Genomic DNA, 57671 nt, shown 5'->3' with positions numbered 1-57671 from the left:
CGCGTGCGATGCGGTCGAGCACGTCGCGCTCGCGGGGCGGCAGGGCCGGTCCGCGGTCCCGCCCCGGAGCCGGCGCACCCGGCAGCAGGGCACGGGCGACGCGTGGGTCGACGGGTGCCTCGTCGCGCGCCGTCGAGCGGACCGCGGCGACGACCTCCTCCGGGGCCGCGTCCTTGAGCAGGTACCCGGTCGCCCCGGCGGCCAGGGCAGCGCGCACGCGGTCGTCGTCGGAGAAGGTGGTGAGGACGAGCACCCGGACCGTCGGCATCGTGGTGCGGATCACCCGCGTCGCCTCGACCCCGCCCGCGCCCGGCATGGAGAGGTCCATCACGACGACGTCCGGGTGCAGGGACGCGGCACGCTCGGTGGCCTCCTCACCCGTGCCTGCCTCGCCGACCACGTCGCAGTCGGTCGTGGTCGCGAGCACGGCGCGGAGGCCCTGTCGGACCAGGGCGTGGTCGTCGACGAGCAGGACCCTCACCGCAGCGACTCCGTCCTGGCGGGCAGCGTCAGCTCCCAGGCGGTCCCCGCCCCCGCTGCGGTCCGCAGCAGCAGCGCGCCGCCGGTGTCCTCGGCGACCTCGCGCAGGAGCGTCGTGCCGAGGTGCCCGGCGGGAGCCGGCCCGTCGAGGAGCCGCGGGTCGAACCCCACCCCGTCGTCGGACACGCGCACCACCAGGTCCCCGCGGTCGGCCCGCACCGACACCCGGATGCGGGTCGCGTCGGCGTGCTTCACGGCGTTCCAGACCGCCTCACGCACGAAGCGCACGATCGCGGTCCGCGCGGCCGTGGAGGCCTCGAGCGGCTCCGGCACGTCGACGTCCGTCAGCACCCCCGCGGCCCGGGCACGGGCGCACGCGTCGTCGAGCGCGGCACCCAGGCCGTCGCGACCGGGAGCGGCCGGGCGGATCGTCGCCATCGAGGTCCGGAGGGCGGACACCGCCTGCCGGAGCGTCTCGGCGGCGGCACGGGTCTCGGGCACCGCACCGAGGGAGAGTGCGAGCCCGGCGACGTCCTGCACGGGACCGTCGTGCAGTTCGCCCGCGAGGCGTCGGCGCTCGGCCGCCTCGGCGTCGAGCGCGCGCCCGAGCAACCGCTCGCGGAGCCGCTGGCCCGTGCGGATCCGCACGAGCAGCCAGAGCAGCAGCGGCACGAGCAGCACGAGCACGACCCCGACGGTGCCGAACGCCAGCGCGGCGAACGCGGCACGCAGGTCGGCGGCGCGGGCGAGGACCTGGTCGTACGGCCGGTACGCCTCGAACAGCAGGGCGTCGCCCGAGGGCGTGTGCACCGCCTGGTACGCCTCGAGCAGCGGTCCGTGCCCGCGTTCGTACCGGTTCTCGGGCTCGTCCAGGTCGGACACCTCGGCGTCGGACCGGTCGGTCCGGAGCGCCGCGAGGTCCTCGTCGGAGAGCGGGAAGCGCTCGCCGACCAGCCGGGGTTCGTCGGACCAGAGCACGGTGCCGTCCGCGCCCCAGAGCTTCAGGCGCACGGTCGAGCCGGCGCGGGACTCGCCGGCCAGGGCGTCGTCGAGTCGTGCGCGGGCGACGGCTCGGGCGTCCGGGTCGCCGCTGGTGACGTCGTCCACGAGGGCGGGCTCCACCACCACCCGGGCGAGCGCAGCCGTGTCGGCGGTGGCGTCCCGCACGGCGAAGGACTCGGCGACGCGCTGCGACACGAGGGTGCCCGCGGTCGCGACGACGGCGCCCCCGAGCAGCGCGGCGACGACGACCCCGACGAGGACCCGCCGCCAGGGGGTCCGTGCCGCACGACGACGCGGGTCGGCGGTGACGAGCACGACCGGGGTCGGCTGCCCGCTGGTCGACGCCCGGTGTCCACGCACGGAGCAACCGTAATCGCCCTGAGCCACACTCGCGTCCTGATCACGGATGCCGGACGAGCCGAAAGTGTGTCGCGTGCCCGTTCCTCCCCATCACGCCTGGAGTGGGAAGCGGAACCGCGCGTACCTGGTCAGGAGGAACGACCTGGTACGCGCGGATCCGCCCGCGACGCGCGGATCCGTCCGGCAGGGCGGCGCGAACCGGGACGGACAGGAGGCGCGGTGCCGGCCGGCACCGCGCCTCCCGTCCGTGCGTGCCTGCGTCAGCCCGCGGGCGTCCGGTCCGGCGCGGAGGCGAGCGCCTGCCGCACCGACCCCCACGCGGCGAGCCGCTCCCGGACCGCGTCGTCCCGCTCGACCTCGAGCGCCGTCGCGTGGGCCTGCTCGAGCACGTCGTCGACCACCACGCGCTGTCCCGAACGGGCGGAGGCGATCGCCGCGTCCACCATCACCAGGCTCATGACGTTGCCGTGCACCTCGCCGTCGGGGGTGACCCCGGTCCGGACGGCCCGCACGAAGGACGCGAGCGCCCCGGCGATCTCCCTACCGACCCCCGGCGCACCTGCCGGCGTGCCGGGTGCGTCGTCGATCACGCTCGACGGGTCGTGGTCGCCGTCCCACGATGCCGACCCCGACGCTCCCGACGCGCGCCAGTCACCGTTCCACGACGTCTCGTCGCCGGGCGCGCACCACGAGCCGTCGTAGACGTACCGGACGTCGTCCTCGAAGGTGAACACCGCGGCGGCGTCCGCGTCACCGCGGTACCAGGACCACGACGGGTTCCACGACTCGCAGTACACCGACACCGGGTCGCGCTCGAGCACGTAGCGGGCGGAGTCGAAGGCGTGGATCGCCATGTCGAGGAGCAGGACGTCGTCCATCTCCTCGCGGAAGCCGCCGAAGTGCGGGGCCTTCGCGAACCGCGTGTTCAGGCTGCCGACCCCGCCGAGCGCGCGGACGTGCTGCCGGAAGGCCACGAGCTGGTCGTTGTAGCGGCGCGACTGCGACACCATGAACAGCTGCCCGGTGGCCTCGGCGGCGGCCGCGAGGGAGAGCGCCTCGGCGACGGTCTGCGCCGCGGGCTTCTCGCCGAGGACGGGGAGCCCCGCGTGCAGGGCGTCCATCGTCACCGGGTGGTGGGCGACGGGCACCGTGATGTCGAGGACGGCCTCGGCGCCGGTCTCCGCCAGGAGCGCGGGCAGGTCACGACCGACCGGGATCGTCGGGGACCCGGCGAGCTCTGCCCCGGCGCGGGCGGCGTCGAGGTCGAGGTCGACGACTCCGACGAGCTCGACGTCCGGGTCGGCGGCGACCGTCCCGAGCCACGCGCGGCCCATGCCGCCGGCGCCGACCTGCACGACCCGCAGCGGGGCGTGCTCGGTCATGCGCGGGCCTCGGCGGGCTCGGTTGGCTCGGCGGACTGGGCGGGCTCAGCGGGCTCGGCGAGCTCGTCCTCGGGTGCGTCGTCGAACGGGCCGCGGTAGTGCTGCCCGTCGAAGTACTCGCCGAGGTCGTAGCGGCGCAGGGTCGGCAGCTCGCGCTCGCGCTCCGGTCGCGCCCACTCGGCCGCGTTCGCGATCACCCGTCGGACGTCCGGGTGGTGGTACACGGGGAAGTCCTGGTCACCGGGGGAGAAGTAGAAGATCCTCCCCAGGCCGCGGCGGTAGGTCATGCCGCTCCGGAAGACCTCGCCGCCGGTGAACCCGGAGATGAAGACCAGCTCGTCGGGCGTGGGCACGTCGAAGTACTCGCCGTACATCTCCTGCTCGGGGATGACGATCGGGTTCGGGACACCGCGGGTGATCGGGTGCTGCGGGTTCACGGTCCAGACGAGCTCCTGGTCGTGCTCGCTCCGCCAGCGCAGGGTGCAGGTGGTGCCCATGAGCTTGCCGAAGATCTTCGACCAGTGGCCGGAGTGCAGGACCACGAGCCCCATGCCGGACAGCACGTGCTTGTGGACGCGGTCGACCACGGCGTCGTCGACGTCGGCGTGGGCGGCGTGCCCCCACCAGGTCAGGACGTCGGTCTCGGCGAGCACGGCATCGGTCAGCCCGTGCTCGGGCTCCTGCATGGTGGCGGTGCGGACGACGGCGTCCGGCAGGTTCTCGCGGATGCCGTCGGCGATCGCGCCGTGCATGCCGTCGGGGTAGCGCTCGGCGACGTGCTGCTCGACCTGCTCGTGGACGTTCTCGCCCCAGACGGTGATGCGCAGCGGGGTGGTGGTCATGGTGTGGGCCTTCCTGGAGGGGTGGCGTGGAGCACGTCGGGGGCGGTCGTCACTTGACCGCCCCGCCGAGTGCACCGGCGGAGATGTAGCGCTGGGCGACGATGAGGAGCACGGCCGCCGGCAGGGACGCGAGGACCGACGTCGCCATGACGGGTCCCCAGTCGGTGACGTTCGAGCCGATGTAGTTGTAGATGCCGAGCGTGATCGGTCGGACCGCGTCGGTCGAGGTGAGCGTGAGCGCGATGAGGAAGTCGCCCCACGCGCCGAGGAACGTGAAGAGTGCCGCGGTGACGATGGCGTTGCGGCTGATCGGCAGCACGATCGACACGAAGGCACGCAGGTCGTTCGCGCCGTCGACGAGCGCGGCCTCGACCAGGCTCGGCGGGATCGACTCCATGAACGCCCGCATGAGCAGGATCGCGAAGGGCACCTGCACGGCGCTGTCGGCCAGGATCAGCCCGACGTAGCTGTTGAGCAGCCCGACGTTGTTGAAGAGCGTGTACAGCGCGTTGGCGATCACGATGCCGGGGATCATCTGGGTGATGAGCAGCACGAGCAGGAACACCTTCGTGCCGCGCATCCGGAACCGGGCGAGGCCGTACGCCGCCGGGGTCGCGATCGCCAGCGTGAGCACGACGGTGCCGAGGCCGATGATCATGCTCGACACGAAGTTCTGCCCCTGCTGGGCGAAGGCCGCCCGGTAGCCGGCGAACGTCGGGTTCCACGGGAACCAGGTCGCGGTGGCGGCTCCCGAGGTCGCCTGGAGGCTCGTGTTCACCATCCAGTACACGGGGAAGACCATGATCGCGAGGAACACGATCCCGAGGATGGTGAACGGCAACCCCTTCGCGGTGCGGCGCGGGCGGGGCGCTCGTGCGCTCCGCTTCGTCGTGATCGCGCGGGTGACGGTGACGGTCTGGTTCGCGAGTCCGACGCTCATTCGTCGACCGCCTTCCGGGAGATCGCGATGTAGACCATCGCGAAGACGAACGAGACGACGATGAGCACGTTGCTCACCGCGGCTCCGATGCCGAACTGGAAGTTGATGAACGACTGGTGGTAGGCGTTCGTGGCGAGCGTCTGCGTCGAGTTCGCGGGACCGCCGCCGGTCAGGCCGAGGATGATGTCGACGACCTTCAGCGTGTAGACGACCCCGAGCACGATGACCACGCTCACGACGCTCCGGATGCTCGGCCAGGTGATGTACCAGAACGCCTTGACGCCGGTGGCACCGTCGAGGGCGCCCGCTTCGTAGAGCTCCGGCGGGACGGACTGCAGCCCGCTGTACAGGATCGTCGTGTTGAAGGGGATGCCGAGCCAGACGTTCACGCCGATGACGGCGATGAGGGCCAGGCTCGGGCTGACCAGCCACGGCACGGGGCCGATGCCGACGACGCCGAGCAGCTGGTTCAGCGCACCGCTGTCCTGGTCGAGCAGCCACTTCCACACCGCGCTCGAGGCGATGAGGGGGAGCAGCCACGGCAGGAGCAGCAGGCCGCGCAGGAAGCCCGACAGCGGGAAGTGCCGCCGGAAGAACAGCGCGAGGCCGAGGCCGAGGACGAACTGCAGGACGATCGAGCCCGCGGTGAACAGGGCGGTGTTGACGACGCTGGTCGTGAAGACGCTGCTCGAGAAGACCGCGATGTAGTTGCCGAGGCCGACCCAGGGGGCCTCGCCGGTGAAGAAGGTCTTCGTCGTGTAGTCCTGGAACGACATCAGGATGTTCTTGACCACGGGGTAGCCGAAGAACAGGGCCACGAACACCGCGGCCGGCACGACGAACAGCCAGCGGGTGATGGACGACCGGATGCGCGCGCGGCGCTGTCCGGGGCGGGCGGGGGCCGCGGGCGTCGTCGCCCGGGGCCGGATCTGCGTGGAGGCGCTCATGTCAGGTCCTTCCGTCAGGGAACGGGGAGCCGGTCTCGCGACCGGCTCCCCGGCTCCGCTACTGGTTCTGCGACTGCGCCTGCTCGAGCGCCTGCTCGGGGTCGGCCTTGCCGGTCAGTGCGAGCTGCACGGCGGTGTAGATCCTCGTGGCGGCCTTGGGCCAGTCCGGTCCGAGCTCGGCCGTCCGGGCCCGGGCGGTCTGCACGGTGGTGACGAACGAGGCCACGTCGGCGTGGTCCTCCGCCCACTTCTTGCCGACCTCGATGTTGGTGGGCACGTTGCCGCTGACCCCGGCCAGGACGGCCTGCATCTTGTCGCTGTTCAGGCACCCGACGAACTTGCCGGCGAGCTGCATCGTGTCCTTGTTCCCGGTCTGCGGGACGGTGAAGGCCTCGCCGCCGAGCGGGGCGACGGTTTCGGACCCGGTGCGCGTCGGGATCGGGACGCTGTCGAACTCGAGGTCCTTCGCCTTCTTGAGCGCCGGCAGCTGCCACGGACCGTTGATCATCATCGCGGCCTTGCCGGCGATGAACTGGTTGTTGACGTCGGCCTGCGCCCAGTTGATCGAGCTCTTCGACATCGAGCCGTCGTCCTGCAGGTCCTGCACGAGCTGCAGCGCCTGGGCGGCCTCGGGCGTCGCGATGTCCTTCTCGTCGCCGCCGTTCGACCAGAAGAACGGCAGGAACTGCCAGGTGCCCTCGTAGGTGTTGATGTTGCTCATCGCGAAGCCGTACGTCGACCCGTTCGTGAGCTTCTTCGCGGCTTCCTTGAGCTCGTCCCACGTCTTGGGCGGCTGGACGCCTGCCTCGTCGAGCAGCTTCTTGTTGTAGTACAGCGCGATGGAGTTCGTGTTCGGCTGCAGCCCGTAGAGCTTGCCCTCGAACGTGTTCGCGCCCTTCACGCCGGGGACGTCGTCGTCCGCGTCGAGGCCGTAGTCGGCGAGGTCGGACAGCGCCCCGGACGAGGCGATCTGCTGCACGTCGGGGTTGTCGAGCATGAGCACGTCGGGCAGGGTGCGCGACGACGCCTGCTGCAGGACCTTCGAGATGAGGCCGGCGCCGGCGACGTGGTTGATCTTCACCTCGACGCCGACGTCCTTCGCGCACTGCTGGTACACGGGGTCGTAGTTGGCGTCGTAGTAGTCCTCGATCGTGAGGGTCTTGCCGCCGCCGCCGGACGACGATGCGTTGCCGGAGCCGGAGCACCCGGCCAGGACGAGGGGGACCGTCGCGACGATCGCGGCGGCGCCGACGAGGGCGCGGCCCCGGCGGGACGTGGAGCGGAAACCAGGCTTCATTGCACTGCTCTTCTCTTCGCGGATGCGGGGAAGGACACGGTGCGTCGACTCCACTGACGTCGTCGTCGCGGTGGTCCTGGGGCGAGAAGCTAACAGAAAAGCGCTTCACCTGTAAAGCGCTTTTCTGGTTCCGGTGCGGGTCTATGCTCGTGACCACCGCAGTGCACGCGGAGCAGGACGGCACCGTCGCCGGCCTGCCGCCGGACGTGCACGGAACCCGACGGTGCCGATCGATCAGGAGGGGCCGATGGCCACGATGCAGCAGGTCGCCGACCGCGCCGGCGTCTCCATCGCGACGGTGTCGTTCGTGGTGAACGGCACGAAGTACGTCACGCCGGCGACGACGGCGAAGGTCACCGCGGCGATGCGCGAGCTGAAGTTCCGCGGCAACGTCGTGGCGCGCGCGCTCGCCAGCCGGCGGACGCGGATCATCGCCCTGCTCTTCCCGACCACGGGCAACCGCTTCAGCCCGACCACGTCCGAGTTCTTCATGAACGCCGCGGAGCGGGCCTCCGAGCGCGGGTACCACCTGGTGCTCTGGCCCGTCGACCCGGCCGGCGACGACCTCGACGACCTCGTCTCCGGCGGTCTCGTCGACGGCGTCGTCCTCATGGAGGTGCGGATGGACGACCCGCGCGTGGTCAAGCTGTCCGAGCTCGGGGTGCCCTTCACCCTGATCGGCCGGACGCGCGACGCGGACGAGCTGCCGTACGTGGACATCGACTTCGAGACCACCATCGAGGACGGACTCGACCACCTGCAGGGTCTCGGCCACCGGCGCTTCGGGCTCGTGCTCGAGAGCCTCGAGGGCACACCGATGGCCGGGTACGCACCGCACCTGCGGGTCGAGGACACCTTCCGCCGCTCGGTCGCCGAGCGCGGCGGTGCGGGAACGATCGTGTACGCCGGCCCCGGGAGCGAGGGCGGTCGCGACGCCGCCCGACGCCTGCTCGAGGTGGACCCGGACGTCACCGCGGTGCTCGTGATGAAGGACGACTCGTCCGCCGGTCTGCTGGTCGGTCTCTACGCCGCGGGTCGACGGGTGCCTGATGACGTCTCGGTGCTCAGCATCGCGTCGTCGGCCGCAGCGGGGGACCAGCACCACCCCCGCCTGTCGACGATGATCGCGCCCGGTCGCGAGCTCGGCGTGCGCGCGGCCGACGCGCTGATCGACCGCCTCGACGGCACGTCCGTCGAGCTCCCGCACTTCCTGCTGCCCTGCGTGCTCCGCCCCGCCGAGTCGACGGCCCCCGCACCCACCCGCTGACCAGCGCGGCCATGCCTCGGACGGGAGGCACGTGGCGGGGCCCGCACCGCGCCTCCCGTCCGTCGCCTACTCAGGCTCCCTGTGCGGTCGCTCAGGCGCGCTTGGTTCTGTGGTGCCACGTGATCGCCGGGTGCTCGCGCACCCTTCGTCGAGGAGGACGGATGGCAATCGACCGCAGGCTCTTCCTGCTCGGGGGCACGGGGGTGCTGCTGCTCGCCGGCTGCTCCACCCGGCCGGAGCGCACCACCGTCGAGCAGTGGCCCACCGACCCGCCCGAGGGCGACGTCACGATCAGCTGGTGGGCGGGGCAGGTGGCCTCGAAGGACGGCGGTGACCTCCGTCGCCGGTTGATCGCGGAGTTCCAGAAGGAGCACCCGAACATCCGCGTGCGGATCGTCAGCGCCCCGAGCGACACCGACACGAACCGCACCAGCCTGACGACGCAGATCGCCGCGGGGAGCCCGACACCGGACGTGTACCTGGGCGACGTCGCGTGGCCCGGGCAGTTCGCGAAGAACAAGCTCGCGACCCCGGTGAACCAGCTCGTCGGCGAGGACTTCTTCGAGCAGTTCCCCGAGGGACTCCGGCTGGCCGCCAGCGTCGACGGGACCTACTACATGTTCCCGCTCTACATCGACGAGTCGTTCTTCCTGTACCGGCAGGACCTGCTCGACAAGCACGGGTTCCAGGTCCCGCGCTCGTGGGAGGAGGTCAAGGAGACCGCCGCGAAGCTCGTCGACACGGGCGACGTCGACTACGGGCTGGCGTTCCAGGGCGACGTGTACGAGGGCCTCACCTGCAACGTCACCGAGTTCGTCGCCGATGCGGGCGGCTCGCTGCTCAACGACGACCTGACGAAGCCCGCGACCACGAGCTCGGAGACGAAGCGCGCCTTCGAGTTCATGCGGTCGCTCATCACCGACGGCGCCGCACCGCGCGCGACCCTGACGTACCAGGAGCAGGACACGAACGACGCCTTCGCAGGCGGTCGCGCCGCGTTCCTGCGCAACTGGTCGTACGCGTGGGGCATCGCCAACGGGCCGGACTCCGCGGTCGCGGGCAAGGTCGGTCTCGCCGCGCGCCCGACGTTCGACGGCACGGACGAGCACCACTCGACGATCGGTGGGTGGGGGAACTACATCAACCCGCACACCCAGCAGCCCGCGGCGGCGCTCACCTTCGCGGCCTGGATGTCGAGCGAGACGGCGCAGCAGTTCCTCACCCGCGAGGGCGGTGTCCTGCCGGCCCGCAGCGCGAGCCTGGTCAGCGACGACGCGAAGCGGCAGAACCGCCCGACGTACGACACCGCGGCGGGCATCACGCTCGTTCCCCGTCCGACCTCGACGGCGTACTACCCGAAGGTCTCGCAGGGCGTGTACCAGAACGGCAACAGCATCCTCGGCGGGCAGGCGTCCGTCGACGGCGGCACCCGCGCGATGGCCTCCGCGATCTCGCTCGCCCTGACCGGGGACGCGCTGTGAGCGCCGGCACCGCGACGCGGACGCCGGCCGGTGCGGCCGGGGGACGGACTCCGGTGAGGAGGCCCGACGGGTACCGCCCGACGAGCGCTCGGTCGCGGATGGAGCGCGTCCGTGCCCGGGGCGCGTGGGGCTTCGCTGCCCCGGCGCTCCTGGTCGTCGCCGCGGTCACGATCTTCCCGGTGGTGTACTCGATCGTCCTGAGCTTCGCGGACGTCGAGATCGGCTACGACGGCTTCACGATCCAGGGCTTCGGCCTCGGCAACTACGCGGCCCTGCTGCAGAGCGCCGACTGGTACCGGGCGCTCGGCTTCACGGTGCTGTACACGGTCGTCACGGTGTCCGTGGAGCTCGTCCTCGGCATGCTCGTCGCCCTGGTGCTCGAACGGCTGGGGGTCACCCGCGGCTGGATGCTCGCGCTGCTCCTCGTGCCGTGGTCGCTCGTGACGATCGTGAACGCACAGCTGTGGAAGTACATCTACGACTCGACCTACGGCGTCGCGACGTGGTTCTTCGGGCTGTTCGGCGACGCCCCGGCGATCCTCGGTGAACCGGTCCCCGCGATCACGGGTCTGATGGTCGCGGACATCTGGAAGACCACGCCGTTCGTGGCGATCATCCTGCTCGCGGGCCTCGTCCAGATCTCGGAGGACCTCTACGAGGCCGCCGAGCTCGACGGGGCGAACGGGTGGCAGACGTTCTGGCGCGTCGTCGTCCCGCAGTTGGCTCCGACCCTGACGATCGCGGTCCTGTTCCGCGTACTGCAGGCGTTCGGCGTCTTCGACCTGCCGTTCGTGCTGACGAACGGCGGACCGGGCACCACGACCCAGTCGCTCGCGATCATGGGCTACAAGGTGCTCTTCCAGGACATCAACATCGGACCGGGCGCAGCGATCGCGACCAGCACCGCGGTCATCGTGGCCGTCGGGTGCCTGCTCTTCCTGCGGGCGTTCCGGAACCAGGCGAAGGGAGGGGATGCCTGATGCCCCGTCAACGTGTCCGCAAGGGCTGGCGGAAGTGGGTCAACACCGTCAACGTCAGCGGTGTCGTCATCGCCGTGCTCACCGCGCTGCCGCTCTACTGGCTCGTCTCGACCTCGCTCAAGCCGTCGTCGGAGATCGCCCAGTCGCCGCCGACCGTCGTGCCGCAGTCGCTGACGTTCGACAACTTCGTCGTGGCCTTCCGCGACAACGCCCTCGGGCAGTACATGGTGAACAGCATCGTGGTGTCGGTGGCGACGACGGTCATCGTGCTCGCGCTGTCGTTCCTCGCCGGCTACGCCCTCGCCGGGCGGTGGATCAAGGGCCGCACGGCGATCATGACCTCGCTGCTCATGCTGTCGGTCTTCCCGGCGATCGCGGTCCTGACGCCGCTGTACCTGCTCGAGCGGAACCTCGGGCTGCTCAACTCGTACCCGGGCCTGGTCGTGCCGTACGTCGCGTTCAACCTGCCCTTCGCCATCTGGATCATGCGCAACTACCTGCAGGGGATCCCCTCGACCATCGAGGAGGCCTCCGAGATCGACGGCGCCGGCGCCTGGCGCACCGTGCTGTCGGTGATCCTGCCCATGGCGAAGCCCGGGCTCTTCACCGTCGGGGTGTTCACCTTCACGGCGTCGTGGAGCGAGTTCCTCATGGCGCTCACCTTCAACAGCGAGAACTCGTTCCGGACCATCCCGGTCGGCATCGCCCTGTTCGGGACCCAGTTCACCGTGCCGTTCGCGCAGATCTTCGCGGCGAGCGTCGCCGCGACGATCCCGATCGTCATCCTCGTGCTGGTGTTCCGCCGCTCGATCGTCTCCGGGCTCACCAGCGGAGCGGTCAAGGGGTGACGTCCGCAGCCTCGGTGACCGCGGACCGGTCGCCGGCCCCGTGACGGACGGTACGCGCTCGTCGCGGCCCGGACGGTGCCGTGCCGTCAGCGACGTGCGTCGCGCGCGGTGTCGGTGAAGAAGTCGGCGTACAGGCCGTTCGCGTCCTGCAGCTCGCCGTACTTCCACCGCTTGCGCATCCGGCGGAACGTCTCGATGCGCACCGGGTCGATGCCCGGCTCGGACTGGTACGAACCCATGGTTCCTCCCCGTTTCCCTGATCCACCCCCGTGTGGGGGTACCCAGTGGTGACGGTACGGGCACGGCGACTCCGCGTCCGGCAAGATAGGTCGGGAAGTTACCTAACTGCGCTTGTTGGACAAACGTTCGAGCAGGGTCCTCGGCCGCCCGTAGCCTGCCGTCAGGGGGTCGGAGCGCCGTACTCGAGCGCCTCGATCACACGATCGATCACGCGGACGTACCGCGTGATCTCGCGCTCGGAGAAGGAGGACAGGAGCTCGTGCAGGTGCTCGTTCGTACTGTCCATCGCCGCGGCGTAGGCGCGCTGCGTCTCCGGCGTGAGCTCGATGAACCGGCTGCGGCCGTCCTCCGGGTTCGGCACGCGGCACAGGTGCCCGGCGCGTTCGAGCCGGTCGACCGTCCCCGTGACCGCCGGGCCCGTCAGGCCGAGGTGCGACACGAGGTCCTTCACCCGGACCGTCCGGTCCGCCGCAGCGGCGCGGGCGACGAACTGCAGGACCGTGAGGTCCGAACCGGAGACGGAGAGGCGTTCGCGCAGTCGGCCGCGGAGGGCACCCATCGCGGCCTCGAGCCGGGTGATCGCCGCCGTCAGGTCGATCTCACTCACGTGGTCGCCCCCTCCGTGCGCATCGGTCGTGCGCGACACTACGCGGCACCCACCCCAGAACCGTATCCGGATAACGAGGAAGCATGCGCCATCTGGACAGAGCCACGCCGACGGACCTGCCGTGGCTGACCCGTTGATCGAGGCGTTCGGCGCCGAGGAGACCATCGCACCGGTGCGGTTCGAGGTGTCCGGGACGCGCCCGGACACCGCCGTCCGCGACCTCGGCGGCATCTACGCGGGGGAGCGGTGGAGCGCCGTGCCGTCCCACGGGCGGTTCGACTACCGCTACACCGCGATCGGGGACAGCGAGGTCACCATCCGGCGCTCCCAGATGCACGGCGAGATCCGGGGCTGGATGCCCGTCGGCTCGGTCGACTACGTCGTCACGTGGATCAGCACCGGCACGGGTGAGCTCGAGATGCGCGGTGAGCGCTGGCCCATGCTGCACGACACCCCCGTGATGTTCCCCGCCGACGAGGAGTTCGGCTTCGTCACCGCGGACTACGACCAGCGGCTGGTGCACTTCGACCGCGAGTTCGTCCGACGTGTCGCCGCGGCGCGGTCGGACATCGCGGACCGGCCGATGCGGTTCGACCCACGACGCGGTGCCGACGAGTCGATCGAGCACCGCTGGCAGGGTGCCCTGACGGCGTTGTCCCGGGCGCTGCGCGTCGGCGGACCGGACTCGGACGCGTGGCAGGACGCCAAGGTCACCGCTGCCGAGGTCTTCCTCGACATGTTCCCGCCGCAGAGCGACGACCTGCCCGACGTGCTGGAGCAGCCGCGGAACGCCCGGCTCCGGGCCGCCGTGGAGTACATCCACGCGCACGCCGCCGAACCGGTGTCGATCGTCGACCTGTCCGAGGCCGCGGGGTTGAGCGTGCGGTCCGTCCAGGAGTCCTTCCGGCGGGTCTTCGACGTCTCCCCGCTGACCTACCTGCGCCACGTGCGGCTCGACCGCGTGCACGAGGAGCTCCTCGAGGCAGGGCCGCAGGCCGGTGCCGTCGGGGACATCGCGCGCCGGTGGGGCTTCGCACACCTCGGGCGGTTCTCGGCGTCCTACGCCGAGCGCTTCGGCGAGTACCCGAAGCAGACGCTGCGGCGCTGAGCGCTGAGCCGCGGGTGGCGCCGCACCGGTCGGCGCAGCGCGCAGCGGCGGGCGCGACGTGCTCACGCACGACCAGGAGCACGTCGCGCCACGGAACGCCGTGGCGCGACGTGTCTTCGGTTGTGCCGCTGGCGCCGCGGGCGCGAGCGGCGCGGCCCGCGCCGCGGCCTGCGCCGCTGGCGGCGGGTGCGACGTGCTCACGCAACACCAGGAGCACGTCGCGCCACGGAAAGCCGTGGCGCGACGTGCCGTCGGTTGTGCCGCAGGCGTCGTGGGCGCCGCGGGCGCGAGCGGCGCGGCCCGCGCCGCGGCAACGACGTGATTCCGTCTCCCGACCGCGGCGCACTGTCGCTCCCGCGGACGACTCGCGCCACCGCGCAGCAGGCGAGCACCGCCGGACGGGAGGCGCGGTGCCAGGTCGTCGCGCGCCTCCCGTCCGTCGATCCGTCGGGACGTCGTGACGGCTGAGCGGGTACGACACGCCGCGGGCGTGCGTCGGGCGGGTGCGATCGGTTGTCAGCAGCGCCGAATGTGACGGATGTGGCCCGCTCGCCGGACCGCCGGGAGGCGCGGCGCCTGCCGCGCGGCTCCCGTCCGTCGACCTGTCCGTCGGCCCGTCGCGACGGCTGAGTGGGTACGACCCGCCGCGGGCGTGCGTCGGGCGGGTGCGATCGGTTGTCAGCAGTGCCGAGCGTGACGGATGTGGCCCGCTCGCCGTACCGCCGGGAGGCGCGGTGCCAGGTCGTCGCGTGCCTCCCGTCCGTCGACCTGTCCGTCGATCCGTCGCGACGGCTGAGTGGGTACGACACGCCGCGAGCGTGCGTCGGGCGGGTGCGATCGGCTGCCAGCAGCGCCGAGTGTGACGGATGTGGCCCGCTCGTCGTGCCGCGGGGAGACGCAGCGCCGCGCAGCGGCCGCGCGCCTCAGGCGTGCGCCGGCGCCGTGCTGCTCCGGACGCGCAGCGTCGAGCGCAGGCGCACGTGGTCGCTCGTGGGCTCGCCGCGGAGCATGGCGAGGAGCATCGCGACCGCGCTCGCGCCGAGTTCGGCGAGCGGCTGGGCCACGGTGGTGAGCGGCGGCGTCGTGGTCGACGCCTGCGGGACGTCGTCGAACCCGACGACCGACAGGTCCTCGGGCACGCGCAGTCCGAGCGACGCTGCGGCGTGCAGCACGCCGATGGCCGACGAGTCGTTCGCGGCGAACACCGCCGTCGGCCGGTCGGGCAGCGTGAGGAGCTCGTGCGCGACGGCTGCCGAGCGCTCCTCCTGGTAGTCACCGGCGCGCACGAGTCGCTCGTCGACCGCGATGCCGGCGGCGGCGAGGGCGTCCCGGTAGCCGGTCTCGCGGAGCTGCGACGACGCCAGGTCGCTGCGCCCCTGCACGTGGGCGATGCGGGTGTGCCCGAGCTCGAGCAGGTGGTCCACGGCGTCCCGGGCCCCGGCGACGTTGTCGGTGTCGACGGTCGCGTGGCCCTCCGGCCCGGTGTGCGGGTCGATCGCGACGACGGGGATCGACGCTCCCGACAGGGCGGCGGAGGGGGTAACGACGATGGCGCCGTCGATGAGCGTTCCGGACAGGCGTGAGAGCGAGCGGCGTTCCCACCCGGGCTGCCCCGTGCCGGCCTCGAGTCCGGCGTAGGCGAGCAGCTCGTAGCCGGTCCCCGTGGTCGCCGCCGAGACGCCGCGCAGGAGCTCGGTCGAGAACGGCTCGAACTCGGGGACCAGGATGCCGATGACGTTGGTGCGGGAGCTCCGCAGGCTGCGCGCGACGAGGGACGTCTCGTAGCCCAGGCGCTCGACCACCTCCTGGACGCGGAGCATGGTCGCGGGCGCCACGCCGTCGCGGTTGTTGACCACCTTCGACACGGTCGGGATCGAGACGCCGGCGGCACGCGCGACGTCCGCGATCGTGACCCGCCCCGGTCCGGGCGTGTGGTCGACGGCGGTCTGCATGTGCTCACCGTACCGCCGCAACAGCGTTCCGCCAGCGAACAGATCACGGTTAGAAAACGTTATCGATAACGATTGACAAGCCCGTGGAGCAGCTGGCACGCTCTCCGCAGCGGCATCGACTGCCGCGAACGTCAACGACGACACCGAGGAGTTCCACGATGACGAGGAAGATCCGTGCCGCGGCAGCCATCGCGCTGGTCGGGGCCACCGCTCTCACGCTGGCGGGTTGTTCCGCCGGCGGCAGCGACCCGTCGGAGGACGGCGGCAAGGTCACGATGACCTTCTGGCACAACTCGACCACCGGTCCGGGCAAGGCCTACTGGGACAGCACCGTCAAGGCGTTCGAGGAGAAGTACCCGAACGTCACCATCAAGACCCAGGCGATCCAGAACGAGGACCTGGACGGCAAGCTCCAGACCGCGCTCAACTCCGGTGACGGCCCGGACGTCTTCCTGCAGCGCGGCGGCGGCAAGATGGACGCGATGATCGCGGCCGGTCAGCTCATGGACATCTCCGACTCGATCAGCGACGACGCGAAGCAGTCGATCAGCAAGGGCACCTTCGCCGGGTACGAGAAGGACGGGAAGACCTACGCCATGCCGGGCGCCGTGCTCCCCGAGGGCATCTGGTACTCGAAGGACCTGTTCGAGCAGGCCGGCATCGACGGCACCCCGACCACGATGGACGAGCTGAACGAGGACATCGCCAAGCTCAAGGCCAAGGACATCGACCCGGTGGCCGTCGGCGCGAAGGACGCCTGGCCCGCCGCGCACTGGTACTACAACTTCGCGCTCCGCGAGTGCAGCGAGAAGACGCTGAACGACGCGGCGAAGACGCTCGAGTTCGACGACGCGTGCTGGACCAAGGCCGGCCAGCAGCTCGAGGACTTCAACGCGACGAAGCCCTTCAACCAGGGCTTCCTCACCACCGCCGCGCAGCAGGGCGCCGGCAGCTCGGCCGGACTCCTGGCGAACCACAAGGCCGCGATGGAGCTCATGGGCGCCTGGGACCCGGGCGTGATCGCCTCGCTGACCCCCGACGCGAAGCCGCTCGGCGACCTCGGGTGGTTCCCGTTCCCCGCGGTGGACGGCGGCAAGGGTGACCCGAAGTCGATGATGGGTGGTGTCGACGGCAACTCCTGCTCGGCACAGGCCCCGAAGAAGGCCTGCACGGACTTCCTCAACTTCATCGTGCAGAAGGACAACCAGGAGGCGTACTACAAGGCCTTCAACGCGATCCCCGTCAACAAGGACGCGCAGTCCGTCGTGTCCGAGCCCTACCTGAAGACGGCCCTCGCCGCCTACCAGGAGGCCCCGTTCGTCTCGCAGTACCTCGACACCCTGTACGGCCAGAACGTCGGCAACGCGCTGAACACCAGCGTCGTCGACCTGCTCGCCGGCAAGGGCAGCGCGAAGGACATCGTCGAGACCACCAACCAGGCCGCGGCCAAGGGCTGATCATGGCGCTCGACACCTCCCTCGGCACGACCCCGGCGAAGGCGTCGGGCACGGCTCCCGGGACGTCCCCGGCGGGGAGCGGTTCGCCGCTCCCCGCCCGGCGGACCGCCCAGCGCGTCGCCGACTGGCGCAAGCGCGTCGAGATCGCGGTCCTCGCCGGACCCGCGGTCATCGTCTTCGTGACGTTCGTCATCCTGCCGGTGGCGCTCGCCGCGTACTACGGCTTCTACAAGTGGCAGGGCTACGGCCCGCCGACGAACTTCGTCGGGCTGCAGAACTACCTGATCATCTTCCAGGACAAGGCGTTCCAGTCGGTCCTGCTGCACAACGGCTTCATCGTCGTGATGTCGCTCGTGCTCCAGGGCCCGATCGCCATCGTCCTCGCCCTGCTGCTCAACCAGAAGATGCGCGGCCGCGGGCTCGTCCGCGTGCTCGTCTTCGTGCCCTACGTGATCTCCGAGGTCATCGTCGGCACCGGCTGGAGCCTCATGCTGCAGTCCAACGGCGCCGTGAACGACCTGATGCAGGGCATCGGACTCGGCGGACTCCGTCAGGACTGGCTGTCCAACCCGGACATCGCCATCTGGAGCCTCCTCGCGATCATCTCGTGGAAGTACATCGGCTTCGCGGTGATCCTGTTCCTGGCCGGTCTGCAGAGCATCCCCGAGGAGCTCTTCGAGGCCGCGGCGATCGACGGTGCGAGCTACTGGCAGATCCAGCGCCGCATCACCCTGCCGCTGCTCGGCCCCACCATCCGCATCTGGGCGTTCCTGTCGATCATCGGCTCGCTCCAGCTGTTCGACCTCGTCTACATCATCTGGGGCCAGTACATCTCGTCGACCGCAGGGACCTCGACCATGGCGACGTACATGGTCGCGAACGGCCGGACCTCGGGCAACTACGGCTTCGGCAGTGCCGTCGCGGTGGTCATGTTCCTGATCTCGCTCGCCGTCGCCCTGGTCTACCAGCACTTCGTGCTCCGTCGGGACACCGCCGGCGCCATCACCGAGAGGAAGCACTGATGGCCGTCACCAGCGCCACCACCAACCTCGTCGCCCCCGGCCGCCGCGGTGCCCGGGCACGGAAGTCCGGCGCAGCACTCGGCCAGGCGAGCCCACTGACCTACGTCGTCGCGATCCTGTTCGTCGCCGCGAACCTCGCCCCGGTGCTCTACATCGTGCTGGGCGGGTTCCGGACGAACTCGCAGATCACGACGAGCCCGGCCGGTCTGCCGGCACCGTTCCAGTTCGGCAACTACGGATCGGTCCTGTCGAGCGGGATCTTCTGGCAGCAGCTCGGCAACTCGACGATCAGCGCGGTCACCACGACGCTCGGCGTCGTCGTGCTCGGGCTCATGGTCAGCTTCGTGCTCGCCCGCTACTCCTTCCGGGGTCGCGGTGCGGTGTACGCGCTGTTCGCCGCGGGCCTGATGTTCCCGATCACGGTCGCGATCACACCGCTCTACCTGCTCGTCAAGGACCTCGGTCTCACGAACAGCCTGGCGGGCGTGATCCTGCCGCAGATCGCCTTCGCCCTGCCGACGACCGTCATCATCCTGGTGCCGTTCCTGCGGGCGATCCCGGACGAGCTCGAGGAGGCCGCCTCGATCGACGGGGCCAGCCGCCTCGGCTTCTTCTTCCGGATGATCGTCCCGCTGTCCCTGCCCGGTGTGGTGACCGTCGGCATCCTGGCGTTCATCGGCAGCTGGAACAGCTACATCCTGCCGCTGTTCATCCTCAACAACGAGGCCGCCTACACGCTGCCGCTCGGCGTCCAGGCGTTCTCGTCGCAGTACTCCGTCGACACGGCGAAGGTGCTCGCCTTCACGTCGATGTCGATGATCCCCGCGCTGGTGTTCTTCACGATCTTCCAGAAGCGCATCGTCGGCGGTCTGACCGGGGCGGTGAAGGGGTGACCACGCTCGACCACACGGTCACCACCGACGGCACCACCGACGGCCAGGCGGCACGCGGCACGTCCGCACCGCGGCCCGCCGCCACCCGTGACGGACGGGAGGGACGTGGCGACGCCGCCACGGGCCTCCCGTCCGACCCGGGGCACGTCACGGACGCGACCGCGTCCGACCGCGTCACCACGCTGCTGGCCGCGATGACCCTCGAGGAGAAGACCGCGCAGCTGGTCGGCTACTGGCTCGACCAGAACGGCGTCGTCGCCCCGATGCAGGGCGAGATGGCCGCGGCCCAGCAGGGCACGACGCTCACCGACGTCACCCGGCACGGCCTCGGCCAGTACACCCGCGTGTACGGCACCCGTCCCGTCGAGCCCGACGAGCGCGCCGCCTGGCTGTGGGCGGAGCAGCGTCGGCTGAAGCGCGAGACCCGCCTCGGCATCCCGGCGCTCGTGCACGAGGAGTGCCTGACCGGGCTCGCGGCGTGGAAGGCCGCGACGTTCCCGACACCGCTGGCGTGGGGTGCGTCGTTCGACCCGGAGCTCGTCGAGCACGTCGGCGCCGTGATCGGCCGCTCGATGCGCGAGCTCGGCGTCCACCAGGGCCTCGCGCCCGTGCTCGACGTCGTCCGCGACCCCCGCTGGGGACGGGTCGACGAGTGCATCGGCGAGGACCCGTACCTCGTCGGCACCGTCGGTACCGCGTACGTCCGCGGTGTGCAGAGCGCCGGCGTCGACGCCACGCTCAAGCACTTCCTCGGCTACTCGGCCTCGCGCGCCGGCCGCAACCACGCCCCGGTCCACGCCGGACCGCGCGAGGTCGCCGACGTGTTCCTGCCGCCGTTCGAGATGGCCCTCGTCGACGGCGGCGCGCGGAGCGTCATGAACTCGTACGCCGAGGTCGACGGCGTCCCCGTCGCCGCCGACCCCGCGCTGCTCACCGACCTGCTGCGCGACCGGCTGGGGTTCGACGGCACGGTCGTGGCCGACTACTTCTCCGTCGCGTTCCTCGAGGTCATGCACGGCGTCGCCCGTGACCGCGGCGAGGCCGCTGCGACGGCGCTCGCCGCCGGCATCGACGTCGAGCTGCCGACCGGTGACGCCTACCTGGCGCCGCTGGTCGAGCGGGTGCGCAGCGGACTCGTCGACGAGGCCCTCGTCGACCGCGCCGTGCTGCGCGTGCTCCGGCAGAAGGAGCGGCTCGGCCTGCTCGACCCGGACGTCTTCGAGGACGAACCGCCCACCGGTGTCGACCTCGACTCGCCGGAGCACCGGGCGCTCGCGCGGCGGCTCGCGGCGGAGTCGCTCGTGCTGCTCTCGAACGACGGCGTGCTGCCGCTCGACGGTGGCGCCGCAGCCCCCGTCTCCCCGACCCCGGGCGCCGACCTGCAGGGCCCGGTCGCGGTGATCGGCCCGAACGCCCACCGCGCCGAGGCCCTGCAGGGCTGCTACTCCTTCGCCAACCACGTGCTGGCCACGCACCCCGGGCTGGAGGCCGGTTTCGCGATCCCGACCGTGCTCGAGGCGCTGCAGGACGCGCTCGGGTCCGACACGGTCCGGTACGCCCGCGGTGCCGAGGTCGAGGGCGAGGACCGCGCCGGGTTCGCCGAGGCGGTGGCGGTCGCGCGGGAGTCCTCGGTGGCGGTCGTCGTCGTCGGCGACCAGGCCGGCCTGTTCGGTCGTGGCACGGTCGGCGAGGGCAACGACTCCGAGTCGCTCGACCTGCCTGGCGTGCAGCGCGAGCTCGTCGAGGCCGTCGTCGCCACCGGCACGCCGACCGTCGTCGTGCTGCTGACCGGTCGTCCGTACGCGATCGGCTGGGCACTCGACGGCGACCAACCGAAGCCCGCGGCGGTCGTCCAGGCGTTCTTCCCCGGCGAGGAGGGCGGCACCGCGATCGCCGACCTGCTCACCGGTGCCGCGGCACCGTCCGGCCGCCTGCCCGTCTCGCTGCCGCGGTCGGCCGGCGCGCAGCCGTACTCGTACCTGCACCCTCGTCTCGGCGGACCGTCCGACGTCACCGCGACGGACTCCACGCCGGTCCGACCGTTCGGCTACGGCCTGACCTGGACGTCCTTCGCGTACGAGGACCTGACGGTGGACGGGACCGCGTCCACGGACGGAGCGCTCACCGCGTCGGTCACCGTGCGGAACACCGGCGACCGGGACGGCGTCGAGGTCGTCCAGCTCTACGGGCACGACCCGCACGCGTCGATCACGCGCCCGGTCGCGCAGCTGCTCGGCTACGCCCGGGTCGCGGTCGCGGCGGGGGAGTGCGTCACGGTGCGGTTCGACGTGCCGGTGCAGCGGTTCGCCTTCACCGACCGCGCGATGCGGAAGGTGGTCGAGCCGGGGGACGTCGAGGTGTGGGTCGCGTCCGACGCGGCGGCGTCGCGGCCGGGAGGCCCGGTGGAGACGGGCGGGATCGTCGCGTCCGGGGACGGTCCGGTCCGGCACGAGTTCCCCCGGTCGGCGACGGACCGTGCGGTCGTGCGTCTGACCGGCGCCGTGCACGAGGTCACGCTGGCCGACCGGCGCACCGTGACCTGGACGACCGTCTGAGCTGCCGACGCCGCCGTGGAGTGTCCGGATCAGGGCCTCCGCGGCGGCGTCCGCGTGCGTTCCGACGTCCGGCCGGTAGCGTGGAACGAGTCTTCCACGGGGACCGCGTCACGGTGCGCCACCACGCACCGCGGCCCCGGTGGACCAGGAGGAGGACGACACCCGTGAGCACCGACGACCAGGCACGCGTGCGCAGCGCGCTCGTGGCGGCACTCGACGTCGTCGACGCGCCACCGTCGGAGCGCTTCGAGCGCATCGTCCGGGTCGCGCGCGAGGTCTTCGACGTGCCGCTGTCGTACGTCAACGTGCTCGACGACGACCTGCTGCACACCCTCACCCCGAACGTGCCCGACGAGATCGTCTCCGGACCGGTCGGGTGGTCCTTCTGCCAGCTGACGGTGCAGCACACGGAGCCGACCGTCGTGCCGGACACCACGGCCGACCCCCGGACCGCCGACCTGCCGGGCGTGACACGGCGCGGCATCCGGTTCTACGCGGGCGTCCCGCTCACGATCGCGGGTGGGGAGCCCGTCGGGACGCTCTGCCTGATGGACACGCGACCGCGCGCCTTCTCGCCCCAGGACACCGCCGCGCTCATCGACCTCGGACACTGGGCCGAGCGCGCGCTCGCCCAGGGGTTGCACCACGACCGCCTGCTCGAGGTCGCAGGCGCACTCGCGCCGAGCGCCGTCGCGCCCGACGGCTACCGGATCGCCGGCACAACGGTGCCCTACGGCGACCTCAGCGGCGACCTGCACGACTGGTCGGTCGTCGACGGCGACCTCGTGCTGACGCTCGCCGACGTCATGGGCAAGGAGCAGCCGGCCGCGCTCCTCGCGGCCGGGATCCGGGCCGCCCTCCGGCAGCACCGCAGCGTCGCGCCCGTGGCCGCCGTCGCCGCCGTCGAACCCGCCCTCGCCGAGGACCTCGGACGTGCGAGCGCCTTCGCCACACTGTTCCACGCCCGGCTCGACCCGGCCAGCGGCGTGGTCGACGTGGTGGACGCGGGCCACGGGCTGGCGGTGCACGTGCCGGCGGCGGGGACGCCTCGGGTGCTCCGGTCCCACGGGCTGCCGCTGGGGTTGCACGCCGAGGGTGCACGGCGCCGGGCGTCGACGACGGTCCTGGAGCCCGGGGACGCCCTCGTCGTGGTGAGCGACGGCGTGCTCGACCTGGGTGACGGGACGATCGACACCCTGCTGGACCTCGCGCGGACCCTGCGCGCCGCGTCGAGCGTCGACGCCTTCCTCGAGACGGTGCGGCTGCGTGCGGCCGAGCGGGCCGAGGACGACGTGACGGTCGTCGTCCTCGGCCGGGTCTGACCGCGCGCAGCGGCCTCCGGCTCAGGCAGCCATCGGGCCGTACCGGCGGTGCCCCTTGACGTCGTAGCGGTCGAGCATCATCACCTTGTCCCAGGCGGCGACGAAGTCCCGCACGAACCGCTCCTGCCCGTCGCTGCCGGCGTAGACGTCGACGATCGAACGGAGCTGCGCGTTCGACCCGAACACCAGGTCGTTCCGCGAGGCCGTCCACCGCTCCTCGCCGGTGGCCTGCACGGTCCCGGTGAAGGTCGTCTCGGTGCCGTCGGTCTTCTTCCACACCAGGTCGGTGTCCGTCAGGTTGACGAAGAAGTCCGTCGTGAGCGCCCCGACGCGGTCGGTCAGGACGCCCGTCGACGAGCCGTCCCAGTTCGCGCCGAGCACCCGGAGCCCGCCGGTGAGCACCGTCCACTCCGGTGCCGTGAGCGTCATGAGGTTCGCACGGTCCAGGAACACCGCCTCCGGAGCGACGCCGGGGGCGAAGTCCGCGAAGCGCTCGGACACGTGGTTCCGGAACCCGTCGGCGATCGGCCGGAGCCACTCGAACATCTCGACGTCGGTCTGCTCCTGGGACGCGTCCACACGGCCGGGCGTGAACGGCACGGTGACCTCGACACCCGCGGCGCGTGCGGCGTCCTCCACCCCGACGCAGCCCGCGAGCACGACCAGGTCGGCGAGCGAGACGTGCTTCCCGTCCTGCTCGAAGGCGGCCTTGACGCTGCGGAGGGTCTCGACGACCGGGACCGTCCGCCGGTTGATCGGCCAGTCCTTCTGCGGGGCGAGCGCGATCCGCCCGCCGTTGGCACCGCCGCGCTTGTCACTGTCCCGGTAGGTCGACGCGGCGGAGTACGCGGTGACGACCAGGTCGGAGACCGAGGTGCCGGTCGACCGGATCGCCGCTCGGAGCGTCTCGACGTCCGCGTCGCTCAGGGGCTCGCCGACCGGGTCGGGCAGCGGGTCCTGCCACAGCAGGTCGTCCGAGATCGTCGTCTCCGGACCGAGGTAGCGGTGCTTCGGCCCCATGTCGCGGTGCGTCAGCTTGTACCAGGCCTTCGAGAAGGCCGTGGTGAACAGGTCGAAGTCGGCGAGGAAGCGCTCGCACACCTCGCGGTAGGCCGGGTCGACCTTCAGCGCGATGTCCGAGGTCATCATCATGAGCGCGTGTGTCTCGCCGGGCACGTGGGCGTCCGGGGTGCGCGGGGCCTCGGGGTCCGCCGGGGTCCACTGCAGGGCGCCCGCCGGGCTCTTGGTCTGCTCCCACTCGTGGCCGAACAGGTTCTCCAGGTAGCTGTTGTCCCAGCGGGTCGGGTCCTGGGTCCAGCTGCCCTCGATGCCGTTCGTCATCGTGTCCTTGCCGTTGCCGGCACCCTTCGGGTTGTGCCACCCGAGCCCCATCGCCTCGATCGGCGCGATCTCCGGCGGCGGACCGATCTCGGCCGCGGGGACCTGGCCGTGGCTCTTGCCGAACGCGTGGCCACCGGCGATCAGGGCGACCGTCTCCTCGTCGTTCATGGCCATCCGGCTGAAGGTGATGCGGATGTCCCGCGCCGAGCCCATCGGGTCGCCGTTCGCGTACGGTCCCTCGGGGTTCACGTAGATCAGCGCCTGGTGCGAGGCAGCGAGCGGGCTCTGCAGGTCGTAGTCCGCGTCGCCGTTCTCGCCGTGCCACCGCTCGTCGCGCTGGACCATGTCGTCCTGGCTCTCGACGTGGTGCGGGTCCCGGACCTCCGGGCCCCACCAGGTGCCCTCGTCCGGCTCCCACGCGTCGAGTCGACCGCCGCCGAAGCCGTACGTCGGCAGACCCATGAGCTCGAGCGAGCAGTTCCCCGTGAGGACCATCAGGTCGGCCCACGAGAGCGCGTTGCCGTACTTGTGCTTGATCGGCTGGAGCAGACGTCGCGACTTGTCGGTGTTCCCGTTGTCCCACCAGCTGCTGATCGGGGCGAAGCGCTGCATCGCGGTGCCCGCTCCGCCGCGACCGTCCGCGATCCGGTAGGTCCCCGCGGCGTGCCAGGCCATCCGGATCATCTGCGGTCCGTAGTTGCCGTAGTCCGCGGGCCACCAGTCGACCGAGGTCGTGAGCAGCTGCGTGATGTCGCGCTTGAGCTCGTCGAGGTCGATCGTCGCGAAGGCCGCCGCGTAGTCGAAGTCCGCACCGAGCGGGTCGGCGTCGACGCCGTTGCGGTGCAGCAGCTCGACACGGAGCCGCTGCGGGTACCAGCCCTCGAGCGACGACGGTGCCTGACCGAACGTCCCGCCCAGGTGGTCACCACCGGCGGGCAGGGACCCGGCCATGTGGAAGCTGCAGGTGTCGGTGCCGTCGGCGTCCCGGCCGTGGGAGCCGTGGAAGGACGCGCCCTGCGGGGTCGCGGTGTCGTGCTGCCCGCTGTCGTCGGTGCCGTGCGTGCCGGTCGTGCTGTCGTTGCTCAACGCTGCTCCTGTTCGATGACTGTCCGCGGAACGCGGGGGACGCCCGTCACGCTCCGCCCCGAGGCTGTGAGGACGGCGGGAGCAGTGCGCATCCCGCCGGTGGGTCCGGTCAGCCCTTCCAGACGGACACGGCGCCGGCGTGACCGATCACGACGACCTCGACGAGCGAGCCGATGCCGGCGGCGACGAGCAGCACGGGGCCGACGATCCCCACCGCTCGTGCCAGCCCGGCGTCCGCGACCCGCAGGGCGGCGAAGCGGTGCCAGCCCCACCACAGCGTGAGCAGCACGAACACCGCGATCGACCACGGCAGCAGTCCGTCGGCGAGCTCGGTGTGCCGTTCGAGCAGCGCGGTCTCACGCTCGCGGTGCTCGAGCCACTCGCCGGACGAGGTCGCGAGCGGCACCGAGACCAGCGCCACCAGGGCGATGACCGGCGCGCCGACCGCGAGCCACCGTCGGGCTGCCGGCCAGGCCGCCGTCACGATCGCGGTGAGGGCCGCGACGGGCACCGAGACCGTGGTCAGGTGCACGAGGAGCGGGTGCAGGGGGATGCCGTCGAACTGCCAGTCCATCGTGGCCTTCCGGATCGCGCGTCGGTGGTTCCGACGACCTGCGATCAGCCAAGCGGACCGACCGGTACCGCGCTCGCCCGGCAGGCCGGTCGACGCACTCCGCGATCACTCGAGACCTCACACGGAGCGGCCGGAGCGCCACACCGGGACGACCCCGTCAGGGGCGGTGGTCGTACCGACCCGGCGGTGGGTCGAGCGGCAGCTGACGCGGTGACTGCCCGCCGTTCCTCGCAGCGCCCACGGCGGTCACGGAGCGGGTCACGATGCTCACCGCGGTCGCGAACCACCCGCGCTTCCGCGGATGCTCGAACGCGTCGTCACCCCACGGTCGGTCGTCGTCCGAGTGCCCCATGACGCCCCTCCCGGTGTCGGTGCTCGTGAGGCTACACGGCCGCGGACCGCACCGGGAGGTCCGGGATCCGACCTCGCTCCGGGAACCCCGGGGGAGCGTGGGTACCGTGGCACTCCTCACACCGTGAAGGAGCACGCCATGTCGGACGCACACGACCCCCGCGACACCACCAACGACCCCGAGGGCACCGAGAAGGCCGACGGCCTCGGCGAGGACGGCACGATCCCCGCGCACCCCGAGGGCGTCGCCGCCGGCTTCGCCGGTGACGACTCGCACTTCAACCCCGAAGAGGACGACGAGACGGCGGAGTAGCCGACCCGAGCACGAGACGTACGGGAGGCCCGTGGCGACGCCGCCACGAGCCTCCCGTTGCGTCTCCGGTCGCCGCGTCGCCTGCGGGACCGGGCCGCGGATCGGTACCGTGTCGGGCATGGCCCGCTTCACACCCCCCGCTGCCGACGCGATGCGTGCGGCCCTGCTCGCCGCCGCCCGCGACGAGTTCGCTGCGCACGGGCTGGGCGGGGCGCGGATCGAGCGCCTCGCCGCCGACGCCGGGAGCAACAAGGCGCAGGTGTTCCACTACTTCGGGGGCAAGGACGGCCTGTTCGACGCGCTGCTGACGAGCGAGCTGACGGCCGTGCACGAGGCCGCGCCGCTCGACACGGCCGACCTGGCGGCGTGGGCCGGACGCCTGCACGACGTCCTGGTCGAGCGTCCCTGGGTGCAGCGTCTCGCCACCTGGCACCGGCTCGAGCGGCCGGAGACACCGATCGAGGCGCTCGCCGAGCAGTACGCCGACGACGTCGCCGAGGTCGAGCGGGCACAGCGCGCCGGTGTGCTCCCGCGGCGCTTCCGCCCCGCGGTGCTCTACGGGCTGGTCGTCCAGCTCGCGGAGGTCTGGTCGACGCTCCGGCCCGAGGCGTCCGCTCCGGTCGCCGCGGTCGTGCCGCAGCGCCGCCGTCAGGTCGTCGTGGACGCCGTCGGAGCGCTGCTCGGCGACTGACCGGTGTCCCGTCGGGCCCTGCGGTGCAACGTGTCCGAGGGGCGCTCGCCGAAGGCGCCGGCGTAGGTCCCCGCGAACCGGCCGAGGTGTGCGAACCCCCACGCCTGCGCCACCTCGGAGACCGTGGTGGTGGTCGGGTCCCCGGCCTCGAGCGCGGCACGGACCCGGTGCAGTCGCACGTCGCGCAGGAACTGCATCGGGCTCGCGGCTCCGACGCGGTGGAACGCCGCCTGCAGCCCGCGGGCGCTGAGCCCGGTGGCGCGACAGACGTCGGCAGTGGTGAGCGGGCGGTGCGCGTTCGCGGCGATCCACTCCTGCGCGACCCGCACCGATCCCCGTCCTGCGGCCGTGACGCCGGACGCAGCGGTCACGTCGAACGCCCCGATGACGGCCTCGGCGACGCGACGGTGCTGCACCGAGCGGACGACGGGGTCGGCGCCCGGGTCCCACAGGGTCGTGGCGGCGCCCGCGATGGTCCGCCGCAGTGCGGGGAGCGCGTCCGGGTCGGCCTCCGCGCGCAGGTCCAGCGGGCCGGGGAGGTCACCGCGGACCGCAGCCGAGACGGACTCGAGGAAGGCGCCGTCGAAGCGGATCACGTGCTGGACCGCGGGGGCGGCGTCGAAGGTGAACGGGCGTCCTGCCGGGTACATCACGGGGACGTTCGGCCGCATGGTGATCCGGTCACGGCGGTCGGTGTCGAGGACCATGCCCGGCCCGGTCGCCCACGCCAGGGTGTACTGGCGCCCCGGGTTGATCGTGCCCCAGCGGTGCGCCGCGACCGCTGACGTCGCGGTGGTCACCTGGTCGTCGCCGACCGCGCGGTACCGGTACGAGAACCCCTCGGAGACCGCCTGTCCGATGTTGATGTCGTGACTGCTGTAGACGCCCTCGAACAGCTCCACGGCGTCGTCGACCGCTGCGCCGTGCTGTTCGGTGGCGGTGGGGGTGCGGAGATCGGTTCGCATGCGCGCACCAGTCTGCGCCTCCTCGCCGAGGACCAGTGGTGCAGTGCGCGTTGCGGCGTTGCGGCGTTGCGGCGTTGCGGCGTTGCGGCGTTGCGGCGTTAAATTTATAGTCGCCGGTCCGACGTTGTTAACTTTAACTGCGGGTCAACCGAGGTGCCGAGCGAGGAACGCGGCCTGCCGCTCCCAGTGCCGGTGGCCGCCGCCCTCGTGGCCGTTGTAGGGGTAGACCTCGATGTGCTTGTCGGTCGACGCGAGCGCGTTGTACGCCGCGAAGGTCGTGCGCGGCGGGACCACGTCGTCCATGAGGGCGACCGAGAACAGCGCCGGGGCCGTGATGCCTGCGGCCAGGTTCACGCCGTCGAAGTACGCCGCGGTGTCCCACACGGTGTCGACCGCGTCCCGGTGCACGGCGAGGTACTGGGCGAGCTCGAGGTAGGGGCCGCCGGTCGCGACGTCGGTGCCGTGCTCCCAGTCGGACAGGAACGCGACGTCGGGCAGCACGGCGACGAGCGGCGCGGTGTGTGCCTCGACCAGGGCGGCCGCCGCGATCGCGATGCCCCCGCCCTGGCTGCCGCCGGTCAGTGCGATGCGGTCCCGGTCGACGCCCGGCAGCGTCCGCACGACGTCGACGAGTCGGACGGCGTCCGTGTAGACCCGCCGGTAGTAGTGCTCGGCGGGCGAGGCGATGCCGCTCGCCATCCACCCGCCACCGTTCGGGCCGGACCCGTGCGGGTCGGGGGTGTCGCCGCCGGTTCCCCAGCCGCTGCCCTGCCCGCGGGTGTCCATCACGACGTGCACGTACCCGGCGAGCGCCCACGCGACCCGCTCGCCGGGCAGCCCGCGACCACCGCCGTAGCCGATGAACTCGACCACGGCGGGCAGGTCGCCCGTCGAGCCCGCCGGCCGCGAGACCCAGGCGCGGACGGGGTCGCCGCCGAAGCCCGGGAACGTCAGGTCCTGCACGTCGAGCGCCCTGACCGGCGTGGTGGCGGGGACGAGCACGGGCTCGGTCCCGGCGCCGGCCGCCCGCGCCTCGGCGACGGTGGCGGTCCAGAAGGCGTCGAGGTCGTCGGGCCGCCGCACGGTCGGGCGGTAGGCGCGCAGCTGGTCGAGGGGCAGGTCGGTGAGCGGCATGGGGTCCTCGCTGGTGGTGGGTCGTTCCGGGTGTCCCTGGTCGGAACGGGCGTACCTGGTCGGGAGTTCCGACCGGGTACGCCCGATTCCACCAGGTGGACGCGCCTCAGCGCATCAGCGTGCAGCGGCGCGGTACTGCTCGAGCACCTCGGGGTGCGGGTCCGCGGGCACCACGGTCGCGGCGACCTCCCACGACGGCAGGCTCCCGGTCAGCACCCACGCGGCCTGTCGAGCGGCACCCGAGGCGACGTACTCGCCCGGTTCCGGGATCGACACGTCGCGGCCGAACACCTGCGCGGCGACGGCCCGGACGGCCTCGTTCCGTGCGGCGCCGCCGATCAGCAGCAGCCGCGACACCTGCACGCCGGTGGCCTCGACCGCGGCGAGGCCGTCGGCCAGGGCGCAGAGCATGCCCTCGACGGCGGCGCGGGCGAGGTGCGCCCGGTCGGTCGTCGCGGGCGTCATGCCCACGAGCGAGGCGGTGGCGTCCGGTCGGTTCGGGGTGCGCTCGCCGACGAAGTACGGCACGAGCACGAGCCCGTCCGCCCCTGCCGGCGCCTGCAGCGCCAGCTCGCCGAGCTCGCCGTGGTCGACGGAGAGGAGTCCGCCGATCACCTCGAGCACGCGGGCCGCGTTGAGCGTGGTGACGATCGGGAGGCGCGACCCGGTCCCGTCGGCGAAGCCCGCCACGGTCCCGCTCGGGTCCGTCACCTCGGTGTCGGTGACGCCGAAGACGGTCCCGCTGGTCCCGAGGGACACCGCGACGTCACCCGGGCCGAGCCCGAGGCCGAGCGCTGCCCCGGCGTTGTCGCCGAGCCCCGGGCCGACGACGAGACCCGCGCGGGCGACGGCGCCGCCCGGCAGCTCGACGTCGGACGCCAGGGTGCCCATCGCCTCGTCGGGCGCCACGACCCGCGGGACCACGACCGGGCCGTCGCCGTCGGCGTGCGCGTCGCCGTCGTGCGGTCCGGCAGCGACCCGCGAGGGACGCCCGAGCGCCTGCTCGAACAGCTCCGCGTCGTACTCCCGGCGCACCGGGTCCCAGTAGCCGGTGCCGCTGGCGTCCGAACCGTCGGTCGCCAGCGCGTCGAGGTCCGGCCCGAGCGGGCTCTCGTCGGCGGGGCCGTACCCGCGCAGTCGCCACGACAGCCAGTCGTGGGGGAGCGCGACGGCGGCGACGCGCGCCGCGTTGTCGGGCTCCGCGTCGCGGAGCCACCGCAGCTTGGTGCCGGTGAACGACGCCACCGGGACCAGACCCGTCCGGGCGACCCATGCCTCCCGGCCGAGCTCCTCGACCATCTGCGCGGCCGCGTCGGCGCTGCGGACGTCGTTCCACAGGAGTGCGTCGCGGACCACGCGACCGTCGGCGTCGAGCGCGACCATGCCGTGCTGCTGCCCGGCGATCGCGACGGCGGCGACGTCGTCGAACCCGCCGGCGTCCGCGATCGCGGTGCCGAGCGCGTCCCACCAGTGGCGGGGGTCGACGGAGGTGCCGTCCGGGTGGGACGCGCGCCCCTCCCGGACGACCGCACCGGTCGCCGCGTCACGGACCGTGACCTTGCAGGACTGGGTCGACGAGTCGACCCCTGCGACCAGCCGACGCTCGACGACGTCAGCCACGAGCGCCCATGAGGTGCTCGATCGCGAGCTGCTGCAGGCGCACGAAGCCGAAGCCCTTGCCGCCGAAGTACGCGTCGGCGTCGAAGTCCTCGTAGGCCGAGCGGTCGGCGAGGAAGTCGTCGTACGACTCACCGCTGTTCAGCGTCGGCGTCGAGAGCTCGTCGACCTTCGCGGCGGACAGGGCCTCCTGCACCTCGGGGTCGGCGCGGAACGCCTGGGCGCGCTCCTTGAGGAGCAGGTACATGCGCATGTTCGCCTGCGCCGAGTCCCAGACGCCGGTGATGTCCTCGGTGCGGCTCGGCTTGTAGTCGAAGTGGCGGGGGCCGTCGTACGCCTGGCCGCCCTGCGGGGCACCGTGCTCGAGCAGGTCGACGAGCGAGAAGGCGTTCTGCAGGTCGCCGTGGCCGAACACCAGGTCCTGGTCGTACTTGATGCCGCGCTGCCCGTTGAGGTCGATGTGGAAGAGCTTGCCCTGGTAGAGCGCCTGGGCGATGCCGGCCGTGAAGTTCAGGCCCGCCATCTGCTCGTGGCCGACCTCGGGGTTGATGCCGAAGAGCTCCGGACGCTCGAGCGTCTCGGTGAAGGCGATCGCGTGACCGAGGGTCGGCAGCAGGATGTCGCCACGGGGCTCGTTCGGCTTCGGCTCGATGGCGAAGCGGATGTCGTAGCCCTTGTCGGTGACGTACTGCGCGAGCAGGTTCACGGCCTCGCGGTAGCGTTCGAGGGCGGCCTGCACGTCCTTGGCGGAGTCGTACTCCGAGCCCTCGCGGCCACCCCACATGACGAACGTCTTCGCGCCGAGCTCGGCGGCCAGGTCGAGGTTGCGGAGCACCTTGCGGAGGGCGAAGCGACGGACGTTCCGGTCGTTCGAGGTGAAGCCGCCGTCCTTGAAGACGGGTGCCGAGAACAGGTTCGTCGTGACCATCGGCACGATGATGCCGGTGGAGTCGAGCGCGCCCTTGAGGCGGTCGATCTGTGCCTGGCGCTCGGCGTCGGTCGAGCCGAACGCGAACAGGTCGTCGTCGTGGAAGGTCAGGCCGTAGGCACCGAGCTCGTCGAGCTTCTCGACCGCCTCGACCACGTCCAGCGCGGGACGGGTGGGGCCGCCGAACGGGTCGGACCCGTTGTAGCCGATGGTCCAGAGACCGAAGGAGAACTTGTCGTCGCGGGTGGGCGTCGTTGCCATGGTGGATCACCGTTCGTCGTCGAAACAAAATGTTGCCGCGCCCAACATAAGCGGTAGGGTGGATCCTGGCAACACCGGATCGCAAAGGAGCGAGTGGATGGCACAGGACGGACACGGACCGGGACGACTGCGCGTCGCCATGGTCGGGCACGGCTTCATGGGAGCGGCGCACTCCCAGGCGTGGCGGACCGCACCGCGGTTCTTCGACCTCGGCGTCGAGCCCGAGATGGCCGTGGTGGTCGGCCGTGACGCCGAGCGCACCGAGGCAGCGCGCGTGCAGTACGGGTGGCAGGCCGCGTCGACGGACTGGCGGCAGGTGGTGACGGACCCCGACATCGACCTCGTCGACATCGTCTCGCCCGGTTCCTCGCACGTCGAGGTCGCGATCGCCGCCCTCGAGGCCGGCAAGCACGTCCTCTGCGAGAAGCCCCTCGCCAACACGGTCGAGGAGGCCGAGGCGATGACCGCCGCTGCGGAGGCCGCCGCCGAGCGCGGCGTCCGCGCGATGGTCGGCTTCAGCTACCGCCGCGTCCCTGCGATCGCGTTCGCCCGGCAGCTGGTGGCGGACGGGAGGATCGGCACGGTCCGCCAGGTCCGCGCGCTCTACCTGCAGGACTGGTTGTCCGACGAGGACGGCCCGATGACGTGGCGCCTCGACAAGGCGCTCGCCGGCTCGGGCTCGCTCGGCGACATCGGTGCGCACGCGATCGACCTCGTCGAGCACGTCACGGGCGCACACCTGTCGACCGTGTCCGGCACGCTCGAGACCTTCGTGCACGAACGTCCGCTGATGGCCGAGGGGGTCGGGCTCTCCGGCACCGCGTCGAGCGAGCGCGGACAGGTCACCGTCGACGACGCCGCGTTCTTCCTCGGTCGGCTCACCGGCGGCGCTGCCGACGGTGCGATCGGCACCTTCGAGGCCACGCGCTACGCGACCGGGCGGAAGAACGGCCTGACGCTCGAGGTCAGCGGGTCCGAGGGCGCGATCCAGTTCGACCTCGAGTCGATGAACGAGCTGCGCCTGTACGAGTCGTCGGCACCCGCGGGGGAGCAGGGCTTCCGTCGCATCCTCGTCACCGAGCCGGAGCACGAGTACATGGCCGCCTGGTGGCCGACCGGGCACCTCATCGGCTACGAGCACACCTTCAGCCACCAGGTCGCCGACCTCGTGCGGGCGATCGTCGCGGGCACCGACCCCTCGCCGTCGTTCGCCGACGGCCTGCACGTGCAGCGCGTCCTCGACGCGGTCGAGCGCAGCGCGTCCGACGGCAGCGCCTGGACGGCGATCTGATGGCCGACACGATGAACGACACGACGAAGCGAGCGCTGGTCGTCCGTGGCGGGTGGGACGGGCACATGCCCGTCGAGACCACCGACCTGTTCGTCCCCTTCCTGCGCGACAACGGCTTCGACGTCCACGTGTCGGACTCGACGGCGGTGTACGCCGACGAGTCCGTGATGGCGGACGTCGACCTGATCGTGCAGGTCGTCACGATGTCGACCATCGCCGACGACGAGTTCGCGGGACTGCAGCAGGCGGTGCTCGGCGGCGCCGGGCTCGCCGGGTGGCACGGCGGGATCGCGGACGCCTTCCGGAACACCGCCGACTACCTGCACATGGTCGGCGGGCAGTTCGCGCACCACGCGGGCAAGCACCCGTCCGAGCGCACCGGCGAGCAGTCCGACAACTACATCCCGTACACGGTGCACATCACCGAGGCCGGGCACGAGCACCCGATCACGCAGGGCATCGAGGACTTCGACCTCGTGACCGAGCAGTACTGGGTGCTCTCCGACGAGTACAACGACGTGCTGGCGACGACGACGCAGGAGGCCCGGGACTTCGACGCCTGGAACCGTCCGGTCACCGCGCCGGCGATCTGGACCCGGCAGTGGGGGCAGGGACGCGTGTTCGTCTCGGCACCCGGGCACCGGCTCGAGGTCGTCGAGTCGCAGCCGCTCCGCACGATCATCGAGAGGGGACTCCTGTGGGCAACCCGATGAAGGTCGGTGTCGTCGGGGTCGGCGTCATCAGCCAGCAGTACTTCGAGCACTTCCCGGCACTGCCCGGGCTCGAGCTCACCGCCGTCGCGGACATCGACGTGGCCCGGGCACGGTCGGTGGGCGAGACGCAGGGCGTCCGCGGTTCCTCGGTCGACGAGCTGATCGCCGCGGACGACGTCGACGTCGTGCTCAACCTGACGATCCCGGCGGCCCACGCCGAGATCGCCACGCGGGCGCTCGAGGCCGGCAAGCACGTGTACGGCGAGAAGCCGCTGGCGATGTCGACGGCCGAGGCGCGCCCCGTGCTCGACCTCGCCCATCGCTCGGGCCTGCGGGTGGGCAGCGCGCCGGACACCGTGCTCGGCACCGGGATCCAGACGGCGCGGCAGGCGCTCGACAGCGGCGCGATCGGCACCCCGGTCGGCGCCGCCGTGTCGTGGTCGGCGCCCGGGCACGAGCTCTGGCACCCGGCGCCGGCGTTCTACTACCAGCCCGGCGGCGGCCCGCTGCTCGACATGGGGCCGTACTACCTGACGAGCCTCGTGTCGTTCTTCGGCCCGGTCGTCCGGGTCAGCGGAGCCTCGACCCGGTCGGACCGCGAGCGCACCATCGCAACCGGCCCCGCGGCCGGCACCCCGCTCCGGGTCGACATCGACACGCACGTCGTCGCCGTCCTCGAGCACGCGGACGGCGTCGTCTCGACCGTCACGGTGTCGTTCGAGGTCTGGGCCACCAGGGCGCCGCTGTTCGAGGTGTTCGGCACCGCGGGCACCCTCGGCGTCCCCGACCCGAACCGGTTCTCCGACACCGTGTCGATCGCCGACGCCGCCACCCGCGAGTGGCGGGACCTGCCGACGAGTGCCGGGTACGCCGACGCCGGACGCGGCTACGGCCTGGCCGACATGGCGCACGCGATCGCGACGGATCGCCCGCACCGCGCGTCCGGCGACCTCGCGTTCCACGTGCTCGAGGTGATGGAGGCGGTCTCCACCGCGGCCCGCGAGCACACCGTGGTCGAGGTCCGGTCGCGCGTCGACCGCCCCGACACCGTGCCGGCCGGTGCCACCCCCGGGTCCTGGTGAGCCAGACTCGGCAGCGGCAGCGGCAGCGGCAGCGGCAGCGGCAGCAGCAGCAGCAGCAGCACGACGCGACACGACACGACACGACAGGCGAGGAAGGACGACGACGATGACGACGACGGACGGAACCGGCGAGACCGGGGCGAGCGGCGCCTCCAGGCCGGACGGCGGCGGCCGCTCGACCAGGCCGGTGACCCTGTTCACCGGGCAGTGGGCGGACCTGCCCTTCGAGGAGGTCGCGCGCCTGGCGGGCGAATGGGGCTACGACGGGCTGGAGATCGCCTGCTGGGGCGACCACCTGGACGTCCGACGCGCCGCGACGGACCCGGCGTACGTGGCCGACCGGAAGGCGGTCCTGGAGCGCAACGGACTGCAGGTCTGGACGATCGCGAACCACCTGACCGGCCAGGCCGTCTGCGACGACCCGATCGACCAGCGGCACGAGGACATCCTCGCGCCGCACGTGTGGGGCGACGGCGACCCCGAGGGCGTCCGCCGGCGGGCGGCGGAGGAGCTGCAGTGGACGGCCCGTGCGGCCGCTGCGCTCGGGGTGTCGACCGTGACCGGCTTCTCGGGGTCGTCGATCTGGAAGACCGTCGCCGGGTTCCCGCCCGTGCCCCCGGCGATGATCGAGGCCGGGTACCAGGACTTCCACGACCGCTGGTCGCCGATCCTCGACGTGTTCGAGGAGGTCGGCGTCCGCTTCGCGCTCGAGGTGCACCCGTCCGAGATCGCCTACGACTACTGGACCGCGAAGCGGGCGCTCGAGGTGTTCCGGGACCGCCCGTCGTTCGGGTTCAACTTCGACCCGTCGCACTTCGTGTGGCAGGACCTCGACCCCGCCGCGTTCCTGCTCGACTTCGCCGACCGGGTGTACCACGTGCACTGCAAGGAGTCGGTGAAGCAGCTCGACGGCCGCAACGGTCGACTCGGATCGCACCTGCCGTGGGGCGACCCCCGTCGTGGGTGGGACTTCGTCTCCGCCGGGCACGGGGACGTGCCGTGGGAGCGGGTGTTCCGCGTGCTGAACCACATCGGGTACGACGGCCCGACGAGCGTCGAGTGGGAGGACGCCGGCATGGACCGACTGGTCGGCGGCCCCGAGGCGCTCGCGTTCGTGCGTCGCCTGGGGACGATCGCCCCACCGGACGCCGCGTTCGACGCCGCGTTCTCCCGCTCGCGCTGAGCCGCGCGCGGGTACGGACGGACCCGCGAGACTCGGCACCGCGGACAGTTCCGCGGTGCCGAACCCGCGAAGGTGTCCGCCGAGCCGAGACTCGCCCCCCCACACCAAACCACACCACCACGAGGAGGACCCATGGCCAGGTCGGCCACGACCACGCCCGGGAACGTCGCGCGCGTCCTCCGCATCGTGCACGAGGGCGGGCCGGTCACCCGTGCCGAGCTCACCCGTCGGACGGGACTCAACCGGTCGACGGTCCTGGCGCTCGTCGGGGAGCTCGTCGAGCAGGGGTTCGTGCACGAGGAGCTCCCGGGAGCCGGGGCGGACCGTCCCGCCGGGGTCGGTCGGCCGAGCGCCGTCGTCCGGGCATCGCGCGACGTCGTGGCCGCCGCGGTGACCGTGGAGATCGACGCCGTCGCGGTGGCGCTCGTCGCGCTCGACGGCACCGTGCGCGACCGCCTCGTCGAACCGCAGTCGAGCGTGCCCGGTGCCGCCGCAGCGATCGACGCCGTGGCCCGTGTCCTCGCCACGCTGACCGCACGCGCCGATCCGGCACTGCGGCTCGTCGGCGTGGGCGTCGCTGTCCCGGGCATCGTCCGGGTCGAGGACGGGGTCGTCCGCGACGCCCCGCACCTCGGTTGGCGGGACGAGCCCTTCGCCGGGCCCCTCGCCGAGCGTCTCGGGCTGCCCGTCCGCGCGGCGAACGACGCGAACGTCGGTGCGTGGGCCGAACGGCTCTACGGCAGCGCGCGCGGCGTCGACGACCTCGTCTACCTCAACGGCGGCGCCAGCGGCATCGGCGGTGGGATCGTCAGCGCCGGCCGCCCGTTCAGCGGCGCGGACGGGTACGCGGGCGAGCTCGGGCACACCTTCGTCGCGGCGAACGGCATCCGCTGCCACTGCGGGGCGATCGGGTGCCTGGAGACCGAGGCTTCACGCGGAGCCCTCACCGCGGTGACCCGGACCGCGCCCGACGACCTGGACGCCCTCGCCGCCGCCCTGGCCGAGCGACACGACGCGGTCGAACGGGTCGTGGACCGCCAGGTGACCGCGCTCGCGACGGCGATCCGGAACGCCATCCACACCGTCGACCCGCAGGTCGTCGTGCTCGGGGGGTTCCTCGGCGTGCTGCTCGGGCACGTGGGGGACCGCGTCGAGGACGACGTCCGGGCGCAGACGATGGCCGCGATGACCGACCGGCTGCGCATCGTGCCGGCGGAGCTCGGCCGTGACGTCCTCGTCCGGGGCGCCGCCGAGCTCGGCTTCGCCGACCTGCTGCGCGACGGGGCCCTCCCGACCACCAGCGGCGCGACCACGACCGGCCCGAGCGGCGCGACCACGACCGGCGCGACCGGGACCCGCGCGTCCGACACCGACCACACCACAGCCGACCGCGACGACGCGGTCGAGGAAGCGAGATCCGCATGAGCACCACCTCCGACACCCAGCGCGCGAGCGTCCTGCTCGGCACCGAGGACCTGACGATCGAGGACCGCCCCGTCCCCGAGGTCGCCCCCGGCGACGTGCTCGTCCGCGTGGCCGCCGTCGGCGTCTGCGGCTCCGACGTCCACTACTACCGCCACGGCCGCATCGGCGACTTCGTCGTCGAGGAGCCCCTCGTCCTCGGCCACGAGCTCTCCGGCACGATCGCCGCGGTCGGCGAGGGCGTCGACCCCGCCCGCGTCGGCGAGCGCGTCGCCGTCGAGCCCCAGCGCCCCTGCCACCGCTGCGCGCAGTGCCTGGCCGGCCGTTACAACCTCTGCCCGCACATGCGCTTCTACGCGACACCGCCGGTCGACGGTGCCTTCGCGGAGTACGTGACGATCGAGGCCGAGTTCGCGCACGCCCTGCCCGACACGGTGTCCTTCGAGGCCGGCGCACTGCTCGAGCCGCTGTCCGTCGGCATCGCCGCGGCGCGCAAGGCCGGCATCGTGCCCGGCTCGAGCGTCCTGATCGCCGGTGCCGGTCCGATCGGGGTCATCTGCGCCCAGGTCGCCCGGGCGTTCGGCGCGACCCGCGTGGTCGTCAGCGACCTCGTCCCCGAGCGGCGCGAGCGTGCGCTGTCCTTCGGCGCCACCGAGGTCGTCGACCCCGTCTCGGTGGACGTCACGTCGGACATCGTCCCCGTCGACGCCTTCATCGACGCCAGCGGTGCGCCCCGTGCCGTCTCGGACGGCATCAAGGCCGTCGGACCGGCCGGCGCGGCGGTGCTCGTGGGCCTCGGCAACTCCGAGATGGTGCTGCCCGTCGAGCACATCCAGAACCTCGAGGTGACGGTCACCGGCATCTTCCGCTACACGAACACCTGGCCGGTCGCGATCGGTCTGGTCGCGTCGGGCCAGGTCGACCTCGACGCGCTCGTCACCGGGCGCTTCGGACTCGACGCGGTCCGCGAGGCCCTCGAGAGCGACACCGACCCGGCCTCGCTCAAGTCCGTCGTCTACCCGAACGGCGTGCCCGCGGGCGCGTGAGGACGCGAGCCGACGTGCGCGACGCGGGTCGCGCCGTCCGGTGAGCGGTCGTCGGACGGGAGGCGCGGTGCCGGCGGGTGCCGTCCTCCCGTCCGTCGTCCGGTCACCACGGCGAGCCGTGGCCGGGTCGGCCCCGCCGCGACACCGCGACGCGCTACGGTTCGGCCATGACCGCGACACCGGCGGCGGCAGTGCCGCGACGCACCGACCGGCGGGCACTCGTGTCCTGGGCGCTCTGGGACTGGGGGTCCTCGGCGTTCACCGCCGTCGTCACCACCTTCGTCTTCAGCACCTACCTGGCGAGCCGGGCGTTCGTCGACCCGCGGCTCGTCGCTGCCGAGGACTCGTCGACGGCCGCCGCGCAGACGGTCGAGCGGGAGCTGGCGCACAACGCCGCGACGGTGTCGACGGCCCTGACCCTGGCGGGGATCGTCGTGGCGCTCGTCGCACCCGCGGTGGGGCGGCTGGCGGACTCGTCCGGGCACCGCCGCCGGTCCGTGCTCATCGGGACGATCGGGGTGGCGCTGTCGATCGGGGCGATGGTGTTCGTCGCGCCGCAGCAGCCGTACCTGGTGCTCGGCGCAGCGCTCCTCGGCATCGGGACCGTCGCGTACGAGGTCGCCACCGTCGGCTACAACGCGATGCTCGGCCAGGTGGCGTCGGGCCCGCAGACCGGCCGCGTGTCGGCGATCGGCTGGGCAGCCGGGTACTTCGGCGGGATCGTGCTGCTCGTCGTCCTGCTCCTCCTCTGCATCCAGGACTTCGGCACCGAGGGGGTCGCGGGCCTCCTGCAGCTGCCGTCGACCGTCGCGTCCGGGTCGTGGGACGTCCGGGTCGCGATCGGGATCGCCGCGGTGTGGCTCGCGGTCAGCTCGGTCCCGCTCTTCCTGACCGTGCCCGAGGCGGCGCCGGACCGTTCGCGCACGGGCGGTCTGCTCAGCGCCTACCGTGACCTCGGACGGCACGTCGCCCGGCTGTGGCGGGAACGCCGCAACGTCCTGGTCTTCCTGCTCGCGAGCGCCGTGTTCCGCGACGGCGTCGGTGCGGTCTTCACCTTCGGCGGCATCGTCGCCGCGCAGGTGTTCGGCTTCAGCCCGTCGCAGGTGATCCTCTTCGCGATCGCGGCGAACGTGGTGGCGGGTGTCGCGACCTTCGCCTCCGGGCGGCTCGACGACCGCTTCGGCTCACGGGCGGTCATCACGGTCGCGCTCGTCGGGCTCGCGCTCACCGGCATCGGGGTGTTCCTGATCGGGAGCGCGACGGCCGGGTTCTGGGTGCTCGGGCTCACGCTGGCGATCTTCGTCGGGCCGGTGCAGTCGTCGTCCAGGGCGTACCTGGCACGACTCGCCACCCCGGGACGCGAGGGCGAGCTCTTCGGCCTCTACGCGACGACCGGGCGAGCGGCGTCGTTCCTCGCGCCGGCGCTGTTCGGCATCGCGGTGACGATCGGCGGCTCGACGCGGTACGGGATCATCGGCGTGGTCGTGGTCCTCGTCGGGGGCCTCGTGCTCATGGCGTTCGTGCAGCGGGAGCCCGCGCGGGCGTAGCGCACGGTCCGCTCGCCCCACGCCGGGCCGGCGCTGCCGGTGCGGGTCGAGCACCCGGTCGGAGCACATGCGCCAGGATGGGTGCATGACCGACCAGCGGATCGCCGTCGTCGTCCTCGCCGCCGGGCAGGGCACGCGCATGAAGTCGTCCACCCCGAAGGTGCTGCACCGCCTCGCCGGCCTGCCCCTGCTGGCGCACGTGCTGCGCACGGCGTCCTCGATCGAGCCGGAGCACGTCGCCGTGGTCGTGCGGCACGAGCGCGAGCGCGTCGCGGCCGAGGTCGCCGAGCGTGTCCCCGGGGCGATCGTGGTCGACCAGGACGAGGTCCCCGGCACCGGACGCGCCGTCGAGGTCGCGGTGCAGGCGCTCCCGGCGGACTTCGACGGCTCGGTCGTGGTGCTCTCCGGGGACGTCCCGCTGCTCGACACGGCGTCGCTCCGACGCCTCGTGGACGCGCACGCCGGCAACGCCGTGACCCTGGTCAGTGCGATCGCCCCGGACCCGACGGGGCTCGGCCGGGTCGTCCGCGACGCCGCCGGGGCGTTCGTGCGCGTCGTCGAGCACAAGGACGCCACCGAGGCCGAACGGGCCATCACCGAGGCGAACGCCGGCATCTACGCGTTCGACGTGACCCACCTGCGTGCGGTGCTGCCCTCGCTCACCACGGCCAACGCGCAGGGCGAGAAGTACGTCACCGACGTCCCGTCGCTCGTCGCCGCGCGCGGGGGAGCGATCGACGTCGTCACGCTGACCGACCCGTGGCTCGTCGCCGGCATCAACGACCGCGCGCAGCTCGCCGACGCGGCGCGTGAGCTCAACGCCCGCATCGTCCGTCGGCACCAGCTCGCCGGTGTCACCGTGCAGGACCCGGCGACCACGTGGATCGACGTCGACGTCACCGTCGAGGCCGACGCCGAGATCCTCCCCGGCACGCAGCTCGTCGGGGCGACGGCGATCGCCGCCGGCGCGGTGGTCGGACCGGACACCACGCTCCGCGACACCGAGGTCGGAGCCGGCGCGGTCGTGAACCGTGTCGACGCGACGCTGGCGGTCATCGGCGACGGCGCCACGGTCGGTCCCTTCGCCTACCTGCGACCGGGGACGGTCCTGGGCGAGCACGGCAAGATCGGCACGTTCGTCGAGACGAAGAACGCGGTGATCGGCCGCGGCAGCAAGGTCCCGCACCTGTCGTACATCGGTGACGCCGAGGTCGGCGAGGACTCGAACATCGGGGCCAACACGATCACCGCGAACTACGACGGCGTGCACAAGCACCGCACCGAGGTCGGGTCGAACGTCCGCACGGGCTCGCACAACGTGTTCGTCGCCCCGGTTAGGATTGGTGACGGGGCGTACACCGGCGCGGGTACGACCGTCCGCAAGGACGTACCGGCCGGGTCGCTGGCGATCAGCTACGCCCCGCAGCGCAACACCGACGGATGGGTCGAGGAACACCGACCCGGTTCGCCGGCGGCCGAGGCGGCTCGGCGCGCGCACGGCGAACAGATCTGACGGCGGTCGGGTCGATCGAGACGACCCCGAGCGGGTCAGGGAGTGAGCACCGCACTTGTCCGGAATCAAGACCACGGGCCAGAAACGACTCGTCCTCGTGTCGGGCCGGGCGCACCCGGAACTCTCGGCGCAGATCGCCGACGAGCTCGGAGTCGACCTGGTGCCGACCGATGCCCGGACCTTCGCGAACGGTGAGCTCTACGCCCGCTTCGACGAGTCGGTCCGCGGTTGCGACGCGTTCGTCATCCAGTCGCACACCGCGCCCATCAACGAGTGGCTCATGGAGCAGCTCATCATGGTCGACGCCCTGAAGCGTGCCTCGGCGAAGCGCATCACCGTCGTCGCGCCCTTCTACCCCTACGCGCGCCAGGACAAGAAGGGCCGCGGGCGCGAGCCGATCTCGGCCCGGCTCGTCGCCGACCTGTTCAAGGCCGCCGGTGCCCACCGCATCATGAGCGTCGACCTGCACGCCGCACAGATCCAGGGCTTCTTCGACGGCCCCGTGGACCACCTGTTCGCCATGCCCGTCCTGCTCGAGCGCTTCCAGCAGATCCTCGACCCGAAGACCCTGACCGTGGTGTCGCCCGACATGGGCCGTGTGCGCGTCGCCGACATCTGGTCCGAGAAGCTCGGTGCTCCGCTGGCGATCATCCACAAGCGGCGCGACCCGCTCGTGCCGAACCAGGTGTCCGTGCACGAGATCGTCGGTGACGTCTCCGGCCGCGTGTGCCTGCTCGTCGACGACCTCATCGACACCGGCCGCACCATCGCGAAGGCCGCCGAGGCGCTGAAGAACGCCGGCGCGACCGGCGTGGTCGTCGCGGCGACCCACGCCGTGTTCTCCGACCCGGCCACCGAGCTGCTGCAGAGCGAGTTCATCGACCGCGTCGTCGTCACCGACACGCTGCCCCTGCCCGAGGACAAGCGCTGGGACCGCCTCGAGGTCCTGCCGATCGCGCCGCTCATCGCCCGCGCGATCCACGAGGTCTTCGACGACGGGTCCGTGACCTCCATGTTCGACGGTGCCGCGTAGGCGGACCGGACGCGTGTCGGGCGTGACCCGGCCGGCGGGCTGAGCCGTGCCTCCCGTCCACCCGGCACGCGGTGCCCTGGCTGCCCGTCTGCGGGCGACGGGCAGCGTGTTCGCCGAGGACGAGGCCGACCTGCTGCTCGAGGCCGGCGACGGCGATCCGGTGAAGCTGCGCGGGCTCGTGCAGCGGCGACTCGGCGGTGAGCCGCTCGAGGTCGTGCTCGGCTGGGCTGCGTTCGACGGGCACCGTGTCCGGGTCGTCCCGGGGGTCTTCGTGCCGCGGACCCGCACCGCCGTCGTCGTCGAGCAGGCCGCGCGACGCCTGCACCGCTACGACCGGGTCGTCGACCTGTGCTGCGGTGTCGGGGCGATCTCGGTGGCGTTGCTCGGACGGGTCGGCGCACTCGACCTCGTCGCGGCGGACATCGACGCGGACGCCGTCGACGTCGCGGCGGAGAACATCGGCGACCGGGGGATCGTCGTCCTGGGCGACCTGTTCGCGCCGTTGCCCGAGCGCTTCCGCGGTGTCGTCGACGTCGTCGCGGTGAACGCACCGTACGTGCCGTCGGACGCGCTGGCCACCATGCCGGCCGAGGCGAGGGAGCACGAGCGGCGCATCGCGCTGGACGGTGGGCCGGACGGGCTCGACGTGCACCGGCGAGTGGCCGCGGGAGCGGGGGAGTGGCTGCGCCCGGGCGGCGCGGTCGTCATCGAGGTCTCGTCGACGCAGGCGCCGCAGTCCGCTGCGCTGTTCGAGGGCGCCGGGTTCACCGTGACGGTCGAGTCCGACGAGCAGGTCGAGGGCACGTGCATCGTCGCGGAGTTCCCCGCCTGACACTCGTCCGCCGCGGTACCGTCGCGGTGTGGAGTACTCGTTCGCACTGCCGACCGCAGCGGAGTTCCGGGCCCTGTACGACGAGACCGGGTGGGGTGCGTGGGACCTCGAACGGTTCCGTCGGGCGCTGGCCGGCAGCTGGGTGGTGTGCAGCGCACGCGACGAGACGGGACGTCTGGTCGGCATCGGTCGGCTGATCAGCGACGGCGCCCTGCACGCCTTCGTGACCGAGATGATCGTGGCGGAGGACGCGCGCGGCGGGGGCGTCGGCGGCGAGGTGCTCGCGCGGCTCGTCGACGAGTCGCGACGTCGCGGGGTCGACGACGTGCAGCTCTTCGCGGCTCGGGGCCGAGCTGCCTTCTACGAGCAGCGTGGCTTCGCACGCCGGCACGAGGACGGACCGGGCATGGACCTCGTGACGGTCGTCGCGGCGCCCGGCACCGGCAGCGACGGCATCGGCAGCGGGGTCAGCCGGCGCTGACGTGCACCGTGTGCCACCCGGTCGCGCCGTTCGGCGCCGGCGGCCGCTCGACGCTCGTCTGCACCTGACCGTCGGCGCTGACCGCCCGGACCCGGATCGTGTGCGAGCCGGCGTCGGGCGTCCAGCGGTACACCCACTGGCGCCAGGTGTCGGCCGAGACGGAGTCGGCGAGCGTGGCGTCCTGCCACGCGCCGTCGTCGATGCGGACCTGCACGGCCTTCACGCCGGTGTGTGGCTGCCACGCGACGCCGGCGACCGCGACCTGCTGCCCGGCGGTCACCGAGGCACCGCCGCGAGGGGTGTCGATCCGCGACTCGAGCTTCACCGGCCCGCGCTCCGACCACCCGCGAGGTGTCCAGTAGCCCTGGGCGTCGGCGAAGCGGGTGACCTCGAGCTCCGTCACCCACTTCGTCGCGGAGACGTACCCGAACAGCCCGGGGACCACCATCCGCACCGGGAACCCGTGCTCGGCCGGCAGCGGTTCGCCGTTCATCCCGATCGCGAGCAGCGCAGCTGTGCCCTCGTCCTGCAGCACGTCCAGCGGCGTTCCCGCGGAGAACCCGTCGATGCTGCGGGACAGCACCATGTCGGCACCGTCCTGGACACCCGCACGAGCGAGCAGCTCACGGATCGGGTAGCCCAGCCACAGCGCGTTGCCGATCAGGTCGCCGCCGACCTCGTTCGACACGCAGCTGAGCGTGGCCATGTGCTCCTGCAGCGGGAGTGCCAGCAGCTCGTCCCACGTCAGCTCGACCTCGCGGTCGACGGCGCCGTGGATGCGGAGCGACCAGTCTGCGGGGTCGACGGACGGGACCCGCAGCGCGGTGTCGATCCGGTAGAAGTCGGCGTTCGGGGTGACGTAGGGCGTGATCCCGTCGACGTCGAGGGACGCGCCCCCGGGAACGGCGGGCGCGGTCGTCGCCGCACGCGGCAGCCGGACCGCCCGCCGTGCCGCTGCGGCGGCCTGCACCGCCGCGGTGCCGGCTCGCGACGCTCCTCCCACGACGATCGCCGCCACGGCCGTCGTCGCGCTCCACACGAGGAAGGTGCGCCGCTCGGTCGCCGCGGGGCGGGGCGAGGCCGACGGCGCGGCGGTCGCTGCCTCCCACCGGCGGAGGCGACGCAGGAGCACGCGGAGCACGACGATCGCGGCTGCGACGCCGAGGACCGTGGGCGCTCCGTCCCACGTCCCGCTGCCCGATCGGGTGGTGACGGCGATCAGCGCGAGGACCGCACCGGCCGCGAGGACGAGCGCGCCGAACGGCGGGCGGGCACGTTCGAGCACACCGGCGCCAGCGCTGACCGCGGCCGTCACCACGGCCATGAGCACGAAGAGGGCGACCTTGTCCCCGGTGCCGAACAGGCCGACCATCAGGTCCTTCGCCGCCGGGGGAGCGAGGTCGATCACGGCGGAGCCGACGGCCACCAGCGGACTGCCCGCCCCGCCGAGCAGCAGTGCTCCGAGCTCGGCGACCGCCAGGAACGCGGCGATCGCGATCACGCCGCAGACCGCGGCGAGCAGGGCCGGGCGACGGACCGGGGTCGGGGTCGGTGCCTGCTCGGTGGTCGGTGCCGCTGACGTGCTCACCCGTGCAGCGTAGGTCGGCGCCACCGCGGATGGGCTGACAACAGCACGGCGGTGGACGCCTCGGTCCCGCTCCGCGCCGGGTTCGTCGGTCGTGCGCCGCTCCGGGACAGCGCCGCCGACCGCGGCCGTGCGAGGATCGGGAGCGTGTTGGACCGACCAGACCGCGTGCCCAGCGGCCGCCGCGCGCACCGGCCGCGGACGCCGGGGAGCGCTGGCCGCCGGTTCGCGGTCCTGCGGTGGACCCTCGTCGGTGTCTGGACCGCGCTCGTCGTCAGCCGCATCGTGGTCGTGGCGGCAGCGCCGCAGACCGACCTGGCGTTCCTCGGCATCGCCGAGCTCGTCGCGATCTCCGTCGGCGTGGTCGGGCTCGTCGTCGCCGTCGTCCGCGCCCGCGCGATCCGTCGGCGACGCGCGGACGAAGCGCTCGCACTGGCCATCCGTCGCATCGACCCGACGGTCTGGCTGGTCCCCGCGGCGCCGACACCGGAACTGCGACAGGACGTGCTGCGGGCCCGCCCCGAGGTCACCCTGGGCGAGCACGTGACCTGGGCGTTCGGAGCCACCGAGGCGTCGCTCTGGGAACTCGAGGAGCGCCGGGCGACGCGGCTGCTCGTGATCCGCTGGAGCCGGATGGTGCACGTCGGGGTCGAGGACGTCCCGGGGGAGCGCGACGCGAGCGCCGTGGCGATGCACTACGTCCGACCGGACGACTCCGCTGCCGTCGCGACGTTCTTCGTCCGCTCGTCGCCCGGGTCCCGACGGCTGCTCGGACGGGGACCTCGGCTCGAGCGACTCGTCGCCGACCTCGCGCGGGAGCGGATCGTGGCCTGACCGCGTCGCCCGTGTCCGGCCCCGGGGCCGAACGGATCGACCGACCGGCCGCGGCAGCTGCCTCCTCCGGCCGGGCGGCAGCACGCCCCGCTGACCCGGCGGGAGCACGCCCCGCCGACTCTGCGGCAGCAGGCCCCGCCGACCCGGCGGGAACACGCCCCGTCGACTCTGCGGCAGCAGGCCCCGCCGACCCGGCGGCAGCAGGCCCCGCCGTCCGACGGGGCCTGCTGCCCGACCGGGTCAGTGCGTGGAGGGTTCCTGCTCGACCTCGCGCCGGCCGTCCTCGGACCACAGCGTGTGGAAGGTGCCGTCCTTGTCGACGCGCTGGTAGGTGTGCGCTCCGAAGAAGTCACGCTGCCCCTGGATGAGCGCCGCCGGCAGTCGATCGGACGCGAGCGAGTCGAAGTACGCCAGCGCGGACGAGAACCCCGGGGCGGGGATGCCGGACGCAGCGGCGATGCCGACGATGCGACGCCAGGCCGCTTCGCCCTCGGCGACGGCGTCCGCGAAGTACGGGTCGACCAGCAGGCTCTCGAGCGCGGGGTTCTTGTCGTACGCCTCGACGATGCGGTTGAGGAACTGGGCGCGGATGATGCAGCCACCGCGCCAGATCTTCGCGACCGCGCCGAGGTCGATGTCCCAGTCGTACTCCTTCGCCCCGGCGATGATGAGGTCGAAGCCCTGCGCGTACGCGACCACCTTCGACGCGTACAGCGCGGCCCGGACGTCGTCCTCGAACGTGTCGGGGACGTCGACCACGTCCGGTCGGTTCGTCACGGAGCGCTGGACGGCTGCACGCTGCGACGGCTTCGAGGACACCGCACGGGCGAAGACCGCCTCACCGATGCCGGAGACGGGGATGCCGAGCCCGACCGCGTTCTGCACCGTCCACACACCCGTGCCCTTGGACCCGGCCTCGTCACGGATGACGTCGACGAGCGGCTTCCCGGAGTCGGCGTCCTGCTGCTTGAGGACCTCGCCGGTGATCTCGATCAGGTAGGACTCGAGGTCGCCCTCGTTCCACTTCTCGTAGATCTGGACGAGTTCGTCGACCGAGTGTCCGCCGGCACGACGGAGCAGGTCGTAGGACTCGGCGATCAACTGCATGTCCGCGTACTCGATGCCGTTGTGGACCATCTTGACGAAGTGACCGGCGCCGTCGGTACCGATGTGCGTCACGCACGGCTCGCCCTCGGCCACCGCGGCGATCGACTTCAGGATCGGGCCGAGGGTCTCCCACGCCTCGTCCGAGCCGCCGGGCATGATCGACGGGCCCTTCAGCGCGCCCTCCTCGCCACCCGAGATGCCGGTGCCGACGAAGTTCAGGCCCTGCTCACGCAGGTCGTGCTCGCGGCGGATGGTGTCGTGGAAGTTGGCGTTGCCGCCGTCGACGATGATGTCGCCTTCCTCGAAACGGTCGGCGAGCTGCTCGATGACGGCGTCGGTGCCCTTGCCCGCCTGCACCATGATGATCGCGGTGCGCGGCTTCGACAGCGACGCGACGAAGCCGTCGATGTCCTCGGACGCGATGAACCCCATGTCGCCGTGCTCGTCCAGCAACTCCTGGGTGCGCGCGTAGGTGCGGTTGTACACCGCGACCGTGTTGCCCTCGCGCGAGGCGAGGTTGCGGGCCAGGTTCGACCCCATCACCGCCAGACCGACGACACCGATGTTCGCCGTGCCGCCGTCGTCGTGCTGTTCGTTGTCCGCCACCTGAGTCTCCTTCGTCCTGACGTGTCGCGGCCCACGGTACGACCGACACCTGGGGTCGGCACGGGGATCCGGTCAACTGGGGACGGGAAGCGGACGACCCGTACTGTGGAGGGATGACCGACCACGACGTCCTCCCGCCCGTGCTCGTGATGGGTGTCTCCGGCTCGGGCAAGTCCACGATCGGTCAGGCGCTGGCCGACGCGCTCGCCGAGCAGGGCCAGCCGAGCACGTTCGTCGACGCCGACGACCTCCACCCGGCCGCCAACAAGGAGAAGATGCGGCAGGGTACGCCGCTGACCGACGAGGACCGATGGCCGTGGCTGGACGCCTGCGCGGCACGGATCGCCGAGGTGCAGGCGTCGGGGCGCCGGTGCGTCATGGCGAACTCCGCGCTGAAGCGCGTCTACCGCGACCGGCTGCGCAGCGCGGCACCCGACCTGGTGATCGCCTTCCTCGACGGGTCGCACGACCTCATCGCCGAGCGCCAGGCGCACCGTCACCACGAGTACATGCCGTCGTCGCTGCTCGACTCGCAGTTCGCGACCCTCGAGCGGCCCCAGCCCGACGAGACCGTCGTCGCGGTGTCCATCGAGGGGTCGGTCGACGACACCGTGGCGACGATCACGTCGGCGCTGGCGGTCACTTCCGGCTGAGCTCCGCGAGCCGCGAGCGGTACTCGTCCGCGTCGATGTCACCCCGGGCGAACCGGTCGGCGAGGACGGCCCGGGCATCGGACCGCGCCCGCCAGCCGCCGCGACGCAGGACGCCGAACACGACGGCGGTGGCCAGGAGCACCAGCAGGAAGAACGCCGGGAACAGGAAGAAGGGCGGCCCGCCGTGCCCGAGGGGGCCGACGGCGGCGAAGGTGGAGAGAGCGGTGTGCACGGTTGCCTCCTGGGCGGATCGTGTCGCCCGGTCGGGCGACGTTCCCAGCATCCGGCCCGGAGGCTCGTCCCGCGTCCGCCACGGAGGCCGACTCCCGCCTGCTCCCGCAGCCGTACGACCGGTCCTCCTGCACCACCGACTACTCCCGTAGGAGTAGTCCACAGCTCCTGCCACGACCCGATGCCGTGCCGCCGAGGCGACCCTAGGCTCGGACGCATGCACCGCACCCCCACTGCCGCCGCCGAGGCGACCGACGACCAGCGAGACGGCGTCCGTCGCTTCGCCCGGTTCGGTCGGGTACTGCCGGTCGCACTCGTGCAGATCGTGGGGACACTGCTGGCGGCGCGCTTCCCGACCGGGCCGACCGACACCGTCGGCCCTCGCGGTGGCCCGCCCTGGGCGACCCACGTCCTCGGCTCCTCGATCGTCGACGCAGCGCAGCCGGGTCCACTCGCGATCGTGCTGCTCGTCGTCGGGGTGCTCGTCCTGCCGTGGCGCTGGCGGTGGCCGACGGGCGTCCTCGCCGTGACGCTCGTGACGACGATCGGCTACGCCCTGCTGGTCAGTCCGCGGGGGCCGTTCGTGGCCGCGCTGACGATGGCGGCGGTGAACGCGTGGCTGCACGGGCGCCGCACCGCAGTGGGTGTCGCGCTCGGACTGGCCGTCACGGCGCTGCCGACCGCCGACGAGTTCCTCGGCCGTGCACCCGCGCGGAACCTCGACGCGGTCGTCCTCGCCGTCGCCTGGGCAGCGGTGACCCTGTCCGTGGCGGAGCTCGTCCGCGTCCGTCTCGACCGCGTCGCGGACCGACGGCGTCGGCGCGCTGCCGCAGAGCAGGAACGCGCCCGTGACGAGCGCGTCCGCATCGCCCGTGAGCTCCACGACTCCGTCGCGCACAGCATGTCGCTCATCAACCTGCAGGCGGGTGTCGCGCTCCACCTGGGGTCAGCGCTCCCCGAGCAGACCCGCACATCGTTGGCCGACATCCGTGAGACGAGCCGCGAGGCACTGGTCGAGCTGCGGACGATCCTCGGGGTCCTCCGGTCGGTCGACGGGTCCGGGGACCGGGACGTCGTCGGGACGGACGGACCGACCGGCGGAACGGCCGACCGCGGGCCCGCCGGGAGCGAGCCGCTCCCCGGCGCCGCGGACCGCACCCCCGTCCCGGGGCTCGACCGCCTGGCGGACCTGGTCGAGCGGGCACGCGCGGCCGGCATCGACATCAGCGCGACGGTCGAAGGTGACCCTGCACCGGTGGACCGGACCACGGACCGCACGGCCTTCCGGATCGTGCAGGAGTCGGTGACGAACGTGATGAAGCACGCTCCCGAGCACCGCGCCCGCATCGCGGTGCGGTTCGGACCGGAGATCGTGGACCTGTCGGTCGAGGACTCCCCGGCCCCGGACCGTGACCCGGCCGACGCCCGGGTCACGCCGCTGCTCGGACCGTCCGGCAACGGCATCATCGGGATGCGCGAGCGGGCCTCCGCCGTCGGTGGCACCCTGTCGGCCGGACCCACGCCGGACGGCGGGTGGCGCGTCGTCGCACGACTGCCCTCGACCGTCGCCGCGCGGTCGTCGGACGCGGCCGAGCACGAGCACGAGCACGAGCACGAGGACGAGGACGAGGACGAGGAGCGATCGTGACGACCACCGACGAGGCCATCCGGGTCGTGCTCGTGGACGACCAGGTGCTCATCCGCGCCGGGCTCCGCGCCCTGGTCGACGCCGAACCGGGGATGACCGTGGTCGGCGAGGCCGGCGACGGTGACTCGGCCGTCGCGGCGGTCCGGCGTGAGCGTCCGGACGTCGTGCTGATGGACATCCGGATGCCGGGCACGGACGGGCTCGTCGCGACCCAGCGCATCTCGGCGGATCCGGACCTCGACGGCGTGCACGTGGTGATCCTCACCACCTTCGAGGAGGACTCGTACGTGTTCGAGGCGATCCGTGGCGGTGCGGCCGGCTTCCTCGTGAAGGACACCGAACCCGCCGAACTGCTCCGCGCCGTCCGTACCGTGCACGCCGGGGAGTCGTTGCTGTCGCCGGGTCCGACGCGCTCGCTCGTCGCCGCCTACGCAACGCACGCGAAGCCGTCCGCGCTGGCCCCGTCCCTCGACGTCCTCACTGAACGCGAGCGCCAGGTCATGCAACTCGTCGCCCTCGGCCTGACCAACACGGAGATCGCCGAGCGGCTCTTCGTCAGTCCGATGACCACGAAGACGCACGTCTCGCGCGCCATGATCAAGCTCGGTGCCCGCGACCGCGCGCAGTTGGTCGTCTTCGCCTACGAGACCGGGCTGGTCACTCCGAGATGGCAGCCGTGATCAGGCCCGGTGCGCGAGGACGGCCGCGTGCGGGCGCGCTCCGTCGTCGGAGCGTCGGTGCACGGCGTCGACCGTGAGACCCGCGTCCTCGATCGCAGCGACCATCCGCTCGACGGGCCATCGGTGGGCGGTCGTCACCGCGTGGTCGAACGGCTCGAGCGTCGGACCCTCGAAGAACCCGACGAGCAGCCCGCCCCCGGGTGCCAGGATCCGGCGGCACTCCGCGAGCGCGACCGGCACCCGGTCCGGACGGTGGTGCACGAGCGAGTACCAGGAGAGCACACCGCCGACACCGCCGTCGGACAGACCTGTCGCCTCGATCGTCCCGGTCCGGAAGTCGACCTCGGGAGCGGCAGCGCGCGCGAGCTCGACGAACCGCGGTACGGGCTCGATCCCGATGACGGCGTGGCCACGGCGGTGCAGGTGCGCGGTCCAGTGGCCGGGTCCGCACCCCACGTCGAGCAGGAGTCCGGGCGTCGTGTCCGCCCAGTCCTCGACGAGCGTCCGGTCCTCGGGGTGGACGGCGTCCATCGACCCGAGGACCTCGGCGTACTCGTGCGCCCGGTCGTCGTAGGCCGCCACGACACGGGCGTCCGCTCGAGCTGCTGCGCTCGGGGCGCTCATCGAGGCAGGGTCCACGGGGCGACGCTACCGCCGACCGCCGACCGCCGATCGCCGACCGCCGACCGCCGACCGCCGACGTACCGACGGGCGCACGACCGGGGCCGCTGCTGCCCGACGGTGAGCGGTGGGCGCACGACAGCGGGGTCGAGCCACCCGGAGGTGACCCGACCCCGCCGTGCGGAGCGCCGGATGCCGGGTCAGTCAGACGACCGACGGGACCGTCGTCGGCTGATGAGCACGGTCAGCCCGGGCACGAGGAGCGCGAGCGCCAGCGCCACCGCAGCACCGACGGTCGTCCCCGTGTAGGCGAGTCGGCCGGCGGACAGGGCCTGCGCCGCGCCGGTCCGCTCGTGACCGCTGCCGATCGGCGCGTCACCGCCCGCCTCGGTACCGGTGCCGGCGCCACCCGGACGGCCGCCGTCACCGTCACCGGGGTTCCCCGGACCACCGGTCCCGTCGCCTGCTCCCGGGTCCCCGCCGTCGTCCCCACCCCCGCCGTCCCCACCGTCGCCGGGTCCGGCCTCGACCAGGCCGGCATCGACGGTCGTGTCGCGGCGCACCCCCTCGAGCGCACCCTCCGCGCTCGTGACCCGGTCGATCATGACCGCCGCGGTCTCACCGTCCGGTCCGGCGTCGGAGTCGACCGCCGGGTCGTCGCCGACGTGCTCCTCGGTGAAGTGCATGCCGTCGGGCGCCGTGAAGTGCACGCGGTAGTCGCCCGGCCGCAGCCCGTCGAACCGGTACCCGCCCTGGTCGTCGGTGGTCGCACGGCGATCGACCGCGTCGCCGTGGTCGTCGGTCCCGGTCAGGGCGACGGGGACGCCCCGGACGCCGGGCTCGTCGTCGTCCTGCAGGCCGTCGTCGTTCCGGTCGTCCCACACCCGGTCACCGATCATGCCGGCGACGACCCGGACCGTCGACGGGTTCGACTGCACCGGGAGCGCCAGGTCGGACGTCCGCAGGCCGAACCGGTTCACGTAGCGGTCGCCGTCGTGCGCGCCGCTCGTCGCGAGCACGAGCCGGTGCGTGACGGTCTCGCCGGCGGGGACCGGCGTCTGCCGTTCGATCCGGACGGCGGTCACCCGGTCGAGTGCGTCCGGGCAGCCGCTCGCACCGAACTCGTCCTCGGTGCACCAGTGGGTCGTACCGCCGGGCTGGTTGCTCGGGTCGGCACCGTCGGGGGAGACGTCGGCGGCCTCGGTGTCGGTGTACCGGACGACCTCACCGGCGTCGGGGTCGGTGGGGACCGGCGCCGCGAGTCCGACGGTGCCGTGGAAGTCCGAGCCTCGTGCGTCTCCGTGTTGCGGGAGCACGTCGATCAGGTCGAGGCCGCCGATCGCGGCGTCGTCGGTGTTCGTGACGTCGAGGTCCCACTCCGGATCGTCGCCGGTCACGACGACGGGGGCAGGCGTGCGCTTCTCGACCCCGACCCCGCCGGTGGTGACGACCTCCAGGCCGCGCTCGGCGGTGCGCCAGCGCTCGTCGGACCGGTCGGCCGGTGACGCCACGGTCACCGTGTTGCTGATCGGACCGGCCGGCGCCGAGCGGTCGATCCGCGCCGTGTAGGTGATCGGGGTGATGCGGCTGTTCGGTTCCACGTCGTGCAGCGTCCAGGTCAGACGCTGGTGCTCCTGGCCGTCGGCACCCGGCACCGTGTCGACCTCGGGGGTCCTCGACGCACTGTCCTCGACGTACGAGGTGTGCGCGGGCAGGACGTCACGGACGGTCACGTCGGTGGGGCGACCGTCGGCGAAGCCGTTCGTCAGGGTCGGCCGGAGCGCGTAGTCGACGGTGTTGCCGGGGACGACCGAGCTCGTCCGGTCCGGGGTGTCCGCAGCGTCGGAACCCGGATCGACGACGACCTTGCCGACGCGGACCAGGTCCTCGGTGAGCTCCACGCTGTCGGCCAGCCCGCCGGCACCGAGCCCGGGGTCCTGGTGGTCGTGCACCCACTCGGGCCGGTGGTCACCGAAGCGGGCGTGCCCGAAGTCGTACACCCGGGTCCCGTCGGGCGCGCGCTGCGTCGTCACCGTGGAGTACAGGCCGCCGCTCGCGCCGCCGGCCAGGTCGCCGGTGACGCGGACCGCCCCGACCGCCGCGATGCCGCCGGGGACCTCCGCCGGGTCGTCGAACCAGGGGCCGTCGCCGTCATCGCAGGTGCGGACCTGGCCTGCCGCCGGTGACGCCATGTCGTACGCGGCGTACTGCACGTGCGCGTGCTCGAGGCCGCTCGACCACGCAGGGGCCCGCCCTGCCACCGTCGTCAGGCGCTGCGTCCGGCGGTCGAAGGTGTCGCAGAGCGCTGCGCCGCGGAAGGGTGCGAGACCGGTGTTCGCCATCGTGACGTCACTGCGGAGTCGGGTGCCGCCCGAGGCCCACGGGTCTCCGTCCTTCGCCGATCCGGCGGTCACGCCGCTGCCGTCGCTCCCGAGGCGCCAGAGCCGCTTGCCTGCGCTGCCCGGTCCGAGCTCGACGAGGTTCCGCCGGGCGCTGTTGTCGGCCGTCGGCTCCACGCCGCCGGGGAAGTTCGGGGTCCCGCTGACCGAGGTCGTCTGCAGCGGCGTGAAGGTGTTCACCGACTCGACGGACGTCGGCACCGACGGGGTGGGCATCCACAGCGAGATCCACCCGCTCACGACGTACGGCTTCGCGCCGCCGCTGATCGGGCCGCCGCCGATGTTGCGCCCCGGCATGCGCGCGGCGTCCGTCACGGCGCCGTGGATCGTCACGTCGACCTCGCCGCCGGGCGCTGCCTGCGTGCAGGTGACGGTGCCGGAGTCGGCCACGGCTCGGTCGCCTCCGCCGCGGCCGCCCGGCAGACCGCCGAACTGCACGCCGTCCTCGCCGTTGCGGCCGCAGGCGGGTCGACCGCCGTTCCAGAGCACCGCACCCGACGGTCGGTCGCCGAGCAGGTGGGACAGGTCGTCGGTGAAGTGCATGTCGCCCGTGCTCCGCTCGAAGCCGAGCAGGCCCTGCCCGGGGACGGGGGACTGCCAGTCGACGGTGATCGGGTAGCGCAGTTGCACGCCGGGGGTGCCGTCCGGCCCCGGCACGTCCGACCGCAGGGTCGAGCCCACCACGGCCTTGCTGAGGTTGTACCGTGGCGCGGCGGACACGACGGTCGTCGCCGACGTGACCGGTGCGGTGGGCTCGGCGTCGTCGGCGGTCGCGGTGCCCGTCACGGCGATGCGGTCACCGTTCCGCAGGTCCCCGGAGACGTCGAGCACGGCCGGCACGGCGACGGCGTGCCCCGAGGGGACGTCGCCGAGGTCGCAGGTGAGCCGCTGGCCCTCGACCGCCGACCCGGCACCCGTGCACGCGAGCGGGACCCCCGCCCAACCCGTGCCCGCCGGAGCGTCGAGGACGAAGCGCTCGTGGTGCGCGGTCCCGTCGCCGGCGTTCACCGTGACCCGGTACGTGACGGCGTCGCGGGTCCGGACGATGCCGTTCGCGGGACCCCGGTCCCCGCCCGGGCCGTCGTCCGGCGTGAAGGGCCCGCGGCCGTCGGCGGCGACCTCGACGGCCAGGCCGACCACCGCTGCCGGCGCGGTCGCGGCAGCGGCAGCACCGGCCGGTCCGAGCAGGACGGAGGGGACCGCGAGGGCCACTGCCCCCAGGGCGCCGACCGCGCGGCCGAGCGAGGGCGGCCCGTCGGGTCGGCCGGGTCGGCCGGAGCGGGCAGGGGCGGGCGAGGGAGGACGTTCGGACGACGGACGACGAGACATGGCGCTCCTCAGTCGGAGATCGGATGGACGACGGACGCCTCACCCTGACCCCGCCGACGCCGAAGGACCGAACACTCCGCATGTCACATGTGCGGCATCCCGCTCAGAGCTTGAACGTCGCCCGTGGGATGTCCGACACGATCCTCCGTGCCGTCCGCACCGCGTCCTCCTCGGAGAGCTGGTGCGACACCACGAGCGACGCCAGGTACGCCGCATCGGCCCGTCGTGCCATGTCGTGCCGTGCAGGGATCGAGCAGTACGCCCGGGTGTCGTCGATGAACCCGGAGGTCTTCGTGAACCCGGCGGAGTCCGTCACCGCCGCCCGGTAGCGGCCGATCGCCGCCGGGGTGTCGATGAACCACCACGGGGCGCCCGCGTACACGGCGGGGTAGAAGCCGGCCAGGGGGCCGATCTCGCGCGAGAAGACGGTCTCGTCCACGGTGAACAGCACGAGGTGGAAGCCGGGTGCGGTCCCGAAGGCCTCGAGCAGCGGCCGGAGCGGCTCCGTGAACGCGCCGACGGCCGGCAGGTCGTGGCCCGTGTCCGGGCCGAACCGCTCGAGGGTCGGCGTGTGGTGGTTCCGGAGCACGCCCGGGTGCAGCTGCATGACGAGGCCGTCGTCGACGCTCATCTCCGCCCACCGGTAGAGCATGTCGTGGCGGTAGGCGACCGCCTCGGCCGCGGTGACGCCCGACGGGCCCTGCATCGCCGCCGCGTGGATGCGCGAGCGCTCGGTCGCGGACAGCGGCGCGGATCCCGCGTCGAGCACGCCGGTGTCGGTGGCGGTCGCGCCGTGCTCGATGAAGTACCGGCGCCGGTCCCGGAGGGCCGCCAGCAGCCCGTCGTGGGTGCCCGTGTCGATGCCGGACGCCTCGCCGATCGACGCGACCACGTGCCTCCAGTCCGGGCGTGACGGGTCGAACACGGCATCCGCGCGGAAGGTGGGGAGCACCCGACCGGTGAAGGAGGGGTCGGCGGCGAGCCGTGCGTGCGCTGCGAGGTCGTCCGCGGGGCCGTCGGTGGTCGCGAGCACCTCGATCCCGAAGGAGTCGAACAGCGCGCGGGGTCGGAGCGCCGGCGTCGCGAGCGCGGCTGCGATGCGGTCGTACTGCGCGTCCGCGTTCGCGGCCGACGGCTGCTCGGTCAGACCGAAGACGTCGTGCAGCTCGGTCTCGAACCAGTAGCGGACCGGCGTGCCGGCGAAGTCGTCCCAGTGCTCGGCGAGCCGGCGCCAGACCTCCCGGCCGTCGGGGTCCGGGTGCGTGCCCGTCAGGTCGCGGCGACCCAGTTCCTGCAACCCGACCCCGTTCGCGTGCAGCATGCGCAGGACGTAGTGGTCGGGCGTGACCAGCAGCGCAGCGGGGTCCGGGAACGGCTGGTCGTCCGCGATGAGCGCCGCGTCGACGTGCCCGTGCGGGGAGATGATCGGGGCGTCGCGGACCGCCTCGTAGACGGTGCGGGCGACCGAGCGCGTCCCCGGGTCCGCCGGGAACAGCCGGTCGGGGTGCGGTGCGAGCGGCGTGGTCGTGCTGGTGGAGGGCATCATCGGCTCCTTCGGGCAGGCGGGCGAGGTCGGGCGAGCGGCGGGTGGG

At 72.6% G+C, this 57671-nt stretch carries 50 protein-coding genes (1 of these 50 running past the window's edge); 27 read left to right on the top strand and 23 right to left on the bottom strand.

The features are described from left to right. From M3677_RS11010 to M3677_RS10980, 7 genes are all read right to left on the bottom strand, one after another. Nucleotides 1-481, bottom strand: the 5' portion of a protein-coding gene (locus M3677_RS11010; protein WP_066652392.1) for a response regulator transcription factor. Its footprint begins 140 nt before the window's first position; the window shows 481 of its 621 coding nt (coding positions 1-481); the start codon lies at nucleotides 479-481; the stop codon falls past the left edge of the window. Then, complete coding sequence (locus tag M3677_RS18445) at nucleotides 478-1842, bottom strand: ATP-binding protein (RefSeq protein ID WP_308201979.1); 1365 nt, start codon at nucleotides 1840-1842, stop codon at nucleotides 478-480. The genes M3677_RS11010 and M3677_RS18445 overlap by 4 nt, the downstream gene beginning before the upstream one ends. Before the next feature lie 260 nt (nucleotides 1843-2102). After that, a complete protein-coding gene (locus M3677_RS11000) occupies nucleotides 2103-3224 on the bottom strand; it encodes a Gfo/Idh/MocA family protein (RefSeq protein WP_251160550.1) in 1122 nt (373 codons plus the stop codon). Next, nucleotides 3221-4066 carry a ThuA domain-containing protein gene (locus M3677_RS10995; protein ID WP_066652399.1) on the bottom strand — a complete coding sequence of 282 codons (846 nt, stop codon included), beginning with the start codon at nucleotides 4064-4066 and terminating at the stop codon, nucleotides 3221-3223. Before M3677_RS10995 ends, M3677_RS11000 begins: the two co-directional genes overlap by 4 nt. A 49-nt stretch (nucleotides 4067-4115) precedes the next feature. Continuing rightward, complete coding sequence (locus M3677_RS10990; protein WP_209683854.1) at nucleotides 4116-5006, bottom strand: carbohydrate ABC transporter permease; 891 nt, start codon at nucleotides 5004-5006, stop codon at nucleotides 4116-4118. After that, a complete protein-coding gene (locus tag M3677_RS10985) occupies nucleotides 5003-5953 on the bottom strand; it encodes a carbohydrate ABC transporter permease (protein ID WP_066652406.1) in 951 nt (316 codons plus the stop codon). The genes M3677_RS10990 and M3677_RS10985 overlap by 4 nt, the downstream gene beginning before the upstream one ends. A 58-nt stretch (nucleotides 5954-6011) precedes the next feature. Beyond that, nucleotides 6012-7250: a sugar ABC transporter substrate-binding protein gene (locus M3677_RS10980; RefSeq protein ID WP_066652409.1), complete on the bottom strand. Its 1239-nt coding sequence runs from the start codon at nucleotides 7248-7250 to the stop codon at nucleotides 6012-6014. 247 nt (nucleotides 7251-7497) lie between these two features. Here M3677_RS10980 and M3677_RS10975 point away from each other — a divergent pair, with 247 nt between their 5' ends. From M3677_RS10975 to M3677_RS10960, 4 genes are all read left to right on the top strand, one after another. Continuing rightward, a complete protein-coding gene (locus tag M3677_RS10975) occupies nucleotides 7498-8517 on the top strand; it encodes a LacI family DNA-binding transcriptional regulator (RefSeq protein ID WP_251160549.1) in 1020 nt (339 codons plus the stop codon). Between the two features lie 161 nt (nucleotides 8518-8678). After that, nucleotides 8679-9998, top strand: coding sequence for an ABC transporter substrate-binding protein (locus M3677_RS10970; protein ID WP_066652411.1), 1320 nt, complete (start codon nucleotides 8679-8681; stop codon nucleotides 9996-9998). Nucleotides 9999-10051: 53 nt separating this feature from the next. Next, entirely contained in the window at nucleotides 10052-10978 is a 927-nt protein-coding gene (locus tag M3677_RS10965) for a carbohydrate ABC transporter permease (protein ID WP_251160548.1), read from the top strand. Further along, nucleotides 10978-11826, top strand: a complete 849-nt coding sequence (locus M3677_RS10960) for a carbohydrate ABC transporter permease (RefSeq protein ID WP_081984659.1) — start codon at nucleotides 10978-10980, stop codon at nucleotides 11824-11826. Before M3677_RS10965 ends, M3677_RS10960 begins: the two co-directional genes overlap by 1 nt. 86 nt (nucleotides 11827-11912) lie before the next feature. Here M3677_RS10960 and M3677_RS10955 read toward each other — a convergent pair whose 3' ends face one another. Together M3677_RS10955 and M3677_RS10950 are read right to left on the bottom strand one after the other, a co-directional pair. Then, entirely contained in the window at nucleotides 11913-12065 is a 153-nt protein-coding gene (locus tag M3677_RS10955; RefSeq protein ID WP_158407728.1) for a hypothetical protein, read from the bottom strand. A gap of 161 nt (nucleotides 12066-12226) precedes the next feature. Then, complete coding sequence (locus tag M3677_RS10950; protein ID WP_251160547.1) at nucleotides 12227-12673, bottom strand: MarR family transcriptional regulator; 447 nt, start codon at nucleotides 12671-12673, stop codon at nucleotides 12227-12229. Between the two features lie 121 nt (nucleotides 12674-12794). On the opposite strand from M3677_RS10950, the gene M3677_RS18440 reads away from it, so the two are divergent. Then, nucleotides 12795-13781, top strand: coding sequence for a helix-turn-helix domain-containing protein (locus tag M3677_RS18440; RefSeq protein ID WP_251160546.1), 987 nt, complete (start codon nucleotides 12795-12797; stop codon nucleotides 13779-13781). A gap of 923 nt (nucleotides 13782-14704) precedes the next feature. Here the strand turns inward: M3677_RS18440 and M3677_RS10940 are convergent. Continuing rightward, nucleotides 14705-15733: a LacI family DNA-binding transcriptional regulator gene (locus M3677_RS10940; protein ID WP_066652428.1), complete on the bottom strand. Its 1029-nt coding sequence runs from the start codon at nucleotides 15731-15733 to the stop codon at nucleotides 14705-14707. A 158-nt stretch (nucleotides 15734-15891) separates the two neighbouring features. Between M3677_RS10940 and M3677_RS10935 the strand changes: the two genes are divergently transcribed. The 5 genes from M3677_RS10935 (at nucleotide 15892) to M3677_RS10915 (ending at nucleotide 22982) form a co-directional block, all read left to right on the top strand. Beyond that, nucleotides 15892-17190, top strand: a complete 1299-nt coding sequence (locus M3677_RS10935; RefSeq protein ID WP_066652430.1) for an ABC transporter substrate-binding protein — start codon at nucleotides 15892-15894, stop codon at nucleotides 17188-17190. Nucleotides 17191-17192: 2 nt separating this feature from the next. Beyond that, entirely contained in the window at nucleotides 17193-18212 is a 1020-nt protein-coding gene (locus M3677_RS10930; RefSeq protein WP_058728968.1) for a carbohydrate ABC transporter permease, read from the top strand. Continuing rightward, nucleotides 18212-19105: a carbohydrate ABC transporter permease gene (locus M3677_RS10925; protein WP_066652437.1), complete on the top strand. Its 894-nt coding sequence runs from the start codon at nucleotides 18212-18214 to the stop codon at nucleotides 19103-19105. The genes M3677_RS10930 and M3677_RS10925 overlap by 1 nt, the downstream gene beginning before the upstream one ends. A 182-nt stretch (nucleotides 19106-19287) precedes the next feature. Further along, nucleotides 19288-21660, top strand: coding sequence for a glycoside hydrolase family 3 N-terminal domain-containing protein (locus tag M3677_RS10920; RefSeq protein WP_251160627.1), 2373 nt, complete (start codon nucleotides 19288-19290; stop codon nucleotides 21658-21660). A gap of 164 nt (nucleotides 21661-21824) precedes the next feature. Beyond that, nucleotides 21825-22982, top strand: a complete 1158-nt coding sequence (locus tag M3677_RS10915) for a GAF domain-containing SpoIIE family protein phosphatase (protein WP_251160545.1) — start codon at nucleotides 21825-21827, stop codon at nucleotides 22980-22982. 21 nt (nucleotides 22983-23003) lie between these two features. Here M3677_RS10915 and katG read toward each other — a convergent pair whose 3' ends face one another. The 3 genes from katG to M3677_RS10900 form a co-directional block, all read right to left on the bottom strand. Next, a complete protein-coding gene (gene katG, locus M3677_RS10910; protein WP_251160544.1) occupies nucleotides 23004-25409 on the bottom strand; it encodes a catalase/peroxidase HPI in 2406 nt (801 codons plus the stop codon). Between the two features lie 109 nt (nucleotides 25410-25518). After that, complete coding sequence (locus M3677_RS10905; protein ID WP_251160543.1) at nucleotides 25519-25983, bottom strand: DUF2231 domain-containing protein; 465 nt, start codon at nucleotides 25981-25983, stop codon at nucleotides 25519-25521. A 157-nt stretch (nucleotides 25984-26140) separates the two neighbouring features. Next, nucleotides 26141-26335, bottom strand: a complete 195-nt coding sequence (locus M3677_RS10900; RefSeq protein WP_251160542.1) for a hypothetical protein — start codon at nucleotides 26333-26335, stop codon at nucleotides 26141-26143. A gap of 138 nt (nucleotides 26336-26473) precedes the next feature. Between M3677_RS10900 and M3677_RS10895 the strand changes: the two genes are divergently transcribed. Together M3677_RS10895 and M3677_RS10890 are read left to right on the top strand one after the other, a co-directional pair. Next, a complete protein-coding gene (locus M3677_RS10895; protein WP_200884131.1) occupies nucleotides 26474-26647 on the top strand; it encodes a hypothetical protein in 174 nt (57 codons plus the stop codon). Nucleotides 26648-26765: 118 nt separating this feature from the next. Continuing rightward, nucleotides 26766-27338 (top strand): TetR family transcriptional regulator, encoded by a 573-nt coding sequence (locus M3677_RS10890; RefSeq protein ID WP_066652443.1) that lies wholly within the window; start codon nucleotides 26766-26768, stop codon nucleotides 27336-27338. On the opposite strand, the gene M3677_RS10885 is transcribed toward M3677_RS10890, so the two are convergent. The 4 genes from M3677_RS10885 to xylA form a co-directional block, all read right to left on the bottom strand. Further along, nucleotides 27296-28303: a helix-turn-helix domain-containing protein gene (locus tag M3677_RS10885; RefSeq protein ID WP_209683830.1), complete on the bottom strand. Its 1008-nt coding sequence runs from the start codon at nucleotides 28301-28303 to the stop codon at nucleotides 27296-27298. The genes M3677_RS10890 and M3677_RS10885 overlap by 43 nt on opposite strands. Nucleotides 28304-28447: 144 nt before the next feature. After that, nucleotides 28448-29437, bottom strand: a complete 990-nt coding sequence (locus tag M3677_RS10880) for an acetylxylan esterase (RefSeq protein WP_251160541.1) — start codon at nucleotides 29435-29437, stop codon at nucleotides 28448-28450. 114 nt (nucleotides 29438-29551) lie between these two features. Continuing rightward, nucleotides 29552-31057, bottom strand: a complete 1506-nt coding sequence (locus M3677_RS10875; RefSeq protein WP_251155296.1) for an FGGY family carbohydrate kinase — start codon at nucleotides 31055-31057, stop codon at nucleotides 29552-29554. Beyond that, nucleotides 31050-32243, bottom strand: a complete 1194-nt coding sequence (gene xylA / locus M3677_RS10870) for a xylose isomerase (protein WP_066652452.1) — start codon at nucleotides 32241-32243, stop codon at nucleotides 31050-31052. Before xylA ends, M3677_RS10875 begins: the two co-directional genes overlap by 8 nt. A 97-nt stretch (nucleotides 32244-32340) precedes the next feature. On the opposite strand from xylA, the gene M3677_RS10865 reads away from it, so the two are divergent. The 11 genes from M3677_RS10865 to M3677_RS10815 all read left to right on the top strand — a co-directional run bounded on the left by M3677_RS10865 (nucleotide 32341) and on the right by M3677_RS10815 (nucleotide 44386). Next, a complete protein-coding gene (locus M3677_RS10865) occupies nucleotides 32341-33534 on the top strand; it encodes a Gfo/Idh/MocA family protein (RefSeq protein WP_251160540.1) in 1194 nt (397 codons plus the stop codon). Then, entirely contained in the window at nucleotides 33534-34247 is a 714-nt protein-coding gene (locus tag M3677_RS10860; RefSeq protein WP_251160539.1) for a ThuA domain-containing protein, read from the top strand. Before M3677_RS10865 ends, M3677_RS10860 begins: the two co-directional genes overlap by 1 nt. After that, complete coding sequence (locus M3677_RS10855) at nucleotides 34232-35329, top strand: Gfo/Idh/MocA family protein (protein WP_251160538.1); 1098 nt, start codon at nucleotides 34232-34234, stop codon at nucleotides 35327-35329. Before M3677_RS10860 ends, M3677_RS10855 begins: the two co-directional genes overlap by 16 nt. Nucleotides 35330-35435: 106 nt before the next feature. Continuing rightward, the gene (locus tag M3677_RS10850) at nucleotides 35436-36512 is read left to right on the top strand and encodes a sugar phosphate isomerase/epimerase (RefSeq protein ID WP_251160537.1); all 1077 of its coding nucleotides are present in this window, start codon (nucleotides 35436-35438) and stop codon (nucleotides 36510-36512) included. 132 nt (nucleotides 36513-36644) lie between these two features. Then, nucleotides 36645-37937, top strand: a complete 1293-nt coding sequence (locus tag M3677_RS10845; RefSeq protein WP_066652461.1) for an ROK family transcriptional regulator — start codon at nucleotides 36645-36647, stop codon at nucleotides 37935-37937. After that, nucleotides 37934-38980, top strand: a complete 1047-nt coding sequence (locus tag M3677_RS10840) for an NAD(P)-dependent alcohol dehydrogenase (RefSeq protein WP_066652463.1) — start codon at nucleotides 37934-37936, stop codon at nucleotides 38978-38980. Before M3677_RS10845 ends, M3677_RS10840 begins: the two co-directional genes overlap by 4 nt. Nucleotides 38981-39147: 167 nt before the next feature. Further along, on the top strand, nucleotides 39148-40527 hold the full coding sequence (locus M3677_RS10835; protein ID WP_251160536.1) for an MFS transporter: 1380 nt from the start codon (nucleotides 39148-39150) through the stop codon (nucleotides 40525-40527). Nucleotides 40528-40612: 85 nt separating this feature from the next. Continuing rightward, nucleotides 40613-42040 carry a bifunctional UDP-N-acetylglucosamine diphosphorylase/glucosamine-1-phosphate N-acetyltransferase GlmU gene (gene glmU, locus M3677_RS10830; protein ID WP_251160535.1) on the top strand — a complete coding sequence of 476 codons (1428 nt, stop codon included), beginning with the start codon at nucleotides 40613-40615 and terminating at the stop codon, nucleotides 42038-42040. Nucleotides 42041-42095: 55 nt separating this feature from the next. Continuing rightward, on the top strand, nucleotides 42096-43073 hold the full coding sequence (locus tag M3677_RS10825) for a ribose-phosphate diphosphokinase (protein WP_066652469.1): 978 nt from the start codon (nucleotides 42096-42098) through the stop codon (nucleotides 43071-43073). Nucleotides 43074-43119: 46 nt separating this feature from the next. Beyond that, complete coding sequence (locus M3677_RS10820; protein WP_251160534.1) at nucleotides 43120-43905, top strand: putative protein N(5)-glutamine methyltransferase; 786 nt, start codon at nucleotides 43120-43122, stop codon at nucleotides 43903-43905. Nucleotides 43906-43933: 28 nt separating this feature from the next. After that, complete coding sequence (locus tag M3677_RS10815; RefSeq protein WP_209683807.1) at nucleotides 43934-44386, top strand: GNAT family N-acetyltransferase; 453 nt, start codon at nucleotides 43934-43936, stop codon at nucleotides 44384-44386. Here M3677_RS10815 and M3677_RS10810 read toward each other — a convergent pair. Beyond that, nucleotides 44373-45974 carry a molybdopterin-dependent oxidoreductase gene (locus M3677_RS10810; RefSeq protein ID WP_251160533.1) on the bottom strand — a complete coding sequence of 534 codons (1602 nt, stop codon included), beginning with the start codon at nucleotides 45972-45974 and terminating at the stop codon, nucleotides 44373-44375. The genes M3677_RS10815 and M3677_RS10810 overlap by 14 nt on opposite strands. Nucleotides 45975-46118: 144 nt before the next feature. Here M3677_RS10810 and M3677_RS10805 point away from each other — a divergent pair, with 144 nt between their 5' ends. Beyond that, nucleotides 46119-46805, top strand: coding sequence for a hypothetical protein (locus M3677_RS10805; RefSeq protein ID WP_251160532.1), 687 nt, complete (start codon nucleotides 46119-46121; stop codon nucleotides 46803-46805). Between the two features lie 240 nt (nucleotides 46806-47045). Here the strand turns inward: M3677_RS10805 and gndA are convergent, their stop codons facing one another. Then, nucleotides 47046-48518: an NADP-dependent phosphogluconate dehydrogenase gene (gene gndA, locus M3677_RS10800; RefSeq protein ID WP_081984671.1), complete on the bottom strand. Its 1473-nt coding sequence runs from the start codon at nucleotides 48516-48518 to the stop codon at nucleotides 47046-47048. A 113-nt stretch (nucleotides 48519-48631) separates the two neighbouring features. On the opposite strand from gndA, the gene M3677_RS10795 reads away from it, so the two are divergent. After that, nucleotides 48632-49171 carry a gluconokinase gene (locus M3677_RS10795; RefSeq protein WP_209683801.1) on the top strand — a complete coding sequence of 180 codons (540 nt, stop codon included), beginning with the start codon at nucleotides 48632-48634 and terminating at the stop codon, nucleotides 49169-49171. On the opposite strand, the gene M3677_RS10790 is transcribed toward M3677_RS10795, so the two are convergent. Continuing rightward, nucleotides 49158-49403 (bottom strand): SHOCT domain-containing protein, encoded by a 246-nt coding sequence (locus tag M3677_RS10790; RefSeq protein WP_251160531.1) that lies wholly within the window; start codon nucleotides 49401-49403, stop codon nucleotides 49158-49160. The genes M3677_RS10795 and M3677_RS10790 overlap by 14 nt on opposite strands. A gap of 216 nt (nucleotides 49404-49619) precedes the next feature. Between M3677_RS10790 and M3677_RS10785 the strand changes: the two genes are divergently transcribed. Continuing rightward, a complete protein-coding gene (locus M3677_RS10785) occupies nucleotides 49620-51050 on the top strand; it encodes a sensor histidine kinase (RefSeq protein ID WP_251160530.1) in 1431 nt (476 codons plus the stop codon). Next, nucleotides 51047-51730, top strand: a complete 684-nt coding sequence (locus M3677_RS10780) for a response regulator transcription factor (RefSeq protein WP_251160529.1) — start codon at nucleotides 51047-51049, stop codon at nucleotides 51728-51730. Before M3677_RS10785 ends, M3677_RS10780 begins: the two co-directional genes overlap by 4 nt. Here the strand turns inward: M3677_RS10780 and M3677_RS10775 are convergent, their stop codons facing one another. The 3 genes from M3677_RS10775 to uxaC all read right to left on the bottom strand — a co-directional run bounded on the left by M3677_RS10775 (nucleotide 51731) and on the right by uxaC (nucleotide 57622). Beyond that, entirely contained in the window at nucleotides 51731-52354 is a 624-nt protein-coding gene (locus M3677_RS10775; RefSeq protein WP_251160528.1) for a class I SAM-dependent methyltransferase, read from the bottom strand. Between the two features lie 197 nt (nucleotides 52355-52551). Further along, entirely contained in the window at nucleotides 52552-55962 is a 3411-nt protein-coding gene (locus M3677_RS18435; protein ID WP_251160527.1) for an SdrD B-like domain-containing protein, read from the bottom strand. 220 nt (nucleotides 55963-56182) lie between these two features. Then, complete coding sequence (gene uxaC, locus M3677_RS10765) at nucleotides 56183-57622, bottom strand: glucuronate isomerase (RefSeq protein WP_251160626.1); 1440 nt, start codon at nucleotides 57620-57622, stop codon at nucleotides 56183-56185. Nucleotides 57623-57671: the final 49 nt, after the last annotated feature.

The sequence above is a fragment of the Curtobacterium sp. P97 genome (assembly GCF_023712445.1).
Taxonomy (GTDB): Bacteria; Actinomycetota; Actinomycetes; order Actinomycetales; family Microbacteriaceae; genus Curtobacterium.
This window is presented reverse-complemented; position numbering and strand designations above follow the sequence as displayed.

Coding starts and splice junctions, on each gene's coding strand:
- M3677_RS11000 (WP_251160550.1), bottom strand. CDS start 3,224: ATGACCGAGCACGCCCCGCTGCGGGTCGTGCAGGTCGGCGCCGGCGGC.
- M3677_RS10995 (WP_066652399.1), bottom strand. CDS start 4,066: ATGACCACCACCCCGCTGCGCATCACCGTCTGGGGCGAGAACGTCCAC.
- M3677_RS10990 (WP_209683854.1), bottom strand. CDS start 5,006: ATGAGCGTCGGACTCGCGAACCAGACCGTCACCGTCACCCGCGCGATC.
- M3677_RS10985 (WP_066652406.1), bottom strand. CDS start 5,953: ATGAGCGCCTCCACGCAGATCCGGCCCCGGGCGACGACGCCCGCGGCC.
- M3677_RS10980 (WP_066652409.1), bottom strand. CDS start 7,250: ATGAAGCCTGGTTTCCGCTCCACGTCCCGCCGGGGCCGCGCCCTCGTC.
- M3677_RS10975 (WP_251160549.1), top strand. CDS start 7,498: ATGGCCACGATGCAGCAGGTCGCCGACCGCGCCGGCGTCTCCATCGCG.
- M3677_RS10970 (WP_066652411.1), top strand. CDS start 8,679: ATGGCAATCGACCGCAGGCTCTTCCTGCTCGGGGGCACGGGGGTGCTG.
- M3677_RS10960 (WP_081984659.1), top strand. CDS start 10,978: ATGCCCCGTCAACGTGTCCGCAAGGGCTGGCGGAAGTGGGTCAACACC.
- M3677_RS10955 (WP_158407728.1), bottom strand. CDS start 12,065: ATGGGTTCGTACCAGTCCGAGCCGGGCATCGACCCGGTGCGCATCGAG.
- M3677_RS10940 (WP_066652428.1), bottom strand. CDS start 15,733: ATGCAGACCGCCGTCGACCACACGCCCGGACCGGGGCGGGTCACGATC.
- M3677_RS10935 (WP_066652430.1), top strand. CDS start 15,892: ATGACGAGGAAGATCCGTGCCGCGGCAGCCATCGCGCTGGTCGGGGCC.
- M3677_RS10930 (WP_058728968.1), top strand. CDS start 17,193: ATGGCGCTCGACACCTCCCTCGGCACGACCCCGGCGAAGGCGTCGGGC.
- M3677_RS10925 (WP_066652437.1), top strand. CDS start 18,212: ATGGCCGTCACCAGCGCCACCACCAACCTCGTCGCCCCCGGCCGCCGC.
- M3677_RS10905 (WP_251160543.1), bottom strand. CDS start 25,983: ATGGACTGGCAGTTCGACGGCATCCCCCTGCACCCGCTCCTCGTGCAC.
- M3677_RS10900 (WP_251160542.1), bottom strand. CDS start 26,335: ATGGGGCACTCGGACGACGACCGACCGTGGGGTGACGACGCGTTCGAG.
- M3677_RS10895 (WP_200884131.1), top strand. CDS start 26,474: ATGTCGGACGCACACGACCCCCGCGACACCACCAACGACCCCGAGGGC.
- M3677_RS10890 (WP_066652443.1), top strand. CDS start 26,766: ATGGCCCGCTTCACACCCCCCGCTGCCGACGCGATGCGTGCGGCCCTG.
- M3677_RS10885 (WP_209683830.1), bottom strand. CDS start 28,303: ATGCGAACCGATCTCCGCACCCCCACCGCCACCGAACAGCACGGCGCA.
- M3677_RS10880 (WP_251160541.1), bottom strand. CDS start 29,437: ATGCCGCTCACCGACCTGCCCCTCGACCAGCTGCGCGCCTACCGCCCG.
- xylA (WP_066652452.1), bottom strand. CDS start 32,243: ATGGCAACGACGCCCACCCGCGACGACAAGTTCTCCTTCGGTCTCTGG.
- M3677_RS10865 (WP_251160540.1), top strand. CDS start 32,341: ATGGCACAGGACGGACACGGACCGGGACGACTGCGCGTCGCCATGGTC.
- M3677_RS10860 (WP_251160539.1), top strand. CDS start 33,534: ATGGCCGACACGATGAACGACACGACGAAGCGAGCGCTGGTCGTCCGT.
- M3677_RS10850 (WP_251160537.1), top strand. CDS start 35,436: ATGACGACGACGGACGGAACCGGCGAGACCGGGGCGAGCGGCGCCTCC.
- M3677_RS10845 (WP_066652461.1), top strand. CDS start 36,645: ATGGCCAGGTCGGCCACGACCACGCCCGGGAACGTCGCGCGCGTCCTC.
- M3677_RS10840 (WP_066652463.1), top strand. CDS start 37,934: ATGAGCACCACCTCCGACACCCAGCGCGCGAGCGTCCTGCTCGGCACC.
- M3677_RS10835 (WP_251160536.1), top strand. CDS start 39,148: ATGACCGCGACACCGGCGGCGGCAGTGCCGCGACGCACCGACCGGCGG.
- glmU (WP_251160535.1), top strand. CDS start 40,613: ATGACCGACCAGCGGATCGCCGTCGTCGTCCTCGCCGCCGGGCAGGGC.
- M3677_RS10795 (WP_209683801.1), top strand. CDS start 48,632: ATGACCGACCACGACGTCCTCCCGCCCGTGCTCGTGATGGGTGTCTCC.
- M3677_RS10785 (WP_251160530.1), top strand. CDS start 49,620: ATGCACCGCACCCCCACTGCCGCCGCCGAGGCGACCGACGACCAGCGA.
- M3677_RS10775 (WP_251160528.1), bottom strand. CDS start 52,354: ATGAGCGCCCCGAGCGCAGCAGCTCGAGCGGACGCCCGTGTCGTGGCG.
- uxaC (WP_251160626.1), bottom strand. CDS start 57,622: ATGCCCTCCACCAGCACGACCACGCCGCTCGCACCGCACCCCGACCGG.